Annotated in this window: 50 protein-coding genes (1 of these 50 only partly in view); 18 read left to right on the plus strand and 32 right to left on the minus strand. The window is 57.0% G+C overall.

Features of this window, described 5'->3' with window-relative positions; translation table 11 throughout:
* Positions 1-13 precede the first annotated feature (13 nt).
* The 3 genes from ACTJJA_RS02630 to ACTJJA_RS02640 are packed head-to-tail and all read right to left on the minus strand — an operon-like array spanning position 14 to position 2,972.
* Complete coding sequence (locus ACTJJA_RS02630) at positions 14-976, minus strand: lysylphosphatidylglycerol synthase domain-containing protein (protein WP_440666019.1); 963 nt, start codon at positions 974-976, stop codon at positions 14-16.
* On the minus strand, positions 976-2,214 hold the full coding sequence (gene clsB / locus ACTJJA_RS02635; RefSeq protein WP_431140028.1) for a cardiolipin synthase ClsB: 1,239 nt from the start codon (positions 2,212-2,214) through the stop codon (positions 976-978). The genes ACTJJA_RS02630 and clsB overlap by 1 nt, the downstream gene beginning before the upstream one ends.
* Positions 2,211-2,972 (minus strand): endonuclease/exonuclease/phosphatase family protein, encoded by a 762-nt coding sequence (locus ACTJJA_RS02640; protein WP_440666021.1) that lies wholly within the window; start codon positions 2,970-2,972, stop codon positions 2,211-2,213. The genes clsB and ACTJJA_RS02640 overlap by 4 nt, the downstream gene beginning before the upstream one ends.
* A 133-nt stretch (positions 2,973-3,105) precedes the next feature.
* On the opposite strand from ACTJJA_RS02640, the gene ACTJJA_RS02645 reads away from it, so the two are divergent.
* A complete protein-coding gene (locus ACTJJA_RS02645; RefSeq protein ID WP_089598953.1) occupies positions 3,106-3,516 on the plus strand; it encodes a YbhQ family protein in 411 nt (136 codons plus the stop codon).
* Here ACTJJA_RS02645 and ACTJJA_RS02650 read toward each other — a convergent pair.
* From ACTJJA_RS02650 to cecR, 5 genes are read right to left on the minus strand one after another with little or no spacing between them, the layout of a single operon-like run.
* Positions 3,478-4,584, minus strand: coding sequence for an ABC transporter permease (locus ACTJJA_RS02650; RefSeq protein WP_042715003.1), 1,107 nt, complete (start codon positions 4,582-4,584; stop codon positions 3,478-3,480). The genes ACTJJA_RS02645 and ACTJJA_RS02650 overlap by 39 nt on opposite strands.
* A 9-nt stretch (positions 4,585-4,593) precedes the next feature.
* Positions 4,594-5,727 (minus strand): ABC transporter permease, encoded by a 1,134-nt coding sequence (locus tag ACTJJA_RS02655; RefSeq protein WP_407585598.1) that lies wholly within the window; start codon positions 5,725-5,727, stop codon positions 4,594-4,596.
* On the minus strand, positions 5,717-7,456 hold the full coding sequence (locus tag ACTJJA_RS02660; protein ID WP_440666024.1) for an ATP-binding cassette domain-containing protein: 1,740 nt from the start codon (positions 7,454-7,456) through the stop codon (positions 5,717-5,719). The genes ACTJJA_RS02655 and ACTJJA_RS02660 overlap by 11 nt, the downstream gene beginning before the upstream one ends.
* Positions 7,449-8,444: a secretion protein HlyD gene (gene hlyD, locus ACTJJA_RS02665; protein WP_440666026.1), complete on the minus strand. Its 996-nt coding sequence runs from the start codon at positions 8,442-8,444 to the stop codon at positions 7,449-7,451. The genes ACTJJA_RS02660 and hlyD overlap by 8 nt, the downstream gene beginning before the upstream one ends.
* The gene (gene cecR / locus ACTJJA_RS02670; RefSeq protein WP_440666028.1) at positions 8,441-9,118 is read right to left on the minus strand and encodes a transcriptional regulator CecR; all 678 of its coding nucleotides are present in this window, start codon (positions 9,116-9,118) and stop codon (positions 8,441-8,443) included. Before cecR ends, hlyD begins: the two co-directional genes overlap by 4 nt.
* A 207-nt stretch (positions 9,119-9,325) precedes the next feature.
* On the opposite strand from cecR, the gene rhlE reads away from it, so the two are divergent.
* Together rhlE and dinG are read left to right on the plus strand one after the other, a co-directional pair.
* Positions 9,326-10,711 carry an ATP-dependent RNA helicase RhlE gene (gene rhlE / locus ACTJJA_RS02675; protein WP_440666030.1) on the plus strand — a complete coding sequence of 462 codons (1,386 nt, stop codon included), beginning with the start codon at positions 9,326-9,328 and terminating at the stop codon, positions 10,709-10,711.
* Between the two features lie 97 nt (positions 10,712-10,808).
* Complete coding sequence (gene dinG / locus ACTJJA_RS02680) at positions 10,809-12,989, plus strand: ATP-dependent DNA helicase DinG (RefSeq protein ID WP_440666032.1); 2,181 nt, start codon at positions 10,809-10,811, stop codon at positions 12,987-12,989.
* Here dinG and ACTJJA_RS02685 read toward each other — a convergent pair.
* From ACTJJA_RS02685 to ACTJJA_RS02705, 5 genes are read right to left on the minus strand one after another with little or no spacing between them, the layout of a single operon-like run.
* Entirely contained in the window at positions 12,976-13,479 is a 504-nt protein-coding gene (locus ACTJJA_RS02685) for a fimbrial protein (protein WP_440666034.1), read from the minus strand. The two genes, dinG and ACTJJA_RS02685, sit on opposite strands and share 14 nt — an antisense overlap.
* A gap of 4 nt (positions 13,480-13,483) precedes the next feature.
* The gene (locus ACTJJA_RS02690) at positions 13,484-14,461 is read right to left on the minus strand and encodes a fimbrial protein (protein WP_440666036.1); all 978 of its coding nucleotides are present in this window, start codon (positions 14,459-14,461) and stop codon (positions 13,484-13,486) included.
* Positions 14,462-14,481: 20 nt separating this feature from the next.
* The gene (locus ACTJJA_RS02695; RefSeq protein ID WP_440666038.1) at positions 14,482-17,025 is read right to left on the minus strand and encodes a fimbria/pilus outer membrane usher protein; all 2,544 of its coding nucleotides are present in this window, start codon (positions 17,023-17,025) and stop codon (positions 14,482-14,484) included.
* Between the two features lie 26 nt (positions 17,026-17,051).
* Positions 17,052-17,726, minus strand: coding sequence for a fimbrial biogenesis chaperone (locus ACTJJA_RS02700; RefSeq protein ID WP_440666039.1), 675 nt, complete (start codon positions 17,724-17,726; stop codon positions 17,052-17,054).
* Between the two features lie 59 nt (positions 17,727-17,785).
* Complete coding sequence (locus ACTJJA_RS02705; RefSeq protein ID WP_440666041.1) at positions 17,786-18,319, minus strand: fimbrial protein; 534 nt, start codon at positions 18,317-18,319, stop codon at positions 17,786-17,788.
* Between the two features lie 220 nt (positions 18,320-18,539).
* On the opposite strand from ACTJJA_RS02705, the gene ybiB reads away from it, so the two are divergent.
* Entirely contained in the window at positions 18,540-19,502 is a 963-nt protein-coding gene (gene ybiB, locus ACTJJA_RS02710) for a DNA-binding protein YbiB (RefSeq protein ID WP_440666043.1), read from the plus strand.
* Positions 19,503-19,616: 114 nt separating this feature from the next.
* Here ybiB and ybiJ read toward each other — a convergent pair whose 3' ends face one another.
* The 3 genes from ybiJ to mcbA all read right to left on the minus strand — a co-directional run bounded on the left by ybiJ (position 19,617) and on the right by mcbA (position 20,819).
* Entirely contained in the window at positions 19,617-19,877 is a 261-nt protein-coding gene (gene ybiJ, locus ACTJJA_RS02715; protein ID WP_029485014.1) for a DUF1471 family protein YbiJ, read from the minus strand.
* Positions 19,878-20,162: 285 nt separating this feature from the next.
* The gene (locus ACTJJA_RS02720; protein WP_440666045.1) at positions 20,163-20,429 is read right to left on the minus strand and encodes a DksA/TraR family C4-type zinc finger protein; all 267 of its coding nucleotides are present in this window, start codon (positions 20,427-20,429) and stop codon (positions 20,163-20,165) included.
* A gap of 126 nt (positions 20,430-20,555) precedes the next feature.
* Entirely contained in the window at positions 20,556-20,819 is a 264-nt protein-coding gene (gene mcbA / locus ACTJJA_RS02725; protein ID WP_042716255.1) for a DUF1471 family periplasmic protein McbA, read from the minus strand.
* 243 nt (positions 20,820-21,062) lie between these two features.
* Here mcbA and rlmF point away from each other — a divergent pair, with 243 nt between their 5' ends.
* Positions 21,063-21,974 (plus strand): 23S rRNA (adenine(1618)-N(6))-methyltransferase RlmF, encoded by a 912-nt coding sequence (gene rlmF, locus ACTJJA_RS02730; RefSeq protein WP_440666047.1) that lies wholly within the window; start codon positions 21,063-21,065, stop codon positions 21,972-21,974.
* A gap of 45 nt (positions 21,975-22,019) precedes the next feature.
* Here the strand turns inward: rlmF and ybiO are convergent, their stop codons facing one another.
* The 6 genes from ybiO to rhtA all read right to left on the minus strand — a co-directional run bounded on the left by ybiO (position 22,020) and on the right by rhtA (position 28,626).
* Positions 22,020-24,233, minus strand: a complete 2,214-nt coding sequence (gene ybiO / locus ACTJJA_RS02735) for a mechanosensitive channel protein (protein ID WP_440666049.1) — start codon at positions 24,231-24,233, stop codon at positions 22,020-22,022.
* A 125-nt stretch (positions 24,234-24,358) separates the two neighbouring features.
* Positions 24,359-25,081 (minus strand): glutamine ABC transporter ATP-binding protein GlnQ, encoded by a 723-nt coding sequence (gene glnQ / locus ACTJJA_RS02740; RefSeq protein WP_089598967.1) that lies wholly within the window; start codon positions 25,079-25,081, stop codon positions 24,359-24,361.
* Positions 25,078-25,737, minus strand: a complete 660-nt coding sequence (gene glnP / locus ACTJJA_RS02745; RefSeq protein WP_010428919.1) for a glutamine ABC transporter permease GlnP — start codon at positions 25,735-25,737, stop codon at positions 25,078-25,080. The genes glnQ and glnP overlap by 4 nt, the downstream gene beginning before the upstream one ends.
* A gap of 92 nt (positions 25,738-25,829) precedes the next feature.
* Positions 25,830-26,573 (minus strand): glutamine ABC transporter substrate-binding protein GlnH, encoded by a 744-nt coding sequence (gene glnH / locus ACTJJA_RS02750; protein WP_256459878.1) that lies wholly within the window; start codon positions 26,571-26,573, stop codon positions 25,830-25,832.
* Between the two features lie 361 nt (positions 26,574-26,934).
* Positions 26,935-27,438, minus strand: coding sequence for a DNA starvation/stationary phase protection protein Dps (gene dps / locus ACTJJA_RS02755; protein ID WP_010428924.1), 504 nt, complete (start codon positions 27,436-27,438; stop codon positions 26,935-26,937).
* A 300-nt stretch (positions 27,439-27,738) separates the two neighbouring features.
* Positions 27,739-28,626, minus strand: a complete 888-nt coding sequence (gene rhtA, locus ACTJJA_RS02760; RefSeq protein WP_010428927.1) for a threonine/homoserine exporter RhtA — start codon at positions 28,624-28,626, stop codon at positions 27,739-27,741.
* 353 nt (positions 28,627-28,979) lie between these two features.
* Between rhtA and ompX the strand changes: the two genes are divergently transcribed.
* Positions 28,980-29,498 (plus strand): outer membrane protein OmpX, encoded by a 519-nt coding sequence (gene ompX / locus ACTJJA_RS02765; RefSeq protein WP_010428930.1) that lies wholly within the window; start codon positions 28,980-28,982, stop codon positions 29,496-29,498.
* Between the two features lie 160 nt (positions 29,499-29,658).
* Here the strand turns inward: ompX and ACTJJA_RS02770 are convergent, their stop codons facing one another.
* Entirely contained in the window at positions 29,659-31,242 is a 1,584-nt protein-coding gene (locus ACTJJA_RS02770; protein WP_440666053.1) for a phosphoethanolamine transferase, read from the minus strand.
* Positions 31,243-31,521: 279 nt separating this feature from the next.
* Positions 31,522-31,650, minus strand: a complete 129-nt coding sequence (mntS, locus tag ACTJJA_RS02775) for a manganase accumulation protein MntS (protein ID WP_042718971.1) — start codon at positions 31,648-31,650, stop codon at positions 31,522-31,524.
* A 183-nt stretch (positions 31,651-31,833) separates the two neighbouring features.
* On the opposite strand from mntS, the gene mntR reads away from it, so the two are divergent.
* The 9 genes from mntR to ACTJJA_RS02820 all read left to right on the plus strand — a co-directional run bounded on the left by mntR (position 31,834) and on the right by ACTJJA_RS02820 (position 42,475).
* Positions 31,834-32,307, plus strand: coding sequence for a manganese-binding transcriptional regulator MntR (gene mntR, locus ACTJJA_RS02780; protein ID WP_010428939.1), 474 nt, complete (start codon positions 31,834-31,836; stop codon positions 32,305-32,307).
* Positions 32,304-33,413, plus strand: coding sequence for an anion transporter (locus tag ACTJJA_RS02785; RefSeq protein ID WP_042718972.1), 1,110 nt, complete (start codon positions 32,304-32,306; stop codon positions 33,411-33,413). The genes mntR and ACTJJA_RS02785 overlap by 4 nt, the downstream gene beginning before the upstream one ends.
* 101 nt (positions 33,414-33,514) lie before the next feature.
* The gene (locus ACTJJA_RS02790) at positions 33,515-34,609 is read left to right on the plus strand and encodes an HlyD family secretion protein (RefSeq protein ID WP_010428945.1); all 1,095 of its coding nucleotides are present in this window, start codon (positions 33,515-33,517) and stop codon (positions 34,607-34,609) included.
* Positions 34,606-36,177: a DHA2 family efflux MFS transporter permease subunit gene (locus ACTJJA_RS02795; protein WP_042718973.1), complete on the plus strand. Its 1,572-nt coding sequence runs from the start codon at positions 34,606-34,608 to the stop codon at positions 36,175-36,177. Before ACTJJA_RS02790 ends, ACTJJA_RS02795 begins: the two co-directional genes overlap by 4 nt.
* Positions 36,177-37,700 carry an efflux transporter outer membrane subunit gene (locus tag ACTJJA_RS02800; protein ID WP_440666057.1) on the plus strand — a complete coding sequence of 508 codons (1,524 nt, stop codon included), beginning with the start codon at positions 36,177-36,179 and terminating at the stop codon, positions 37,698-37,700. The genes ACTJJA_RS02795 and ACTJJA_RS02800 overlap by 1 nt, the downstream gene beginning before the upstream one ends.
* A 102-nt stretch (positions 37,701-37,802) precedes the next feature.
* On the plus strand, positions 37,803-38,843 hold the full coding sequence (locus ACTJJA_RS02805; protein WP_214594333.1) for an aldo/keto reductase: 1,041 nt from the start codon (positions 37,803-37,805) through the stop codon (positions 38,841-38,843).
* 149 nt (positions 38,844-38,992) lie between these two features.
* Positions 38,993-40,369 (plus strand): glycoside hydrolase family 1 protein, encoded by a 1,377-nt coding sequence (locus ACTJJA_RS02810; protein WP_440666059.1) that lies wholly within the window; start codon positions 38,993-38,995, stop codon positions 40,367-40,369.
* 51 nt (positions 40,370-40,420) lie between these two features.
* Complete coding sequence (locus ACTJJA_RS02815; protein ID WP_089598971.1) at positions 40,421-41,743, plus strand: PTS sugar transporter subunit IIC; 1,323 nt, start codon at positions 40,421-40,423, stop codon at positions 41,741-41,743.
* Between the two features lie 15 nt (positions 41,744-41,758).
* Positions 41,759-42,475 (plus strand): GntR family transcriptional regulator, encoded by a 717-nt coding sequence (locus ACTJJA_RS02820; protein WP_010428962.1) that lies wholly within the window; start codon positions 41,759-41,761, stop codon positions 42,473-42,475.
* Positions 42,476-42,519: 44 nt separating this feature from the next.
* Here the strand turns inward: ACTJJA_RS02820 and ldtB are convergent, their stop codons facing one another.
* Positions 42,520-43,440 carry a L,D-transpeptidase gene (ldtB, locus tag ACTJJA_RS02825; protein ID WP_010428965.1) on the minus strand — a complete coding sequence of 307 codons (921 nt, stop codon included), beginning with the start codon at positions 43,438-43,440 and terminating at the stop codon, positions 42,520-42,522.
* Between the two features lie 222 nt (positions 43,441-43,662).
* Between ldtB and ACTJJA_RS02830 the strand changes: the two genes are divergently transcribed.
* Positions 43,663-45,258: an ABC-F family ATPase gene (locus ACTJJA_RS02830; RefSeq protein ID WP_440666062.1), complete on the plus strand. Its 1,596-nt coding sequence runs from the start codon at positions 43,663-43,665 to the stop codon at positions 45,256-45,258.
* A 91-nt stretch (positions 45,259-45,349) separates the two neighbouring features.
* Here ACTJJA_RS02830 and ACTJJA_RS02835 read toward each other — a convergent pair whose 3' ends face one another.
* Both ACTJJA_RS02835 and ACTJJA_RS02840 read right to left on the minus strand, forming a co-directional pair.
* On the minus strand, positions 45,350-47,713 hold the full coding sequence (locus ACTJJA_RS02835) for a TIM-barrel domain-containing protein (RefSeq protein WP_440666064.1): 2,364 nt from the start codon (positions 47,711-47,713) through the stop codon (positions 45,350-45,352).
* Positions 47,714-47,730: 17 nt separating this feature from the next.
* Positions 47,731-49,032 carry an MFS transporter gene (locus ACTJJA_RS02840; RefSeq protein ID WP_440666066.1) on the minus strand — a complete coding sequence of 434 codons (1,302 nt, stop codon included), beginning with the start codon at positions 49,030-49,032 and terminating at the stop codon, positions 47,731-47,733.
* 288 nt (positions 49,033-49,320) lie between these two features.
* Between ACTJJA_RS02840 and ACTJJA_RS02845 the strand changes: the two genes are divergently transcribed.
* Positions 49,321-50,394, plus strand: coding sequence for a LacI family DNA-binding transcriptional regulator (locus tag ACTJJA_RS02845; protein WP_182402669.1), 1,074 nt, complete (start codon positions 49,321-49,323; stop codon positions 50,392-50,394).
* Here ACTJJA_RS02845 and ACTJJA_RS02850 read toward each other — a convergent pair.
* From ACTJJA_RS02850 to ACTJJA_RS02865, 4 genes are all read right to left on the minus strand, one after another.
* Positions 50,391-51,647, minus strand: a complete 1,257-nt coding sequence (locus tag ACTJJA_RS02850) for a DUF1479 domain-containing protein (RefSeq protein ID WP_440666068.1) — start codon at positions 51,645-51,647, stop codon at positions 50,391-50,393. The two genes, ACTJJA_RS02845 and ACTJJA_RS02850, sit on opposite strands and share 4 nt — an antisense overlap.
* Before the next feature lie 149 nt (positions 51,648-51,796).
* Positions 51,797-52,612: a Cof-type HAD-IIB family hydrolase gene (locus tag ACTJJA_RS02855; protein WP_440666070.1), complete on the minus strand. Its 816-nt coding sequence runs from the start codon at positions 52,610-52,612 to the stop codon at positions 51,797-51,799.
* A gap of 165 nt (positions 52,613-52,777) precedes the next feature.
* Complete coding sequence (locus tag ACTJJA_RS02860; RefSeq protein WP_440666072.1) at positions 52,778-55,210, minus strand: formate C-acetyltransferase/glycerol dehydratase family glycyl radical enzyme; 2,433 nt, start codon at positions 55,208-55,210, stop codon at positions 52,778-52,780.
* Between the two features lie 4 nt (positions 55,211-55,214).
* Positions 55,215-56,114 (minus strand): glycyl-radical enzyme activating protein, encoded by a 900-nt coding sequence (locus ACTJJA_RS02865; protein WP_440666074.1) that lies wholly within the window; start codon positions 56,112-56,114, stop codon positions 55,215-55,217.
* A 128-nt stretch (positions 56,115-56,242) separates the two neighbouring features.
* On the opposite strand from ACTJJA_RS02865, the gene fsa reads away from it, so the two are divergent.
* Positions 56,243-56,905, plus strand: a complete 663-nt coding sequence (gene fsa, locus ACTJJA_RS02870; protein ID WP_440666076.1) for a fructose-6-phosphate aldolase — start codon at positions 56,243-56,245, stop codon at positions 56,903-56,905.
* Between the two features lie 86 nt (positions 56,906-56,991).
* Here the strand turns inward: fsa and moeB are convergent, their stop codons facing one another.
* Positions 56,992-57,671, minus strand: partial view of a molybdopterin-synthase adenylyltransferase MoeB gene (gene moeB / locus ACTJJA_RS02875; protein ID WP_440666078.1) — the 3' portion only. 73 nt of this gene lie beyond the right edge of the window; the window shows 680 of its 753 coding nt (coding positions 74-753); its start codon lies beyond the right edge, outside the window — the gene reads right to left on this strand; it ends in the stop codon at positions 56,992-56,994.

A 57,671-nucleotide genomic window follows, 5' to 3' on the forward strand; every position in this document is an offset into this window, starting at 1 on the left:
CCACCCGACTTATTTATTTCGCCATGACTTTTTCGTTCTTCGCCCTCAGCTTCTTCGCCCGACCCTCCAGCACCAGATAACAGACCGTTGCCAGCGCTAGCGGCAGGAAGTAATAGATCATGCGGTACGCCAGCAGGGCGGCGATAATCGTTCCCTGAGAGACATGCTCCCCCGCAAGCAACGCGATAAACACCGCCTCCAGCACGCCGATCCCGGCCGGAATATGCACAATCACGCCAGCAATACTGCTCACCAGCAGCACGCCCAGCACGAAGAAGTAATTTACGTCCTCGCCAATCAACAGCCAGATAATCGCCCCCATCGCCATCCAGTTGGCGCTGGAGACCACCATTTGCAGCACCGCGAACTTCCATGAGGGCAACACCAGCTTTTGCCCCTTGATGGTCATATGGCGGCGTTTAGCAAAGGCGCAGGCCCACAGATACACGGCGATGATCAGCAGCAGCACGATGCCCAGAATGCGCAGCGTGGCCTCGTCGATATACCAGTGTGCGGGCAGCTGCACCACGCCGAGGGTGAAGATCACCCCGCCGAGCAAAATATAGCCCAGCCAGTTCGTGGTGATGCTTAACGAGAAAATGCGCGTGATGGTCCCGCCCGGCAAGCCAAGGCGCGAGTAAAGGCGATAGCGCATGCCAATGCCGCCGACCCAGGTGCTCAGCGTCAGGTTAAAGGCGTAGCAGATAAACGACACCAGCATCACCTGGCGCTTTGCCAGCTTGTGTCCGCAGTAGGCGCGGCCCAGCAGGTCGTAGCAGCCGTATATCAGGTAGCTTACGATGACCAGCCCAACGGCGCTCAGGAGCACCATCCGGTTATAGTTGCGGATGACCTTCCACACCTCTTCCCAGTCGACTTTTTGCGCGTACACCACCAGCAGTACCGCGACGGCGATGAAGAACAGCCAGGTGAGGATTTTTTTTGCCAGCTTCCAGCGAGGATGCGATTTCGACATCAGGTTTTCCCTCCGTCTTCCGCTTCAATGCGGTCCTGAGTTTCCATTTCGGGTTGAACCGGCGGGTCCACCTGCGCAAGCTTAGGCGTATGCGCGGGCAGCCAGCCGACCATCGCCGGGAAATGACGCAGGAAGTGGAACACCACCACGCCAATGCCAAGGTTCCACCAGGTGCGTTTCGGCACCATGGACTCATCTACGCGCACGCAGTCATTGACGATCAGCCCCTGAAGGTTATCCCGCAGGGTTTGATTAAACTGCCGATCGTGAATGATCAGATTCGCTTCCAGATTCAGCGACAGGCTCAGCGGATCGAGATTGCTGGAGCCGACGGTTGCCCAGTGATCGTCCATCAGCGCCACTTTGCCGTGCAGCGGTCGGCGGCGATATTCGTAGATCTGCACGCCGCCTTTCACCAGATAGTTATAGAGCAGGCGTGCGCCCACTTTGACAATCGGCATATCCGGCTCGCCCTGCACAATCAGTTTCACCCGCACGCCGCGTCGGGCCGCATTGCGCATGGCATGCAGAATACGGTAGCCGGGGAAGAAGTAAGCGTTGGCGATAATCACCTCGCGCTTCGCGTTCGCCAGCATCTTCAGGTAATGACGTTCAATGTCATCCCGGTGCTCGCCGTTGTCGCGCCAGACGAAAAGCGCCTGCGCTTCGCCGGGCTGTCGGTTCTCCTCCGGGCGATGGCGACGTCGCCACCAGTGGCGAACGGCCTCTTTACCCGGCAGGTTCTCCAGTTCAAACAGTAAAATATCCTGAACCACCGGGCCCTCAATGCGGATCGCGTAGTCCTGCTTGGCTTCCGGGCCATAGTCGGACATATGTTCAGCGGAGTAGTTAATGCCGCCGACGAACGCCACCGTCTCATCCACCACAACAATTTTGCGGTGCATCCGACGAAAAAGGTTCGTGCGCATGCCAAATAAGCGGGGACCGGGATCGTAGTAGCGGAAGATCACGCCTGCAGCGGTCAGTTCGTTGACGAACTCATCGCTCAGATCCGGTGAGCCATAGCCGTCGAGCAGCACTTCAATTTTGACCCCGCGCTGTGCAGCACGCAGCAGCACGCTGTGCAGCTGCTTGCCAACCTCATCTTCGAACCAGATAAAGGTTTCGAGGATCACTTTCTGCTGTGCGTTATCAATCGCTTTAAACACGGCCGGATAATATTGATCGCCATTCTCCAGCAGCGTAATGCGGTTACCTTCCTGCCATGAACATTTCATAAATGGATCTCCGCGCTGAGTGGGGCATGGTCGGAGAGATGTCGCCAGTTGAGTAACGCCAGCGCGGTTGGGCTGCTGGCGTGGGCGTTCTTCACGTAGATGCGGTCAAGGCGCAGTAGGGGAAAGCGTACCGGAAACGTGCGTGCGGGGCGTCCATTGGCGCGGGTGAAAATTTCCTCCAGCCCGGCGTTCACCTTAAGCGGATGGTTGGCGCGCTGCCGCCAGTCGTTGAAATCACCGGCGATGACCACGGGCTCGCCTTCCGGCAGCGCATTGCTCCATTCGGCGAGCATCTGTAGCTGAGCCTGACGGTGGGCTTCACGCAGGCCAAGATGCACGCAGCCTACGTGAACGGGAAATGCCAGATCGGGTGGCGCGATACGACAGTAAAGCAGGCCGCGTTTTTCACTTTCGCCCACCGACACGTCGCGGTTCTCATAGTGTTCAATCGGATAACGCGACAGCACCGCATTACCGTGGTGCCCTTCGGGGTAAACCGCGTTGCGCCCGTAGGCGTAGTCGCTCCACATGGTATCGGCCAGAAACTCGTAGTGGGGGGTATCCGGCCAGTTTTCGACATGCATTGGATGCACTTCGTGCGCGCCCATCACTTCCTGCAAGCAAACAATGTCTGCGCTGACGGTGCGAACGGCGTCGCGCAGCTCCGGTAAAATGAAGCGGCGGTTAAATGCTGTGAAGCCCTTATGAATGTTTATCGTCAGCACCTTAAGCGAGAAATGCTGCGTTTTAATGGTCATAAACACCTTCCTGGGTGACTATCCCGATGAAAATAAAGTGTAGTCGGCGTCACAAAAAGATGCGGCGTTACGGAATTTTCCGTAAAGTGCGGTAGTCTGAACTAGCAGAGAAAAATCCTTCAGGAGAGAAGCCATGAAGTGGCAACAACGTGTTCGTGTCGCAACGGGTTTGAGTTGCTGGCAGATAATGTTGCATTTACTGGTCGTGGCCGTACTGGTGATGGGCTGGATGAGCGGCACGCTGGTGCATGTTGGTCTGGGGCTATGCGTGCTTTACGGCGTCACCGTGCTGTCGATGCTGTTTTTACAGCGTCACCACGAGGCGCGCTGGCGTGAAGTGGGTGATGTGCTCGAAGAGCTCACCACCACCTGGTATTTTGGTGCCGCGATGATTGTGCTTTGGCTGCTGTCGCGCGTGCTGCAAAACAACCTGCTGCTGGCCCTGGCGGGTCTGGCAATCCTCGCAGGGCCTGCGGTTGTCTCTTTACTCACCAAAGAGAAAAAGCTACGCAATGTTGCGTCTAAACATCGCGTACGCCACTGATCCCGTCGTGGCCGCGATAACCAGTAGCGGCCACAAACTTCCCCAGACAATGTCCAGACTCGCATCCTTCAGATAGATTTGCTTGGTGATATCCGTAAAGTGTCGAATCGGGTTTACCCACGTCAGATCCTGTAGCCACACCGGCATATTCTCGACGGGGGAAACATAACCCGAGAGCAAAATTGCGGGCATCATAAAGACGAATACCCCGATAAACGCCTGCTGCTGCGTCGAGCAGAGCGCCGAGATCAGCAGTCCAAACCCCACCAGCGACAGCCCGTAAATCACCATCGTGAAGTAAAACAGCGCCAGCGAACCGGCGAACGGGATCTGGTAGGCCCAAATACCTACTCCCAGCACGATGGTGGCCTGGAAGGTCGCGACAATCAGCGCCGGAACCGCTTTGCCGACGAAAATCTGCCAGGTGGCGAGCGGGGAGACCAGCAGCTGATCCAGCGTGCCCTGTTCGCGCTCGCGGGCGACGGAGAGGGAGGTCACGATCATCACCCCGATGGTCGTGATCATGGCGATCAGTGACGGCACCACGAACCACTTATAGTCCAGATTCGGGTTGTACCAGTTGCGCACCACCAGCTCGCTGTTGTTGGGCTTTGGTTTGCCCTCCATCAGCTCCTGCTGGTAATCCTTCACCACCTGCTGCAGATAGTTCGCTGCGATCTGGGCGCTGTTGGAGTTACGCCCGTCGAGGATCAGCTGCATCGGCGCGGTCTGGAAGGTATCCAGATTGCGTGAGAAATCCGCCGGGAACCGCACCAGCAGCAGCGCTTTTTGCGTGTCGATAGTGGGCTGGATCGCCTGCGGACTTTTCAGCAGCAGAATGTGGGTAAAGGCCTTCGCACGCGCAAAGCGCTGCGTTAGCTCGACGGAATGTTTGCCGTTGTCTTCGTTGTAAATGGCAATGGTGGCGTTGGTCACCTCAAGGGTGGCGGCAAACGGGAACAGTAAAACCTGGATCAGCACCGGCAAAACCAGGATGGCGCGGGTTTGCGGCTCGCGCAGCAGGGATTGCAGCTCTTTGCGTATTAACGTCCATAAACGGTGAAACATGTTCGCTCCTTAATCCAGACGCCGTTTGGTTTTCATCCACGTCAACCCGATAAACATCACCGCCGACGCCATCAAAAACAGCGTGTTGATGATCAGCACCACCGGAATATTCCCCGCCAGGAACAGGCTTTGCAGCGTGCTCACAAAGTAGCGAGCCGGAATAACATAGGTCACGGCGCGGATCACCGCAGGCATACTGTCTATCTGAAAAATAAACCCGGAGAGCATAATCGACGGTAAAAAGGCGGCGTTGAGGGCCACCTGCGCGGCGTTAAACTGGTTGCGGGTGATGGTGGAGATGAGCAGCCCCATGCCCAGCGTGCTGAGTAAAAACAGGCTGGTGATAAAGAACAGCACGACAAGCGAGCCGCGATACGGCACGCCGAGGATAAAGACGGCGACAAGCATACAGAGCAGCATCGCCAGCATGCCGAGGAAGTAGTAGGGGATGAGCTTGCACAGTAGCAGCTCGACGCGCGTGACTTCGGTAGAGAGCAGCGCCTCCATGGTGCCGCGCTCCCACTCGCGGGCGATCACCAGCGAGGTCAGTATCGCGCCGATTACCGTCATGATGATGGTCACCGCGCCCGGAATAATAAAGTGCTGGCTGATGGCGGCGGGGTTAAACCAGTAGCGCGTCTGCACATCGATCAGCGGCTCAAACTCCTCACCCCGGTCTTCGGCGCGCTGCATCTGCCAGAGCTGCCAGATCCCCTCCGCGTAGCCCTGCACGAAGTTCGCGGTGTTCGGTTCGCTGCCGTCGGTGATCACCTGGATCGGCGCATCGGTATTTGCCCGCGCCATATTGGCGGCGAAATCCACCGGAATGACGATTAGACCGCGAATTTTCCCGGCCTGCATTTTCTGAATCAATTCCTGCCGGTTGTCGCTGATGGTGGCGTCAATGTAGGGCGAACCGGTCATGGCGTGAGTGAAGTCCAGCGCCTCTTCGCTCTGCTGCTCCAGCAAAATCCCGACCCGGAGCTTGCTGGAGTCCAGGTTAATGCCGTAGCCAAAGATAAACAGCAGCAGCAGGGGGATCACCACCGCAATCAGCCAGCTGCTGGGGTCACGCACGATCTGCCGCGTCTCTTTAATGCATAGCGCGCGCACCCTGCGCCACGAAATCGCATTACTGTGCATGGGCATTCTCCTTATCCCAGTCGTGGATGAGGGTGATAAACGCCTGCTCCATGGTCGGGTCTGGCTGTGCGTCGTCGGCGGCCTGGTTTTTCAGGTCGTCCGGCGTGCCGTGGGCAATCAGCTTGCCGCGATAGACCAGCCCGATGCGGTCGCAGTACTCTGCCTCGTCCATGAAGTGGGTGGTCACCATCACGGTCACCCCTTTTTCCACCATGCTGTTGATATGCAGCCAGAACTCGCGGCGGGTGAGGGGATCAACGCCAGAAGTGGGTTCATCCAGAAACAGAATATCCGGCTCGTGCATCAGCGAGCAGGCCAGCGCCAGCCGCTGCTTAAAGCCGAGCGGCAGCTCGTCGGTGGCGTGGGAGGCAATGTTGGTCAACGCGAAGGCATCGCTCATGCGGCGGATTTTTTCGTTCTGCGCTCGCCCACGCAGGCCGTACACGCCGGAGAAAAAGCGCAGATTCTGCTCGACCGTCAGGTTGCCATACAGCGAAAACTTCTGCGCCATATACCCGAGATGCTGGCGCGCCTTGCCGGAGCTGACCTTCAGATCCATATCCAGCACCAGCGCCTTGCCGGACGTCGGCACCAGCAGGCCGCACATCATCTTAAAGGTTGTCGATTTTCCCGCGCCGTTTGGTCCAAGCAGGCCAAAAATCTCGCCGCGTTTAACCGCGAAATTAACGTTATCGGTGGCGGCGAAATCCCCGAACTTTTTGGTGAGCGATTTGGCTTCGATCACCGTTTCGCCCGGCGTGCCTTCCACCGTATGCAGAATGGCGGCAAGTGGCGACTCTGACGTACCCGCGCCGCCCAGCAGGTCGATAAACGCGTCCTCAAAGCGCGGCGCGGTCTCTTCTATCGCGATCTCAGGCATGCCTTGCGCCTGGCGAATGTCGTCGGCTGTGGCCTCTTTTTTGAGAATAATGCGCACCGAGCGGCCCTGGATCATACCGTCGCTCACCTGCGGCAGCCTGAGCACCCGCTGCAGCAGCCTGCGGTTGGACTCCTGCGGGCTATGCAGCAGGAAGCTACGCCCGGCCATGCTCTGCGTCAGCGTCGTCGGCTCGCCCTGATAAAGCAGTTCGCCTTCGTTCATCAGCAGCACATCCCGGCACTGTTCCGCTTCGTCGAGGTAGGAGGTGCTCCAGAGGATCAGCATCCCGTCGCCCGCCAGTTCGTGCACCATCTGCCACAATTCACGGCGAGAAATCGGGTCAACGCCCACGCCGGGCTCATCCAACAGCAGCACCTTTGGCTCGCCGACCAGCGTACAGGCCAGCCCCAGCTTTTGCTTCATCCCGCCGGAGAGCTTGCCAGCCAACCGGTCGGTGAACGGGCCGAGGGAGGTAAACTCCAGCAGGCGGGCGAAGGTTTTCTGCCGCGTTTCGCCGGTGACGCTGCGCAGATCGGCGTACAGGTTCAGGTTTTCCATCACCGTCAGGTCTTCATACAGGCCAAACTTCTGCGGCATATAGCCGAGCATGGCGTGGAGCGCACCGTCGTCTTTTATCGGGTCAAGACCGAGCACGCTGGCCGAGCCTTCATCAGGCTTCAGCAGCCCCGCCAGCATCCGCATCAGCGTGGTTTTCCCCGCGCCGTCCGGACCGACCAGCCCGGTCACGTAGCCTTTCTGGATGGTGCAATTCAGCGGAGCTACCGCAGGCTTCTCCATACCCTTAAAGCGTTTGACCAGATTGTTGAGCTGGATAACCGCGTCATTCATGTCGTTCCCCGTCGCTGACTGTTACGGTTACGGGCATACCCTGACGCAGCGCGTCGTCCGCATCGGTGACGATGATGCGCAGGCGATACACCAGGTCGGTTCGCAGGTCCGGTGTTTCAACCGTTTTCGGGGTGAATTCGGCGGTAGGGGAGACAAAGCCCACTTTGCCGTGATACGGCTTGTCGGGGCGGCTGTCCGTATAGAGCAGCAATTCACGGCCCGGCTGCATCTGCCCGAGGTTCGGCTCGTCAATGTAGGCGCGCACCCACACCGGGCGGGTCAGGGAGAGCGTTAAGACGGTGCTGCCCGCGCTGAGCATGCTGCCCGGCTCCACGGCGCGGGTCATCAGCGTGCCGTCGGACGGGGCGATTAAGGTGGTGTCGCGCAGGTCCAGCTCCGCCTGGGCCAGCTGTGCCTGTGCCTGTTCAAGGCTGGCTTTCGCCTGGGCAATATCCTGCGCGCGGTTACCGGTGCGGTACTGGCTTAATTTATCCTGTGCGGATTTCAGCGTCGCCTGCGCCTGGTCGCGGGACGAGCGCGCATTTTCCAGATCGTTAGCGGAAATGGTGCGGCTTTTCCACAGCCCCTGCTGGCGCGCGTAGAAGTTCTGCGCGTAGTCATAGGCGGCTTTCGCCTGCTTAACGGCGGCAGCAGCCTGGGCGATCTCTTCATCGCGATAGCCTGCCAGCATCAGGTCATACTGCGCCTGAGCCACGGATACGCCCGCTTTGGCCTGCATCAGCGCGTTCTCGTAGGGCGCTTTATCCAGCATCCCCAGCGTCTGCCCGCTTTTGATGGCATCGCCTTCGTCAACGCTCAGCGAGGCGAGACGTCCGCCGACGCGGAAGCTCATGTTCACCGTGCGAATATCCACGTTACCGTACAGGGTCAGGCCTTTATCCTGCTGGCTCTGATACCACAGCCAGCCACCTATTCCAGCAGCAAGCAACACAACAACCACCAGAACGATGGCGACAGGTTTTTTCATGACTTCAGGCTCCTTTGCGTTAAGCCTTGCAGGATCAGATCGACGTGACAGGCGATCACCTTGCTAATCTGCTCGGCTTTATCCTCATCAAATTGTGTCCAGCCCGTGCGTAACAGGATGGTCTCCCGCCCCAGACGGAAGGCGAGCACTTCGCCCAGCAGGGCATGGGTATGCAAAATCATTTCGGTGTCGCGTGCATCGCGTCCGGTATAGGCCGCGATAAGCCGGGTCAGATGCGAGTGCATCGGTGCAATTACCCGTTCGTGGACCCGCTGGTAAGCAGCCGTAGGGGAGAGCTGCTCGCGGGAAATAAACTTGCTCAGGTTCAGCGTATCGTCGTGCGTCAGCAGGCGGATCATATTATGACAGGCGTTGAGAATAAGCTGGCGAACGGCGGCGCGATCGGGCGACGGCTGGCCGAGCAGCGCGGTGGCTTCTTCCACCTGCGGGTGAAACTGCGTGCCGATAAAATCGGCGATCCACTCGGCACAGGCGAGATATAAATCCTCTTTTGAGCCAAAATAGTAGGTAATGGCCGCAATATTCTGCCCGGCCAGCGCGGCAATATCGCGCGTGGTCGCGTGCAGCCCGTACTCACCAAACTGCGCCAGCGCGGCGGCGATAAGCTGGCTTTTGGCTTGTTCACCTTTGGTTGTTGTGGGTGTCGTATTCATGTCGGCATTAAAAATTAATCAATCGATTGATTAAGATTATGTCTGATTCACTCTCCCGTCGAGGGAATGTTGAGGGATATTTTATGCGCCACGTCACAAAAGCTGCTACACTCCGCCCCTTCGCGACATTGTGGTTTTTGTCCTCCCCTATTCGTTATATCTCCCTGAAAACTACACCTGTGATGGTCGGGGCGGTTCGGAGTTTTTATGTCTTTTGATTCCCTTGGCCTGAACCCGGAAATTCTGCGCGCGATCGCAGAACAGGGCTACCTTGAGCCAACCCCAATCCAGCAGCAGGCGATCCCCGCCGTGCTTCAGGGTCGTGACCTGATGGCCAGCGCCCAGACCGGCACCGGTAAAACCGCGGGCTTTACCCTGCCGCTGTTAGAGCTGCTGGTAAAAAACCAGCCGCACGCCAAAAGCCGTCGTCCGGTTCGTGCCCTGATCCTGACTCCTACCCGTGAGCTGGCCGCGCAGATTGGTGAGAACGTGCGTGACTACAGCCGCTATCTCAACATTCGCTCGCTGGTGGTTTTCGGTGGCGTCAGCATCAACCCACAGATGATGAAGCTGCGCGGCGGCGTGGACGTGCTGGTGGCAACGCCGGGCCGTCTGCTGGATCTGGAACACCAGAACGCGGTTAAGCTTGATAGCGTTGAAATTCTGGTACTGGACGAAGCCGACCGCATGCTCGACATGGGCTTCATCCACGATATTCGTCGCGTGCTGGCTAAGCTGCCTGCGCGCCGTCAGAACCTGCTCTTCTCCGCGACCTTCTCCGACGAGATCAAGGCGCTGGCGGAAAAGCTGCTGCATAACCCGCTGGAAGTGGAAGTGGCGCGTCGCAACACCGCCTCTGAGCAGGTGACGCAGCACGTTCACTTTGTTGATAAAAAGCGCAAGCGGGAACTGCTCTCCCAGATGATCGGTCAGGGCAACTGGCAGCAGGTGCTGGTCTTTACCCGCACCAAACACGGTGCCAACCACCTGGCGGAACAGCTGAATAAAGACGGTATCCGCAGCGCGGCGATCCACGGTAACAAGAGCCAGGGGGCGCGTACCCGTGCGCTGGCGGACTTCAAATCCGGCGACATCCGCGTGCTGGTTGCGACCGATATCGCCGCCCGTGGCCTGGATATTGAAGAGCTGCCGCACGTGGTGAACTATGAGCTGCCAAACGTGCCGGAAGACTACGTTCACCGTATCGGTCGTACCGGCCGCGCGGCGGCAACCGGTGAAGCGCTTTCTCTGGTCTGCGTGGATGAACACAAGCTGCTGCGCGACATCGAACGTCTGCTGAAGAAAGAGATCCCGCGCATCGAAACCCCGGGCTACGAAGTGGACCCGTCGATCAAAGCCGAGCCGATTCAGAACGGTCGTCAGGGCGGCGGTGGACGTGGTCAGGGTGGCGGCGGTCGCGGTCAGCAGCCGCGTCGTGCAGAAGGTGGCGCACCGAAATCATCCGGCAAACCGCCGCGTCGTAACAACGACAGCAAACCGGCGGGTGAAAACCCGTGGCGCAGCGGCGAAGGGAAACCGGCAGGGGAAGGGCAGCGTCGACGCCGCCCGCGTAAACCTGCTAACCCGCAATAATCTGGAAGCCCGGTCGTAAAGCCGGGCTTTTCTTTTTGCGGCAGCGAAGAGAAAGTGCCACAATAGTGGCTGTTTATACAGTATTTCAGGTTTTCCAATGGCTTTAACCGCTGCGCTCAAGGCGCAAATTGGCGCATGGTATAAAGCGCTACAACAGCAGATCCCCGACTTTATCCCCCGAGCGCCGCAGCGGCAGATGATTGCTGACGTGGCCAAAACGCTCGCCGGGGACGACGGGCGACATCTGGCGATTGAAGCCCCAACCGGCGTCGGGAAAACCTTGTCGTATCTCATTCCCGGCATCGCGATTGCGCGGGAAGAGGACAAAACGCTGGTGGTCAGCACCGCCAACGTGGCGTTGCAGGATCAGATCTTCAGCAAAGATTTACCGCTACTGCGCAAAATCATCCCCGACCTGCGCTTTACCGCCGCCTTTGGGCGCGGGCGTTACGTGTGCCCGCGTAATCTGGCGGGGCTGGCCAGCAGCGAGGCGACGCAGCAGCAGGATCTGCTGGCCTTCCTCGACGACGATCTCACGCCGAACAACAAAGCCGAGCAGGAGCTCTGCGCCACGCTCAAGATTGATCTTGACGGCTATAAGTGGGATGGCCTGCGCGATCATACTGATAAGGCCATCAGCGACGATTTATGGCGCAGGCTCAGCACCGACAAAGCAAGCTGCCTGAACCGCAACTGCCACTACTACCGCGAGTGCCCGTTCTTCGTCGCCCGGCGTGAAATTCAGGAGGCGGAAGTGGTGGTGGCTAACCACGCGCTGGTGATGGCCGCGCTGGAGAGCGAAGCCGTTTTGCCTGAGCCCAAGAACCTGCTGCTGGTGCTCGATGAAGGCCACCATCTGCCGGACGTAGCGCGGGACGCGCTGGAGATGAGCGCCGAAATTACCGCCCCCTGGTTCCGTCTTCAGCTCGATCTCTTCTGCAAGCTGATTGCCACCTGCATGGAGCAGTTCCGCCCGAAAACCACGCCACCGCTGGCGGTACCGGAGCGGCTGAGCGACCACTGTGAAGAGGTCTATAGCCTCATTTCGTCTCTCAATAACATCCTGAATCTTTATCTGCCGGCCACCCAGGAGGCGGAACACCGCTTTGCGATGGGCGAGCTACCTGAAGAGGTGATGGAGATTTGCCAGCAGCTGGCGAAGCACCTGGAAAAACTGCGCGGGCTGGCGGAGATGTTCCTGAACGATCTTAGCGAGAAAACCGGCACCCACGACGTGGTGCGTCTGCACCGCATTCTGCTGCAGATGAACCGCGCTCTGGGGATGTTTGAAGCGCAGAGCAAGCTCTGGCGGCTGGCCTCGATGGCGCAGGCGTCCGGCGCGCCGGTCACCAAATGGGCCACCCGCGAAGAGCGGGACGGGCAGATGCACCTCTTTTTCCACTGCGTGGGCATCCGCGTGGCCGATCAGCTGGAAAAGCTAATCTGGCGCAGCGTGCCGCACGTGGTTGTCACCTCTGCCACGCTCCGCTCCCTGAACAGTTTTTCTCGTTTGCAGGAGATGAGCGGGCTAAAAGAGAAAGCGGGCGACCGCTTCGTGGCGCTCGACTCGCCGTTTAACCACTGCGAGCAGGGCAAGCTGGTGATCCCGCGGATGAAGTATGAGCCGCTGATGGAAAACGAGGAACAGCACATCGCGGAAATGGCGGCCTACTTCCGCGAACAGGTCGAGAGCAAAAAATACCCCGGCATGCTGGTGCTGTTTGCCAGCGGACGCGCCATGCAACGCTTCCTCGAGCACGTCACCGATCTGCGTCTGCTTTTGCTGGTGCAGGGCGATCAGCCGCGCTACCGGCTGGTGGAAACACACCGCAAGCGGATCGATAACGGCGAGCGCAGCGTGCTGGTGGGTTTACAGTCGTTTGCTGAAGGTCTGGATCTGAAAGGTGATTACCTGACGCAGGTGCATATCCATAAAATCGCCTTCCCGCCTATCGACAGCCCGGTGGTGATCACCGAGGGGGAGTGGCTGAAAAGCCTCAACCGCTATCCGTTTGAAGTGCAAAGCCTGCCGGCGGCGTCGTTTAACCTGATTCAGCAGGTCGGGCGTTTGATTCGTAGCCACGGCTGCTGGGGCGAGATTGTTATTTACGACAAGCGTCTGCTGACGAAGAACTACGGTCAGCGGCTGCTGAACGCGTTACCGGTATTCCCGATTGAACAGCCAGAGGTACCGGAAGTGAAAAAACGCCCGGCAAAACCGGCCGCCGGGCGTAAAAAAAGCATCCGTGCTAAGGGGCGCGGTCCTACTGGTAAGTAAAGGTGGCCTGAACAACGCTGCTGAATGTGCCCGCCGTAACTGGCATGGAGGTGGTGTAGTAACGTGCTGCCAGTGGAAAGTCTGCCGTGTGGGTGCTGGCATCAATAACTGCATTAAAGCTCGCCTGTGGTCCAAGGATGATCGTATCCGTTCGGTCAGCCAACTCTAATGCCATGCCTGTTGCGGTTCCCGTATTGGCAAATTTGAAGGGATGAAGCGCATCGCGCTGACCGTCGACAGTGACGGTGGCGACCGAGAGCGTGGGTGGACAGTTTGACAGCTTCAAATCGAAATTGACCCACGGGCCGGTATCACCCACCGATTTAAAATCCCCCGAAATCGCCTGGCCTAAATTCACCACCATATTCTGACTGGCGCTGTCGACCTGGCAGGTGGTGTCATAGATATTGCCCTCTATATTGAGCGTCACGTCTGTCGCGTGCACCAGCCCGCAGGCCAGCAGCAGTATGCCGGTCACTATTTTTTGCATGTGATTACTCATATTCCATATCGATAGTCATGATGGTGTTGGCTTTTCCCGCCGTGACGACGGCATCGGTCTGGTAATACTGCACAGAAAAAGGGATCGCCATCGGGATATTGGGCTCCAGAGGCGCGCCGATGGGGATGGGGTAATCATATTTCAGGTCAACCCCGTCAATCAGCACCATAACGCCGACCCCGGTTGCGCTGTTGCTGCCGGGCGTAAGGTTGATGACATCGTTGAATTGGCTGTTCACCCCGTTAGCGCTGGTGACGGTTGCCGTTACTCTGGCGTCACCGTCACAGACGCCATTGATATAGAACGACTTCCAGCCTGTATGGCTCCCAACACTTTTGAAATGACTCACCGGAAAGTTGCCCAGCGTGACGGTCAAGCTCAGCGGGTCGAAAGAGCAGGTGGTCGCGGTGGCGGCTATCGTGGCGCTGTAGGTCGTGGTGTTGCTTGCGGCCAGCGCGGTGCCGTTTTTCACGCCAAAGCCAAATCGCGTGTTTGCCTGGGTCAGCGATCCGCTTTTCACCTGCGTCGCTGTTTTCACCAGCTGCACCGCGTAGGTGAAATTCAGGTTGCCGCTTTCGTCAATGGCCCCCATCGGTGTTGATGAGGAGTCGCAACTGCTCGATGTTCCCCGTATTACCTGTCCGTTGCGGTTTAACACTTCGATGCCTATGCCAGCGATCCCCGTTTCATAGACGCCAGGATGGCCGGGTACTTCTGAACCTGAACCGGTATAGCAGGCCGTGATAGCCGTATTGGCAGGCACATCGGTGCAGGTGCCTTTCACGTTGTGCGTTTGCGTTGAGCCAGGTATGACGCTGCCGACGGAGAGGCTGGATGACACGGCGATATTGCCTGCATTCATGGTGTAGGGCAGGTCGCTGCTGCTACAGCTTGCGGCCCGGGCCTGAGGCATAAACAGGGCGCCAGTCGAGAGTAAAATCAGTAAAGTTGGATATCGTAAGGCACGCATGCCGCTCTCCTGTGTGGTTGTCATACGCACTGGGCAGTGATGTTAATAATGTGGTCATCACTCGCCGACGGCAGGTGATAGGTGGCGGAGCAGCGGCTGCCAGCCTCTTTACCCCAGCTGACGTTGATCGTGCCTTTAGGATGCATCCCGGTCAGATAGACCTCTCCACCGTCTCCCACGATAAATTCGCCGTCCCCATGCGCTTGCGAAGCGGTTGCGCCAAACGGGATCGGACGTCCGTCGGCGCGATGCAAGGTCATCAGGACGCGGCTACCCACATGGGTGTTGTAATGTGCGCGCACCACCGCTCCGCGTGTTGGCGTGACGGTTTTCGCCGCCTGGTCCATATCGGCGTTGCCCGGCAAGGTTTCGGTGTTGAGGGCAAGGGTGTTGTGGCGATACGGCGAGACGTACGGCACGATGGCGTAACCGCGGAAATCGGTACTGACCCCGGTCTGGTTAGTGATACTGGTGCCGCTTGCGCCTGGCGCTTCTACCAGCGCCACGGTTTCCCCCATTGGCTGCCCGAGGGTGACGCCGTGAGCGTGCGCGATCAAGCTGCCCTGCAGGCCGACGTTAACCTGCTGCTGGGTGTTATCCTGCGAGTATCCGGCGTTCACTTCACCGTAGGTACCTTTGTAATCGGCATTCAGACTGGTGCTGTCGCCGCTGCTCTGACTGTGGCCCTGCTGAACGCCCCAACTGAGGTTATTGCCAGCAAGCGCGGTGCCGTTCAGGCCCACGCTTTGGGTGGTGTCGTGTTTCGTGCTGCTCAGGTTGTAGTTCACCCAGGTGTTGCTGAGCCAGCGATCGAGCGGTACAAAGACGTTGAAGGCGATGGTCTGCTCGCTGGTTTTTTCGTTGTTGTCGTCGCTGCCGTCACGGGTGTTTTTATCCAGCCCGTAGCTCAGGCCGTAGCTGATGCCGTGCCACGAGTTGTTGTAACCCAGGTTCATTGAGGTCATTCCCTGGCTTGAATTCCAGTAGTTCTCTTTGACCAGGCTTAAGGTCAGCGAACCGAACGAACCGCCCAGAGACTGATCGACAGTGGCCTCTTCGCGGCTGCGTCGGGTGTCCGGCGTTTCCCAGTCGTCATTGTGGGTATGCGATTCCAGGGTGTCCTGCAGGGTGTAGAATCCCTTGCTGTTATAGCGATAGCCGGCAAGGGAAAAATGGGTGCCGGTGGTGGCAAAATCTTTGCTGTAGCGGATGCGCCAGGAGCGGCCGTGAGTCGGATCCTTGTCCTGCATCTCTGACCTGGCGTCGGTAACGTCCACCGAAAACGCGCCGAGATCGCCAATGTTCTTACCGAACCCCAGCGCCAGCGCATCGTAGTACTGGCTGGCCTGCACGCCGCCGTAGGCCGTAAAGCCGTAAGGCAACCCGTAGATTGCCGTGCCCTGCATGAAAGGCGTTTTCTCAACGTCGCTGTCGTAGCTGCGATAGCGCCCAGCGGTAAGGCTGTATTTAAAGCGGCCTTCACGCTGCAAGACCGGCACCGACGCGTAGGGCACCACAAAATGTTGTTCGCTGCCGTCCGTCTCTTTAACGGTGACGTTCAAATCGCCGCTGCCGCCGGTGGGGTAGAGATCGTTAATCTCAAACGCGCCGGGGGCGACATAGTTCTGATAAATGACGTAACCGTTCTGGCGGACGATAACCTGGGCGTTGCTGTGCGCTGTTCCGCGGATCACCGGTGCAAAGCCTTTCATGCTGTCCGGGAGCATGTCGTCGTCCGACGCGATCTGCGCCCCGGTGTATGAGATGCTGTCGAATACATCGGAGGGGGACGAGCTTTGCCCGAATTTGACGTTGCTGCCAAGGGCGATGATATCGCGCTGGGCATAGGTGTAGACCGACGAAAACTCACTTTCTGCATCACCGTCACCGCTGGTTTTGCTCCAGGTGGAGTAGTTACGCAAGCGCCACGCCCCAAGGTTAAGACCCGGGCGCAGGTTAAGAAACTCGCTGCGCTGGTCGGTACCGTTTTCGCCCTTACCGTGGTTGTCCCCGGCGGTGAAGCTGTAGTTCAGCAGCAGGGCATTTATCCCTTCGTCGTACTCCTGCGGGTCGACGTAATCGCGCGGTACCTGGGTGATAGCGGTCTGGGGAATGGTTAACAGCAACTGCTGTGGATTTACGTGGAACGTGGCGCTGGCGGAAGGGATAAGGCTCAGGTCAATACACTGAGCCTTATCATCCGGCACGAATTTATCAATGTTAACGCCGAAGCTTTTTAGCTGGGCCGCGCTCAGGCACGGCTGCAGGATCGATTTCCCGCTGGCATCTTTTTTCAGCGTAAACGTAATTTCTTTACTTGCCACTTTATTATTGTTCACGAAGACGTCGACGTGATATTTACCCGGCGCCTGGCCAGGGCCGATCTCATAAATACTGAGATCCGTCTTCCCCTGACTGGGATTGTCGATATCCAGCAGCGCCGGGTTGAAATAATCTTCGGCCAGAACTTTTTGCACGCAAACACCCAGCAAGGTACACCCCAGTGCAATAAGCATTGAGCGTCCATGTTGTTTGGGCGGTTTGGTGGTGTATTCCCAGCTCATAATTATTTCCAGCTATCCCTGGATGATTATTTAATTTGCGCGGTATATGGCTGGCTGATGCCGCCGTAGTCATTAATGATTTTCCAGCTTACCGAGTGCGCGGTGATATTTCCCGGCGTGGTGAAATGCGTTTCACTTTTAGGTGCGGCATAGGTGGCTTTGTCAACTTTTTTACCGTCCAGCTTTATTTCCTGGAAGTTCATGTAAAACGGCGTGGGGTTTTCGACAATAAGCTGGTTACCCTGCGCGTGCCAGGATAATTGCGTGGCGACATCTTCCGGTTTCCCGGTAATACTCGCCGGGCGATAGAGAAGCTTAATTCGGGTTTTAATCGCGATCTGCAGCGTGTTGGTGTTTTCATTGCGCGCGGAAGAGGGAATAGATTTAATATTCAACCAGAACAGGGATTCACGATCGCCAGGTAAATTCCCCCCGGTTCTGATGATGCGCAGAACGTTGTCCTGCTTCGCATCAAGGCGGAACAGAGGTGGTGTAATCAGGAACGGTGCTTTTTCGCGTACTTTATCTTCCGTTTCGACCCATGACTGCACCAGATAATCGAGATTGTCCGGATTTTCGATCCCAATGGAGGATTCTTTTTTATTTTCCGGGTAAACCACGCGCGTGCCGCCGATGGTAATACCCGCATGGGCGACAGAAGCGATGAATAAAAAGGAGGAGGCCAGAAGATATTTTCGCATAGTGAAACCATAATAAAAATAACAGATATTAACTACCGGGGTAGCTAATATCTGTTGTATTAGTTGTAAACAATGGTGAAGGTTGATGCGGCATTCGCCAGTCCGGCAGAAATAGTCTGTCCGGTCTGGATATAGCGTGCACCAAACTGCAGATCGTTCGTTGTTGTCCCTGAAGTGAGGGCATATGCGGCGGAAGCCGTATATAAACTCAGTGGGTTTTCTGTTTTATCCAGCAACTGAATACCCACACCCGATGCAGCACCGGTACCGGACGTCACAGCAAGGACATCCTTATTGCCACTATCCGGCGTCCCGCCGAACGTCACTGAGGCACTGGTAACGGTTTCGGGACAATCTTTAAGCTGAATACTAAAGCGGGTTGTCGACGTCGTCGAACCGCTTCCGGTAAATGCAGATTTAGCCACCTTACCTAATGAAACATCAAGTGGGTTACTTAAACCATTTACGACCGTGCATGCAGAGTCAATAATTTCACCTGTGAAATTAATTTGCCCTTCACCACTGGATGCAAATGCAGAAACCGAAGCACACGCCATCCCGGCAGCGATGCCCGCAATAATAAATTTTTTCATTTTAATCCTCTGAATGAAAGTGTGACACTTCTGACATTAATCATCACGTGGCTGATTAATTCGGTGTGAACTATCGCTGAGAATTATTTTTCGCTCAATTTATCTTCAGACCACTTTTATCCTCAAAGCATCTTCGCAGGCTTCCGGGAGAGGAAAATGATTACCCGGCAGGCATTTATCAGGGCTATAGTAACTGCAAAGAGCCGCAAGGAGAGATGTCGTGGATTATCGTAAAATTATCAAAGAGGTGGGGCGTGGAAAGAACCACGCCCGTGACCTGGATCGGGAAACGGCCCGCGCCCTGTACACCCATATGCTGAACGGTGATGTGCCCGATCTGGAAATGGGTGGGATCCTTATTGCGCTACGTATTAAAGGTGAAGGTGAAGCGGAGATGCGCGGCTTCTATGAAGCCATGCAGGAGCAAATGCTGCGCTTAACGCCACCCGTCGCTAAACCGATGCCGATTGTCGTTCCCTCCTACAACGGCGCGCGCAAGCAGGCTAACCTCACGCCGCTGTTGGCGATTTTGCTGCATAAGCTTGGATTCCCGGTCGTGGTGCACGGCGTGAGTGAAGATCCCACTCGGGTGCTGACGGAAACGATCTTTGAACTGCTGGGGATTGAGCCAACGCTCCACGCCGGGCAGGCACAGGCGAAGCTGGACGGGCATGAGCCGGTCTATCTTCCCGTTAAGGCATTGTGCCCGCCGCTTGAGCAGCAGTTGGGTATGCGCTGGCGCATGGGCGTGCGAAACAGCGCGCATACGCTCGCAAAACTGGCGACCCCCTTTGCAGAAGATGCTGCGCTGCGCCTCTCCAGCGTCTCACATCCGGAATACATATCGCGAGTCGGGACGTTTTTTGCAGAGATTGGCGGGCGAGCGCTGTTGATGCACGGAACCGAAGGGGAAGTTTACGCCAACCCGCAGCGCTGCCCGCAGATCGCGCTGATCGATGCTTCCGGCACACGCGTTGTGCTTGAGCGCGGAGAAGAGAACAGCGATGTGATTCTGCCTCTCGCGAAAGATCCTTTGACAACCGCCCGCTGGATTGAACAATGCCTTGCCGGGAAGGTGCCCGTTCCGCACGCTATCAAGCTGCAAATGGCCTGCTGTTTACTGGCTACGGGCGAGGTAGAAACCGTCGACGCCGGGCTGCAGCGCGTGGCGCAGTCGTTTTAAGCAAAAAAAAAGCCCGTCCAGTGGCGGACGGGCAAACAAAGGGTAACAACAGGGTCAATGAGGGTGGAGCATCTCACCAGAGGGTACGGTGAGGGTGGAGCATAATTCGTTCGATTATTTGTAGATAACCGCAGTACCGCTCAGTTTGTTATTGCCGTTAGCGGAGGTGATGGTGTATCCGCTTGCGCCTGCAGCAGCAGCTTTCTCAGCCAGTTTGGCTTCAAGACCGTCCAGCGTGGTCGCGCCTTCTGCACTTACCACACCCACTTTATTCATGTTCTGTGCCTGAGTAGAAGACACTGGCTCTACAGCGAAAGCGCCGAAAGACAGAGCAGACAGGGCAACAGCAGCTACAGCATATTTGATGGTTTTCATAATTAATCTCTCGCAGGTTATTCTGATAAAGGGACGATGTTCCGTCGATGTGATAAGTATCACGGTTTTTCTTAAGAGATAAAATCGAAGAGAATTGACGTGGTCAATCAAAAAAATTGAATGACAAATAAGTTATTGAATATTAATAAATTCAGAAGGGCGCTTTACAGTTCTTATCGATGCGCTTTACAGAGAGAAGATGAAGGGCACATTTTGCTACGCGACGTACGAAAATTCGTGAGCGTAAACGTATTCGCTTGCTCCGTTGACTTAGGTAAAGGAAAGTCAACGTAACTGGCTATCTTTCGATCCTCTGCGATTATATCCCGAATGTGAAGTGTTTTTTGAATCTTTCTCCTGCTGGCAGGTGATGCATAACCTTACCCCAGGGATGGCTTTTTGCCGCGCCTCGGGAATAGGGTCGCCACACTCCTCACATTCCTGCAGGCTTTCACCGCGCGGTAATTCACCGCGAGCGCGGGCTACAGCATCTTCAATCGTACTGTTGATCTGTTCGTTTAAGGCGTCGTCATTTGCCCAACCGGAAGCCATGGCGTTCTCCTGTTTGGTTTTATAAAACACATAACGCTAATGTGGGGTTAAAAATCGTACGGTCAAGACAGGAATAAAGAAACTGCATCTGTTGGGGCAGATGCAGTCGGGAGGAAGGTCGAACGGTTATTTGTAGATGGTTGCTGTGCCATACATGTGGTTATCGCCGCCAGCGGAATTCACCACGAAACCTTTGGCACCTTCCTGACGTGCTTTTTCAGCCAGCTTATCCTGGAGATCGTCAAGGTTACTCGCGCGACTGACGGAGACGGTACCGGCAGCACGCAGCTGGCTGGTGTCTGTGTTTTCATTCAGTGACTGAACGGACCAGGCAGAGAAAGATGCGGCTGCCAGCGCACCCGCGACAACAAGGGTCATATATCTTTTCATAATCACATCCTCAGGGGGAAACAACAGGTGATTCCCTTTAAGTTTAGAAGCCCGACGAGTGTGATTTAGCGCAAAAATTTGATGATGATCTGCTTATTTTTTGAACGATGTAAATTGACAATTTGCTGACAGATCATAGACATAAAGGTGACTGATTTCCGGTGTGTTTTTGCGTTGGGCAGACAGTTATTTACCGTTGGGTCCGCAAAGGGTATCTTACGCCGCTGTTGAAAGGAGAATGCCATGACTGCCCAAAAGCCGGGATTGCACCCGCGTAACCGCCATAACAGCCGCTATGACATGAAAGCGCTGTGCCTGAGCTGCCCTCAGTTGCAGGACTTTATTGTACAGACGCCTGCGGGTGAACCCTCGGTCAACTTTGCCGATCCTCTGGCGGTCAAAACGCTGAACAAAGCGCTGCTGGCCCATTTTTATGGCGTGACGCACTGGGATATCCCCGAAGGCTTTCTCTGCCCACCCGTGCCTGGCCGCGCAGATTACGTCCATCACCTCGCCGATCTTCTTGCGGAAGGGAATGATGGCGTCGTTCCGCAGCAGGCGACAATCCTGGATATTGGCACCGGGGCAAACCTGATTTACCCGCTCATTGGCGCGCATGAATATCAATGGCGTTTTACCGGCAGTGAAATTGGCACCGAGGCATTCACCAGTGCGCAGGCGATTATTAACGCGAATCCAGGTTTAACCCGGGCGATCCGTTTACGTCGTCAGAAAGATGACAAATCCATCTTCAACGGCATTATTCATAAGAACGAACAGTACGATGCCACGATGTGTAATCCGCCGTTCCATGATTCTGCTGCCACAGCACGCGCGGGCAGCGAGCGTAAGCGCCGTAACCTGGGGCAGGCGGAAGATGCCGCACTGAACTTTGGCGGCCAGCAGCAGGAGCTCTGGTGTGAAGGAGGCGAAGTCGCGTTTATCCTGCGCATGATTGCAGAAAGTAAACAGTTCGGCCGTCAGGTGAAGTGGTTTACGTCGCTGGTGTCGCGCGGCGATAACCTGCCGCCGCTCTACCGCGCCTTGACCGAAGCCGGTGCGGTGAAAGTGGTGAAGAAAGAGATGTCGCAAGGCCAGAAACAGAGCCGCTTTATTGCCTGGACGTTTATGGACAATAACAAACGTCGCAAATAGTACCCCGTCGTAGGCCGGGTAAGGCGAAGCCGCCACCCGGCTCGGTTACAGCGTCGGCTCCTGCGGTGGGAGCGGCGATGCGGGCGGCGGCAATACCTGATACGTTTGCACCGGCATCCGCACATCCGCCAGATCAAAGTGCTTTTTCACCATGCTGTCGAGCGCAAAACGCACCGTCCACTGCTTCAGCGGCTGGGTAGTGAACGAGACGCGCAGGGTGAATGCGGTATTCGTCAGCCCGACAATCCCGGCAAACGACGGCTCACCGATCACCAGCCCGCGAATATCGTCCATCTGCATCAACTCTTCTACCGCATCCCGCAGCGCCTGCTTCGCTTTGTCCGCATCCTCGTGGCGATCCACATCGTAGTTCGCCACAACGGAACCAATCCCGCGCACGAAGTTGGCAAAGGTGGTAATCGATGACCACGGAATAATGTGATACGCACCGGTGTCCTGACGCACGCCGACGGAGCGGATGGACATTCGCTCAACGGTGCCGGTCAGCGGCCCGATGGTCACCAGGTCGCCCGTGTTCATCCCGTTCTCAAACTGAATAAAGATACCGGTAATAATATCCTTCACCAGCGTTTGTGAGCCGAAGGAGATCGCCAGCCCCAGCGCCCCGGCACCCGCCAGCAGCGGGGCGATATTCACGCCGATCTCCGAGAGCACAATCATGATGGTGATGGTGCTGATGATCACCGCCAGCGCGTTGCGGAACAACGTTAACAGCGTTCTTGCCCGCGCGCTGGGCAGGGGCCTGCCGTGAATATCGGACACCAGACGGTTTTCGATAAGGCTCGCCAGCAGCGTCCAGCCGACGGCGGAGAAGAACAGGATCAACGCGATACGAATCAGAATATCAACCGTTTTTTCACCCGCGCCGTTGTGCAGCCAGTTCCAGAAATCAAACAGTCCCCAGGCGTTCAGCAGCAGCATAATCGCCACGCAGACGGTCAGAATGCGCGCCACTTTGAGCGATACTGACATCCAGCCGTTCACCCGTTTTTGCAGTTCAGGGTAGTTCCGCTGCACCTGCGGCGACAGGGTGATGGTTTTCGAGATCCAGCGGGACAGCAGGCCAGACACAAAAGCCGCAACGCCGATAATCGCCAGGCTTTTGAACGTCGCCCCCATCATAAATTTCAGGCTATTTCCCGGGTCAAACAGCGAGAAGAAGCAGAGCACAATAAAGTAGGCGCTCGCCAGCCAGTGCCACACCAGCGCGAAGGCGCGGATAAACAGGCTGAAGAAGGAGAGGGAACGGTCGGCCAAATGCAGCAGGCTTTCGGTGATCGCCTTTTTATTGTGAAAGATAAGGTACAGCGACCAGACGGTAATACAGAGCATAATCAGCACGTTCGCCAGTGCGCCAAACTGCACGTTGACCTGGTTGGAGATGATTGGCACGGCCACCAGCAGGCCGTAGCCAATCAGGCCGCTGAGCACGCTTAACCGCACGGCCCAGTATTTCGCGCTCTCATCCTTAATATTAAAAGGGCGAAGTTCAGGCACGCGCGGGCAAAAGATGACGCGCAGCACCGCTTTAAAAAATTCGATGAGCGCAAATGCATTGAGGAAGAGCGCCTGCTGGAAGGCAATGGTTTTATTACCCGTATTGAGGCGATCGGCCAGGATCTGACCGACAAACAGCGTCAGCGCCAGCAGCAGTAAATCGATGATAAAGGCTCCGGCGACCATCGCCGGGAGATGCAGCCAGCTGCTTTTATGCTGGTTTTTTTTCCGCCCCCAGATACCCATCTTGCGGTACAGCGGCCAGGCACACAGGCGTACCAGCCAGTAAAAAATAAACACGCCGGCGGCCAGCATTAAAAACTGCGTTACGGCATTGGAAAAGGTCTGGGGATTAAAGGCCTTATGCGGAGAGCCAATCAGATTTCGGTAAAGCTGGGCAAAACGAGAGGAGAGGGCCTCTCCATAGTGGCGGCTCACGTCGGTGACGTTTTCCAGCACAGTTTTTTGCTCTTCCACCTGGGGCGGAGTGATGGCCGGAACGGCCTCCTGGGATGGCGTGGCGGCGACTTTACGAAGCTCACCGATTAACTCTTGCCGGGCGGCGTCGTTTTCCAGCACGTCGGCAAGGGCGCCGTAGGCGGCTTTTTTCTTTTCGACATCGGGCTCCGGTGGCGGCGTACTTTCCTTCGTCGCGGTGGTTCCGGTGGTGACGCCAGGGATCGCGACGGCGAACGCTGGCGTACTAAACAGGCTAATCAACAGCAACAGGATCCACGGCACGGCACCCTCCGGTGAAAATGTCGAACAAAATGATAAGTATAGAAGTCGAGGCGCGGAGGGGAATTTTTGGGAACAATCTGGCGTAAAAAAGCCGGGCAGGGCCCGGCTCGGGGTGACGCGAGGGATCAGGAGACGTGCTGGAGGAACTCCTGCAAACGCTGCCCTGGCGGGTTGGCAATAAGCTCTTGCGGGTTACCGTCCTGAGCAATACGGCCTTTATCAATAAAGATCAGGCGGGACGCTACTTTTTCAGCAAAGCCGATTTCGTGGGTCACGATCACCATCGTCATCCCTTCTTCGGCCAGATCCTGCATGACTTTCAGCACCTCGTGGCGCAGCTCCGGGTCGAGCGCGGAAGTCGGCTCATCAAACAGCATCATCTTCGGTTTCACCGCCAGCGCGCGGGCAATCGCCACGCGCTGCTGCTGGCCGCCGGACAGCTCGGAAGGGTAGTGGTGCGCACGTTCGGCCAGGCCGACCTTGGCCAGCAGATCTTTTGCCTGCGCTTCCGCCGCCGCTTTGCTCGCCCCGCGCACGCGCAGCGGGCCAAACATCACGTTTTCCAGCGCCGTGAGGTGCGGGAACAGGTAGAACTGCTGGAACACCATGCCCGCTTCCTGACGAATCAGACGCTCATCCACTTTCGGGTCATTGACCTTCAGGCCGTCGACGATCAAATCGCCGCTGGTGATCTCTTCCAGCTTGTTGATGCAGCGCAGCAGGGTGGATTTACCGGAGCCGGACGGCCCGATAATCACCACCACTTCGCCCTGTTTGATGCTCAAATCGATATTGTGCAGCACCTGGGTTGGGCCAAAGTGCTTGGAAACGTTTTTAAATTCAATCACAGGATTTTCATCCTTCTTTCAAGACGACGCAGAACGAAGCTCAGAACCAGAGTGATGATCAGATAGACAACGGCTACCGCACTCCAGATTTCCAGCGCGCGGAAGTTGCCCGCAATGATCTCCTGCCCCTGACGGGTCAGTTCAGCCACGCCGATAACAATGAACAGCGATGTGTCTTTAATGCTGATAATCCACTGGTTACCCAGTGGCGGCAGCATACGGCGCAGCGCCAGCGGCAGAATCACGTGGCGGATCGTTTCGCGACGGGAAAGCCCCAGTGCCAGACCCGCTTCACTGAAACCTTTATGAATCGACAGCACCGCACCGCGGGTGATTTCCGCGATGTAAGCGCCTGAGTTGATCATAATGGTCACGACGGCGGCGCTAAACGGGTCAATGCGCAGATCGTTGAAAGCCATTGGCAGGGCGAAGTAGATAAACATGACCTGCACGACAATCGGGGTGCCGCGGATCACTTCGATGAAAACCAGTGCGATGTGGTTTGCAATCCAGCCGCCGTAGGTGCGGGCGAAACCGGCGACAAGACCGATAATCAACCCGCCAACCAGACCCAGGACCGAAATCCACAGGGTCATTTTAGCGCCTTCAAGCAAGAGAGGAATGGCAGGCCAGATGGCGCTCCAGTCAAACTGCATGATGTATTCCTGTATACCGTGGTAAAAAACGAAAAACGTAGGCCCGGCAAGCGTGAGCGCCACCGGGCGTTACAAACCTGAATTCAGGTAAATTATTTAGGCTCGGTACCGAACCATTTTTTGTAGATTTCGTTATAGGTGCCGTTCTCTTTCAGGATTTTCAGCGCGCCGTTAACTTTCGTGCGCAGGTCGTCGCTGCCTTTCGGGAACGCGATACCGTACTGCTGTGCTTCCAGAGAATCACCGACCGCTTTGAACTTGCCGTTGCCCGCGGTTTTGATGAAGTACAGGATGTTCGGCGTATCGTGCAGAACGGCGTCAGCACGGTTGGTACCCAGTTCCATGTAGGCATTGTCGATGTTCGGGAACTGGCGCAGATCTTTGGTTTTGATATTCGCTTTCGCGTAATCAACGGAACCCGTACCGCTCTTCACTGCCACCACTTTACCGTCGAGATCTTTTACGCTTTTTACGTCGTTATTGTCGGCTTTCACCATCACCAGCAGGCCGCTTTTGTAGTAGCCGTCAGAGAAGTCGATCGCTTTTTTACGCTCTTCGGTAATCGTGATACCCGCCAGTGCCAGGTCAACGTTTTTGGTCTGCAGCGCAGGGATGATGCCGCTGAAGTCCATCGGTTTCAGTGTGTAGTCCAGTTTGAGTTCTTTTGCGACCGCAGCCCACAGATCCACGTCAAAACCAACGTATTTGTCACCCTGTTTGAATTCAAACGGAACGAACGCCGTGTCGGTCGCCACAACGAGTTTGTCGGCAGCCTGAGAGGACACTGCAAAAGCCAGGGTAAGTGCAGCCAGTGAAACTTTTAATACAGACTTCATAGCATTTCCTTTTATAACCACGGGGCGATCCCCTGCGAGAACGACAGGCACCATGAAAAAATCGTGCCAACTTTACAAGCTGTTGTTTTACAAAGGGGATGATGTCACGCATTGCACAAAAAATGGAGCAATGATGTCGTGTTGCACCAGCGTGAGGCACCATTTTGGTGCGACTCATTTGGCGTATCTGACGAGGTGATATTTAGCGCAGATTCTGACGGAAAAACAATCTTCCGTTAACGGTTGTGTGAGGTGATTATTACATTTCGTTCACTTTTGCAGGTGTGCAGTGCAAAAGTGCGCACCATAAATGTGCAAAACCCCCGCCAGAGGCGAGGGTGTCATCGGTAATTCGTATGGCTTATTCGATGTTAGATTCGATAAACCACAGGAATTGATCCAGGTCGCGAGAGGCGGCGGTGAAGATATCAGCCGTGTCTTCGTCTTTCGCTTCGCCGATGGCTTTACGCACGTCGTTCGCGACGATGGCATAACGGTCCGCCAGCTCTTTCAGGTGATCCTGAACGGTATGGATATCCAGCGGATAGCTTTTCAGAGGCGTTTTGCTGTTAATCACCTGCGTGGTCCCCAGCGCCACACCGCCTAACTGAACGGCACGTTCGGCCATCGTATCGAGGTGGGTAACCAGTGCTGTGCGGAAGCCATCCAGCATTTCATGAACGGCAATAAAGTTTGCACCGCGCATATTCCAGTGGGCCTGTTTGGTGATCAGCGAAAGATCGATGAACTGGATCACCTGGCGATTCAGCAACTCAATGGTCGCCTTTTTGTCGCTATCCGATACATCGTTACGGGTATAAAGCAGATTAGACGCTTTCGTTTTCACCAGTTTAGCGGTACTCATAATCTCATATCCTCTTGATGTTTGTGTCCCAGGTAATTACGGAACTAAGTATAGCACCGGATTTTTTGCCTGCGGTTTGGCTCTGCCTATCGGTTTAATAGCAAGAAGGATGTTGAGTTTGTATCATGATGAAAATAATGGGTTTTTATGAAATTGATACAGATCAATCTTAATTCTGAACGTACGGTTCGTAGCCCTGTGGATTATTTCGTGACGATGACAGTTTGTGTAACGAAATATGATAAGCGTGGAAGGCGCCTATATTCTGCATGGCGAGAAAGCCATGCAGAATATAGAGCATTAATTGATGTCAACTTTCTTCACTTTGGGTTCAGGGCGCATTGTCAGCGTTGATCCCATAGAGGCCGCGATAATGGAGCACAGTGCCAGCGTCTGGGTAAACGTCAGCGTTTCGCCGAGGAAGACCATCCCCGAGATAGCCGCCAGCGCAGGCTCCATGCTCATTAACGTACCGAAAATGCGTGTCGGCAAACGCGTCAGGGCTATCATCTCCAGAGAATAGGGGAGTGCCGTAGAAAGAATAGCGACCGCCAGCCCCACGGGCAGAATGGACCATTGCCATATGGATTCGGTGGCCTGCGCCATACCGAGGGGGACAAAGATGATGGCGGCAATTAGCGAGCCCAGCGCAACCGTGGCCGGACCGTGCTCCTCCCCGGCGCGTTGGCCGGTGAGGATATAGACAGCCCAGCAGGCACCCGCGCCCAGTGCCAGCGCGGCACCCGTCAGATCAATCTGCGCGACGCTCTGACCCAGCGGCAGCAGGAACCAGAGCCCCAGAACGGCTAACACGACCCAGATGAAATCCACCGGACGACGTGAAGAGAAGAGGGCAACCGCCAGCGGCCCCGTAAATTCAAGCGCGACGGCAATCCCCAGTGGGATGGTCTGAATAGAGAGGTAGAACATGTAGTTCATCGCGCCCAGCGCCAGCCCGTATAAAAGAAGCGGCAGTCGCTGCTCTTTTTTGAAACGCAGACGCCAGGGTTTAAAGATAACCACGAGGATCAGAGTCCCTAATGCAATACGCAGGGCCGTAACGCCCGGCGCTCCCACCAGAGGAAAGAGTGATTTTGCAAGCGACGCGCCACTCTGAATCGACAACATGGCGATCAGTATTACAGCGACCGGCATCCAGACCGATGACGTGCGGGATAACCCTGGCATCCTTTCTCCTGTCAATTTATGTCAAATAGGGTAAAAGCCGCAGTGTAATGGAAATATGCGCTCACGGTTGAGCTACTGTTGAAAAAAAACCAGGGAAAATCCGTAAAATAGATAAGCATTGCTGGTTTTATCGCCTGTCAGATTAGGAATAATCTGGATGAATGTAACGGCGATGGCGCGCACTATGACTATTTTGCGGCGAAAATTTAACGTAATTTGAATGAGATAGCTGATTCTGGAAACGTTCTGTTACAGGAAAGACCTCGTTAGACATTACGAATCACAAAGAGTTTCGCAAAATTTTTTGATATATTTAAAACTTACGGACTTACTTGAACACATTTGAGGTGGTTATGAAAAAAATTGCATGTCTTTCAGCACTGGCCGCAGTTCTGGCTGTTTCCGCAGGTACTGCTGTAGCTGCTACTTCTACCGTTACCGGTGGTTACGCTCAGAGCGATATGCAGGGCGTGATGAACAAAACTAACGGTTTCAACCTGAAGTATCGTTACGAGCAAGACAACAACCCGCTGGGCGTGATCGGTTCTTTCACTTACACCGAGAAAGATCGCACTGAAAACGGCACCTATAACAAAGGTCAGTACTACGGTATCACCGCTGGTCCTGCTTACCGCCTGAACGACTGGGCTAGCATCTACGGTGTTGTAGGTGTTGGTTACGGTAAATTCCAGCAGACTGAAAACGAAGGTCTGAACCGTACTGCAAGCAACAGCGACTACGGCTTCTCCTATGGCGCGGGTCTGCAGTTCAACCCAATCGAAAACGTTGCTCTGGACTTCTCCTATGAGCAGAGCCGTATCCGCAACGTTGACGTTGGCACCTGGATCGCGGGCGTAGGTTACCGCTTCTAATCACTTCGGTGAGCCAGTAAAAAATCCGCCCATTGTGGCGGATTTTTTTTAGAAGGTAAAAGCAAAACGGCAACCAGAGGTTGCCGTTTTTAGTGTTTGTACCCTCTCCCTGTGGGAGAGGGTCAAGGTGAGGGCATCAGACCGCACGAGACGGTAGAGATCACTTACTCTTAATATCAAAAATATCCGTACCCAGATGGTTATAGTCAACTTTCTGTAACTTGAAGTTGGTAACGTAAACTGGGGGGCCCTTCTTGTTTGAGACAAACGGGTAAGAAATTTTTATCTGCTCTGCAGCAATCCCCGTCCATTGTGAAAAGAAAGCCAGGAAATCATTCGCCGAACGACGCGCTTTGATGATGCGATGCTTTTTGTCGTCACTCGACAGCACCATAAAGGGCACCTGGAAGTTCTGCTGAAATGCATCGTCGTGCGCCAGGTACTGCACCTCTTTACCGCGCTCTTTAAACGCCAGCCCGTGATCGGAGAAATAGACCATCGAGAAACTGTCGCCCGTATTGCGCAGCTGGGCATAGAGCTTGCTGAGCAGGTCGTCGGTTTGCGTCATGGTGTAGAGATAGCATGATGTCTCTTTGGACTGCACAAACTCTGTGTACTTTCCGTTTGTACGATCGCACGCCTGAGGATGTGACCCCATCAGGTGCAGAACAATCAGCTGTGGCTGGGTGCGCTGCGTGGCAAAGACCTGTGCGGTCATTTTCAGCAATGCTTCATCTTTCGTGTTTTTGTCAGCTTCAAAATCACCGCTTTTCAGGAACTGAACCTCATCGGCACGCTTCGCAATACTGGCGATGGCGGTATCGTATTCGCCAATTTGCCCCTGGTTGGAGAACCACCATGTCTGGAACCCCGCGCGGTTTGCCAGCGTGACAAAGTTATCCTGATACTGCGGTTTGCCGTCGACCACACGGTTCAGGGTCAGACCGAGTGATTTCTGCGTCGAGCCGCTGGCCGCGACGTAATCGGTAAACAGGGCACCGTTAACCGAACTGGCAAACGGCGTGTTATCCCAGTGACCGCCAAAAGCACCGAGCGCATCGCGGCGCGCACTTTCGCCAATCACCACCACGTAGGTATGGTACTTTGGCTTCACGGCCAGAACGTTCCAGGTGTCTTTCATCGTGGAAAGTTCAGCCATACGCGCCTGCTCGTCGAGAACCTCTTTATTATTAACCACGACGTCTTTCACGAAGCGGAAAACCGGATAGCCGATATTGATGAGCCGTAGCTTACCGTCCCAGGGAATATTCTGGATGGGGCCGACAAACGCCACGGCAGTGCTGAACACCAGACAGAGTATTTCGATCTTACCCCAGGATTTTTTCTCGCCTGACTGACGACGGATGGCGATAACGCCCAAAGCGAAGATAAAGAGCCCGACCACGTAGCTGTACCACGGGAAGATCGTCAGGATCTCCGTCGACTCTTCCATATTGGTCGAATGCAGCGCCAGCAGGGTATTGAAGTTTGGCGCGCCGTAGGCCTGGCCAAACGGGAAATACATCGCAGCAACCAGCGAACAGACCCCGACCAATGCTTTCTGCACGCGCGGGGCACTCCGCCACAGCACGTGGAGCACGCAGGTAAATGCCACGGCGTAGAGCAGGCTAAACGGGTAGCCAAGCGCAAAGTTAATCAGCAGCGATTGTAGAAAGTAGAATCCCGTCCACGGGCTTAAGGCCCGGCTGCGGGTAACAAGTGTTTCTTTCAGGGTTAAGTTCATAGATCACTATCATGAAAACGCCATGTGCTCACCCTGGCGCCAAGGGTCAAAGCCTGCCTGACAGTGCGTGGAGAGGGAATGAGGGTCCGCTTCAGCGAGCCGCAAATGGTGCAGGGCTGCAAGAAGATAGTGCGAGCGTGAAATAAGGTCAACAGTTGCTAAACAGATGTTTTGCGAGGGAGACTGCAAATCCGTAAAAAAGATCGGGATTAAGGCGGCCAGAGGCCAGTTTACATGGGGTTTGTGACGGAAAAATGAAGCGGCGTACCGCGACGCCGCTTAGTGAGAAGATTTGTCATCCTGCTGCGGTTTGTTGTTAAACATATCGCACAGCATGTTCAACAGCATTAAGCGCACTTTAAAAGGAGAGTGGGTAAACACGTTCATACACCTCTTGAATTCATTCATGTGACCTCCTGATTTCTGATCCCTTCGATCCGTGAAGGGTGACTGCATTACATACAGATATAGCACAGGCTATATTGTATAGCTATGGCTAATTCGTTAATTTTTTGTGCTTGTAGAGCTATGGTTTACAATGTGCGCTCCGTTACAGGACGCTGGAAGCGTCACCCCCATTGAGGAAGCACAATGAACCGTCGCGCAGGTAAGCCAACTACAAAAAAAACGACGCAACTGGTGAATGTTGAAGAGCACGTAGAAGGGTTCCGTCAGGTGCGTGAAGCGCATCGCCGGGAGCTGATTGATGACTATGTGGAACTGATCTCCGATTTGATTCGTGAGGTTGGCGAAGCACGTCAGGTCGATATGGCCGCGCGGCTGGGGGTTTCCCAGCCAACGGTAGCCAAAATGTTAAAACGTCTGGCGTCAGTGGGCTTGATCGAGATGATCCCGTGGCGCGGCGTGTTTCTGACGGCAGAAGGCGAAAAGCTGGCGCAGGAGAGCCGCGAGCGTCATCAGATCGTGGAGAACTTTTTACTGGTACTGGGCGTCAGCCCGGAAATTGCCCGCCGGGATGCGGAAGGGATGGAGCACCACGTCAGTGAAGAAACGCTGGTGAAGTTCCGTGAATTTACACTCAAATATGGTTCTTCTGCTGAATGAACATCCCCGGCCTGCAAGCCCTGACGCGTGACCGTTTCTTTCATCTCTTACTGATTATTGGTGCAGGCTTAAGCCTCTTTGTCCCCTTTACCCCTCACGCCTGGCCTGCGGCCATTGACTGGCGCACGATTATTACCCTGAGCGGCTTAATGATGCTCACCAAAGGGGTAGAGCTAAGCGGCTACTTTGATGTTCTGGGACGCAAAATGGTGCGCCGTTTTGCCACCGAGCGCCGGCTGTCTCTGTTCATGGTCTTTTCCGCAGCGGTGCTGTCGACGTTTCTGACCAACGATGTCGCACTGTTTATCATCGTGCCGCTCACGCTCACGCTGCGTAAGCTCTGTGAAATTCCGGTCAGCCGTCTGATTATCTTTGAAGCGTTAGCCGTGAATGCGGGCTCGCTGTTAACACCCATCGGGAACCCACAAAATATCCTGCTTTGGGGCCGTTCGGGCCTGTCGTTTGCCGCCTTTACCTGGCAGATGGCCCCGCTGGCGCTGGTGATGATGCTATCCCTGCTGGCGGTCTGCTGGTTTGCCTTCCCGGATAAAAAACTGCAGTACCACAGCGGCACGACGGGCCCACAGTGGCAGCCGCGGCTGGTCTGGAGCTGTCTGGCGTTGTATATCGTCTTTTTGGTCGCGCTGGAGATGAAGGTTGAGCTGGCGGGCGTGCTGCTGGTTGCCGCCGGGTTTTTAGTGCTGTCGCGGCGGGTGCTGGTGAGCGTTGACTGGACGCTGCTGCTGGTCTTCATGGCGATGTTTATCGATGTCTATCTGCTCATCCAGCTGCCTGCACTGCAAAACGTGCTTCACGGCGTCAGCGGTCTGTCACAGCCGGGACTGTGGCTGACGGCGATTGGCCTGTCGCAGTTTATCAGCAACGTGCCGTCGACCATTCTGCTGCTCAACTATGTTCCGCCTGACACCCTTCTGGCCTGGGCGGTAAACATCGGCGGGTTTGGGCTATTGCCCGGTTCCCTTGCCAACCTGATTGCCCTGCGCATGGCCAACGACCGCCGCATCTGGTGGCGCTTCCATTTATGGTCGGTCCCGATGCTGATGTGGGCAGCCGCGATCGGTTTCGGACTATTCCTTCTCATATAGTGCGCTATTTGTCAGTTTATCCTGGCAAATGTATAGCAACGTCCTAGCTTTAGTGAACGGCATAGTGTGATGCCGCTCACTGACAGGACCGTTGCTGACTTATGGCTGAAGATCAAAACCCGCCTGCTGACGAGCAGGAAAACAACAATAATGCGCGCAAGCGCCCGGGCAAAAAACCGTTAATTATCCTCGGCGTTGTCGTGGTGGTAATGGTCGTCGTGGCGCTGGTCTGGTGGTTTTTGACCCGTAACGAAGAGACGACCGACGACGCCTTTACCGACGGTGACGTGGTGACCATTGCCCCCAAAACGGCGGGATACGTCACCGAGCTTCGCGTGCGTGATAACCAGCGCGTGAAGAAAGGGGATCTGCTGGTGGTTATCGATCCTCGCGATACCACGGCCCAGCGCGATCAGGCTCAGGCGCAGCTTGGGCTGGCGCTTGCTCAGCTCCACCAGGCGCAGGCACAGCTGGCGCTCTCGAAAGTGCAATATCCCGCCCAGCGTGACGAGGCCAAAGCGCAGGTGCTAAAAGCGCAGGCCGATATGGCGAACGCCCAGGCGGAGTACCGCCGTCAGCGCGGCGTTGACCCGCGTGCGACCACGCAGCAAAGTATCGATTCTGCGAATGCCCAATTGCGCAGTGCGCAGGCCGGACTGGCCAGCGCCCAGGCGCAGCTGGAAGTGGCGGAGCAGGTACAGCTACAAATCCGTCAGCAGGAAACCAACGTTGAAGCCCGCGAACGTCAGGTCGATCAGGCCAAAGCGCAGCTGGAAAACGCGAACCTGAATCTCTCTTATACCGAAGTCCGCGCCCCGTTCGACGGCTTCGTCACCAAACGCAACGTACAGCCCGGCACGCTGGTGCAGGCGGGTACGGCGCTGTTCTCACTGGTCTCCCCGAACGTGTGGGTGGTGGCGAACTTCAAAGAGTCGCAGCTGGAGCGCATGAAGCCCGGTGACAAGGTCAGCGTCTCCGTGGATGCCTGGCCGGACATGGAACTTGAAGGCCACATTGACAGCATCCAGCAGGGCAGCGGTTCGCGCTTCTCCGCGTTCCCGTCGGAAAACGCCACCGGTAACTTTGTCAAAATCGTCCAGCGCGTGCCGGTGAAAATCGTGATTGATAAGGGGCTGGATCCGAACAGGCCGCTGCCGCTGGGGCTGTCGGTTGAACCGAAGGTGACGGTGGAATGACGGACCACAGCCACGATAGCTGGAAGCCCGCCAGCAACCCGTGGGCGGTGGCAATTGTCGTCACCCTCGCGGTGTTTATGGAAATTCTGGACACCACCATCGTCAACGTGGCGCTGCCGCACGTGGCCGGGTCGCTCTCGGCCAGCTATGACGAATCCACCTGGGTACTGACCAGCTACCTGGTGGCGAACGGCATCGTGCTGCCCATCTCGGCCTTCCTCAGTCGCCTGTTTGGCCGCAAGCAGTTCTTCTTAATCTGCATCGTGATGTTCACCATCTGCTCGTTTCTGTGCGGCATCGCCACCGAGCTGTGGCAGATCATCCTGTTCCGCGTGATGCAGGGCTTCTTTGGCGGCGGGCTGCAGCCCACGCAGCAGTCGGTGCTGCTCGACTACTTCAAGCCGGAGGACAGGGGCAAGGCCTTTGGTCTGTCGTCCATCGCCATCATCGTTGCACCGGTGCTTGGCCCGACGCTGGGTGGCTGGATCACCGACAACTACTCCTGGCGCTGGGTGTTCTTTATCAACATTCCGGTGGGGATTGTGACGGTGCTGGCGATCTACCAGCTGCTGGAAGATCCGCCGTGGGAGAGCAAATCAAAAGAGAAGCTGACCGTCGACTGGACGGGGATCGGCCTGATCGCCCTCGGCCTGGGCTGCCTGCAGGTGATGCTTGACCGGGGTGAAGATGACGACTGGTTCTATTCGAACTTTATCCGCACCTTCGCGGTGCTGACGCTTATCGGCATTATCGGCGCGATTTACTGGCTGCTGTATGCCAAAAAACCGGTGGTGGATCTGCACTGCATGAAGGACCGCAACTTCGCCATTTCCAGCCTGTTAATGGCAGGGATGGCGATGATCCTGTACGGCAGCTCGGTGGTGATCCCGCAGTTGGCGCAGCAGGACCTGGGCTATACCGCCACCTGGTCAGGGCTGGTGCTTTCGCCCGGTGCGGTGTTGATTGTGTTAACCATCCCGCTGGTGCTGAAGCTGATGCCGGTGGTGCAGACGCGCTGGATTATTGCATTTGGTTTTACCTGTCTGGCGGTGTCGTTCTTCTGGTCGCGCACGCTGACGCCGGATATCGACTTTGAAACGCTGGTGCTGTTCCGCAGCGCCCAGTCGATTGGGCTGGGGTTCCTGTTTGTGCCGCTGACCACCATTGCCTTTATCTCGATACCGAGGCGGCTCAATGCCGACGCGGCGGCGCTGTTTACCATGTTCCGCAACGTGGCCGGTTCGATTGGGATTTCGCTCTCGACGGCGGCGATAACCGAACGCGCGCAGGCGCACAGCGCCCATCTGGCGTATCACGCTTCACCGTTTAACGAACAGTTTCAGCTGGCGATTCGCGAAAGCGCTCAGGCGATTCAAAACTTCACCACCCAGGTGGGCGACCCTACGGGAATTGCCACCGGGCGCATGTACCAGACCATGATCGAGCAGTCGCGCTTCCTGGCCTACATCGACGTTTTCACCCTCCTGAGCGCGGTGGCCTTTTTACTGATCCCATTTTGTTTGTTGCTCTCGCCGGTTAAGAGCGAGGGGAGTGCAGGAGCACATTGATGATACACAGACGTTTACACCCCCTGATGATAATGATGCTGCTGGTGGGCTGTGCCGTCGGGCCTGACTACCAGCAGCCCGCACCGCCTGCCGTCACGCACTGGAACGATAAGGGCGACGGCGGGGTGAAATCGCAAACCACCTCCGCCGCGACCAACCCGCGCTGGTGGAAGACCTTCGGTTCGCCGCAGCTCGACAGCCTGGTTGAACGCGCCATCGCGGGAAACCTGACGCTGCAGCAAACGGTGCTGCGCATCGCCGGGGCGCGTGAACAGATTAACCAGGCGGGCGGCGCGTTTTATCCGTCGGTGAACGGTAATCTGCAGGCGACGCGCCAGCAGCTTGGGCTGGAAGGGGAGCTAAAATCCCACGGCGTTTACGACCAGCTGGATAACGTCGATCCTGAACTCAGAGGCGCGCTGGGGCCGCTGACGCAGCCGATCAATCTCTACCAGGGCAGCTTCGACGCCCAGTGGGAAATCGACCTGTGGGGCAAGGTGCGCCGTCAGGTGGAGGCCGCCGAAGCGCAGCAGAAAGCGGCGATAGAGCAGCGCAACGACGCGCTGGTGTCGCTGGAGGCCGAAGTGGCCCGGGCGTGGCTCCAGCTGCATGGGGCGCAGAGCATTATCGCCACGCTGAACACACAGATTGAGAGCGCCCGGCAGACGCTGGATCTGACCGAAAGCCGCCAGCGCGGCGGGTTGTCTCCGCAGATGGATGTGGAAAACGCCCGGGCGCAGCTGGGGAATCTTGAAGCGCAGCTGCCGCAGTACCAGGCGCAGGAGCGGCAGGCGATGAACGGCCTGGCGATCCTGCTTGGCAAGCCGCCGGGCGCGCTGGATGCGGAACTGCAAAGCGTGCAGCCGATGCCTGCCCTGCCGGATATTGTGCAAACGGGCATCCCGTCGACGCTGGCGCGCCGTCGTCCGGACGTGCGCGAAGCGGAGGCGAACCTTCACGCTGCCACGGCACAAATCGGCGTCTCGGTGGCGGAGCTGTTCCCGAGCTTTACGCTCTCCGGGCAGTTTGGCCTGCGCAACAGCGAAACTAACTGGCTGACCGACTGGAGCAGCCACTTCTACAGCTTCGGTCCGCAGGTCTCCATTCCTATTTTCCAGGGTGGACGGCTGGTTTCCAGCGTCAAGGTGGCGCGTGCGCAGCAGGGCGCAGCGGTGCTGGACTATCGCCAGACGGTGCTGACCGCGCTCGGGGATGTGGAAAACGCGCTGGTGAGCTATCGCACCGACCAGCAGCGTGAAGCGGGCCTCGCGAAGACCATCGACGCGCTGCAAAACGCGTTCGACCTGGCAAGCGACAGCTACCGACAGGGGATTGCCAGCTTTATCGACGTGCTGGACGCCCAGCGTCAGCTTGCGCAGGCCCAGCAGCAGCGCGCACAGGCGCAGGTGCAGAGCGCGCTCGATCTGGTGGCGCTCTACAAAGCTCTGGGCGGCGGCTGGGAACCGTATCAGCAGGTGCAATTACCGGACTACAACGTCTTTGGCGACGCCCCGCGCGGATAAATTCAGAGGATTGGGCAAGAAACGGACAGGAACGCCACATTCGCGATGGTTGAGGGGCGGGTATAACTATCGGGTACCCAATCGACATGCGAGGAATCACTTATGCGTTATCAAAAACTGGGCAACACCGGACTGTTTGTTTCTGAACTGTGCCTCGGCACCATGACCTTCGGCGGTGAAGACGGCATGTGGGGCAAGATTGGCCAGCTTAAGCAAAACGAAGCCGAGCAGCTGGTGGGCCGCGCGCTGGACGCGGGCATCAACTTCATCGATACCGCCGACGTCTATTCGGAAGGGCGCTCGGAGACGATACTCGGGCAGGCGCTGAAAAACCTGAACGTCCCGCGCGAAAATGTGGTGGTGGCCACCAAGGTGTTTGGCGAAACGGGCACCGCCGGGGTGAACTCGCGCGGCAGCTCGCGCTATCACATCATCAGCAGCGTGAAGGAGAGCTTGCGCCGCCTGCAGCTCGATCATATCGATCTCTACCAGCTTCACGGCTTTGACCCCGCAACACCGATTGAAGAGACGCTCTACGCGCTGGATAACCTGGTGCAGCATGGCCACGTGCGCTACATCGGCGTTTCTAACTGGGCGGCGTGGCAGATAGCCAAAGCGTTGGGCATTTCGGCGCGTCTGGGGCTGGCGCGTTTTGCGTCATTGCAGGCGTACTACACCATCGCCGGGCGCGATCTGGAGCGTGAACTGGTGCCAATGATGCAGAGCGAAGGCGTTGGGCTGATGGTCTGGAGCCCGCTGGCGGGCGGCCTGCTGAGCGGAAAATATGGCCGCGACGGGACGAGCGAAACCGGCGGCCGCCGTCTGGAGTTCGACTTCCCGCCGGTGAATAAAGATCGCGCCTTCGACTGCGTGGACGTGATGCGCACTATCGCCGAAAGCAAGGGTGTCTCCGTCGCGCAAATCGCGCTGGCGTGGCTGCTGCACCAGAAAGCGGTAACCAGCGTGATTATTGGCGCGAAACGCGTCGATCAGCTGGACGACAACATTGCCGCAACAGGGATCCGACTGAGCGAAGACGAGCTTAAGCAGCTGGATGCGGTGAGCGCGCTGCCGCGCGAGTATCCGGGCTGGATGCTGGAGCGCCAGGGAGAATATCGCCGTAACCAGCTCGCACAACAGTAACCTTCCTTTTCCCCGGCGGCGCTTTGCTTACCGGGGCTTTTTTTCCCGCACTGCTCACAAAAAACGATCCTCCTCTTTGATCCAAATTTCATCTTTGCCTATATGACTAGTCATGAAATTTTAAATGACTAGTCATATAGGGAGAGACCATGAACAATTCACTGCCAGCCAACTTTTTATGGGGCAACTCGGTGTCCAGCATGCAGACGGAAGGGGCCTGGAACGAGGGTGGGAAAGGGATGTCGGTGTATGACATTCGCGAAGCCGGGGAAAATATCTCCGACTGGAAAGTGGCGACCGACTCCTACCATCGCTATCGGGAAGATTTCGATCTGATGCAGGATCTGGGCATGAACTGCTACCGCTTTCAGATTTCATGGAGCCGCGTCTGCCCGCAGGGCGACGGCGATTTTAACGACGAGGGCATCGCGTTTTACGACCGTTTTATCGACGATCTGATCGCACGCGGCATCGAGCCGATGGTTTGTCTCTACCACTTCGATATGCCGCTGGCGCTGGCGCAGGAGTACAACGGCTTCAATGACCGCCGCGTAATGGACGCCTTCATCCGCTACGGTAAAAAGATGATCGACTGCTATGGCGACCGCGTGAAGTACTGGCTGACCTTCAACGAGCAGAACATCTTCCATATGCCGGAAGCGTTTCGTATTTCGGGCTATATGAAAGGCGAGCAAACCCTGCGCGAACTGTACGAACTGCAGCACCATACGATGGTGGCGCACATGTCGCTGACCGAGTATCTGCACCAGACCAAACCGGGCCAGTTGATGGGCGGCATGCTGGCACATCAGCTCATCTACCCGGCCACCTGCAAACCGCGCGATATCTTCTGCGCCCAGCAGTATGACGAGTTCCTCAACCAGAATCTGCTGCGCGTCTTTGCCGGTCAGGGCTACAGCCCGGCGGTGATGGCGGTGGTGGAGCAGGAAGGCTTTGGCGATATCTATCGCGCCGAAGATTTAGCTCTGTTTGCGCGCACCAAAAACGACTATATGGCCTTCAGCTACTACGCCAGCAAAACGCTGGACAGTGATGCGATCCCGGAAGGCACGCCGGTGAACTATTACCTGCTTCACGGCGAGAAAAATAACCCGTACCTGAAGGCCACCGAGTGGAACTGGCAGATCGATCCGCTGGGCTTTCGCACCATCATCACCCGCTACGCCAACGACTGGCGGATGCCGGTCTTCCCGATTGAGAACGGCATTGGGGTGATTGAATCCTGGGACGGCGTGAACCCGATTGATGACACCTACCGCATCGACTACCACCGGGCGCATATCGATGCCATGAAGGAGGCGATGTTCGAGGACGGGGCGGAGGTCATTGGCTACCTTGGCTGGGGCTTAATCGACATTCTGAGTTCCCAGGGCGACATGCGTAAGCGCTATGGCGTGGTCTATGTCAACCGGGAAAACCACGACCTGAAAGACCTGAAGCGCGTGCCGAAGAAGAGCTATGCGTGGTTAAAACAGGTTATCCATACCAACGGACGCGAGATGTAAGCCGTACGCTGCCGGGCCGTTTTTGTGACTGATTGATGGGAACTATCCGCTATGTCTGAAACAAAAATAACACCGCACATGCAGTCCTTTGTCGATAAATTTGTTGAGTTCTCGGCGCGCCTGGCAAACCAGGTGCACCTGCGCTCCCTGCGCGACGCCTTCGCCACGGTGATGCCGATTTTCATCCTCGCCGGTCTGGCGGTGCTGGTGAACAACGTGGTGTTTCCGTGGATTTTTCACGGTGACACGCTCGTGCAGTTTAAGGTGTGGGGCGAGGCGATTATCAACGGCACGCTGAACATCGCTGCGCTGCTGCTGGCCCCGATGATTGCCTGGTCGCTGGCGCGCAACAAAGATTTCGACAATCCGGTCTCGGCAGTGGTTATCGCCGTCAGCAGCTTCATCATCATGATGCCGATGCGCCTGCAGATTACGCCCGTCGGCAGCGACGCCGCGGTGAACGTCACCCAGGTGCTGACGTTCGCCAATATTGGCTCAACCGGGATTTTCGCTGGGGTGCTGATCGGGCTGCTTTCAACAGAAGTGTTTATCGCCATCTCGCGGCTGAAGGCGCTGCACATTTCCCTCGGGGAAAACGTGCCGCCGGCGGTGAGCAAATCCTTTACCGCGCTGATCCCGACCATTCTCACGCTTTCGCTGTTCGCAGTGCTGGCGGCCATACTGGCAAACGTGCTGCACACGGACCTGATCCATCTTATTACGACCTTTATCCAGCAGCCCCTGCGGCTGATCAACACCAGCCTGCCGGGGACGATTTTCATCTACAGCTTCGGTAACTTCCTGTTCACGCTGGGTATTCACCAGTCGGTGGTGAACAGCGTGGTGCTGGAGCCGTTCCTGCTGATTAACACCAACGAGAACATGCTGGCCTTCGCCAACGGTCAGCCCATCCCGCATATCATCAATAACATCTTCGTGCCGACGTTCGGCATGGTGGGCGGCACGGGCAGCACGATATCGCTGCTGATCGCCATCTTTATCTTCTCCCGACAAAAATCGGCGAAGCAGGTGGCGCGTCTGTCGCTGGCGCCCGGCTTATTCAACATCAACGAGCCGGTGATCTTCGGCCTGCCGATTGTCTTTAACCTGCCGCTGATGATCCCGTTTGTGCTACTGCCCGCCATCGGCATCTATTTCGCCTGGCTCTGCACTACGCTGGGGCTAATGTCGCGCTGCGTGGTGATGATCCCGTGGACCACGCCGCCAATTCTGAGTGCCTGGCTGGCGACGGCGGGGGACTGGCGGGCGGTGGTGGTGCAGTTGGCAATCATTGTATTTGGTGTATTCTTCTACCTGCCTTTCCTCAAGATTGCCGAGAGAGTGGCGTTGAAAAACAGCGGGATAGAAAACTAACAGAAAGGAAGGACGATGGCGGCGAAGTACATCACCATAGCGCGGGAAATTAAGAAACGCATTATCAGCCAGCAGTACGCCGCCAATGAACCACTACCGGACCAGTTTGCGCTGGCGGCGGAGTTCAGCACCAGCCGGATGACCATTCAGCAGGCCATGCGCCAGCTGATTGTCGAAGGGCTGGTCTATACCCGTCAGGGGCAGGGAACGTTCATCCGTAAAAATTTCCTCCAGCTCTCGCAGTGGGATCTCTCCGGCAGCGACTACTTTGGCGCCACCAAAACCTGGGAACATCTGGGAACGGTGACCAGCCAGGTGGTGCATTTCGAACTGCGCTTCCCGAACGAGAAAGAGCAGGCGTCGCTGATGATTAACGCCGATGCGCCGATCTATGACTTTATTCGTCTGCGTTTGCTGAACGGCGAGCCGATGTCGCTGGATTCCACGGTGATGCCGCTGAATCTGGTGCCCGGCCTGAACAAAAGCCATCTTGAAAGCTCGGTGTTCCGTTACGTGCAGGAGACGCTGGGGCTGAAAATAATGGGCTCGTATCGCGTCGTGCGCGCGTTAAAACCAAATGCGCTGGATATGCAGCACTTAATCTGTGAACAGACGGACCCGGTGCTGGAGGTGGAGCAGGTGATCTATCTTGAAGATGGCACGCCGCTGGAGTACGCCCACTGTCACTATCGCTACGACCACGGCGGGATTGTCATCGTGAACAACGGATAAAAAAAAGCGGGCAACGAGGCCCGCTTTTTTATTTCGCTTTGCTATCAGTTCAGACGCACTGGCATACCAGAACGGTTCTGGATCGCCTGGTCAACCACGGTCGTTTCCACGTCAGCCTGAGAGGTCACGGACTGCACCGCGCTGGTCAGGTTGATTGGCACGATTTCGTTGTTGTTGATCTGATCTTCGCTGGTGGACAGCGGGTTGTGCACTTCGATGTAACGGCTGCCGTCTGGCTCAGAGGTCGCTTTCACCGGTTCGTTGATGAACTGTACGCGGGTACCGACCGGCACGTTTTCGAACAGGAACTTGATGTCGTCGTTACGCAGACGCACGCAGCCGTGGCTTACGCGCAGGCCGATACCGAAGTTGGCGTTAGTACCGTGGATAGCGTACAGGCGGCCAATGTACAGTGCGTACAGACCCATTGGGTTATCCGGGCCTGCCGGAACTACGGCTGGCAGCGGTTCGCCCGCAGCGATGTATTCCGCGTGCATTTTCGCGGTTGGGGTCCAGGTTGGGCCCGCTTTCTTACGCTCAACTTTAGTGGTCCAGTTCAGCGGGGTATCTTTACCCAGCTGGCCGATACCGATTGGCAGCACGATAACGGTGTTAGTGCCTTTCGGGTAGTAATACAGACGCATTTCGGCGCTGTTGATTACGATACCTTCATGAACAGTATCCGGCAGGATCAACTGCTGAGGGATGTTCAGCACGGTACCTGCTTTTGGCAGATACGGGTCAACGCCCGGGTTTGCTTCGAGCATGTTAGACAGACCGAGCTGGTATTCAGCGGCAAAATATTCCAGCGGCTGAGCGTTGCCTTCCGGCACAATCACCACCTGGTTTTGCCCAACCAGACGGCTACCGTCTGTCGGCAGGGGATACGTCACCGCAGAAGCGGTCTTGCAAAAACCTACTACGGCTAACGCTGCCGCAAAAAGCGTTGTCAATTTCATGTTCATGTTGTGCGAGGTATCTAAGCCATTCAGGCGATGAGTTGATAAGTCTGAATCTGTGATGGGAGCGCATTATATGTGCATTCCCGCTAACAGGGAATTCAGATGTGTACGAAATCACATTTTTTTCGATTTTGTTAAAGTTTAGTGGATTGCCGCAACACGGGATCTCAATTCGGAATTGTGGCATAATGCCGTGTTTATCACACTTTTCGCAGGAATCTCCCCGTGTTAGTTACCAGCAACGTCACTATGCAGTTTGGCAGTAAGCCGCTGTTCGAAAATATTTCCGTCAAATTTGGCGGCGGCAACCGTTACGGCCTGATTGGTGCCAACGGTAGCGGAAAATCCACCTTTATGAAAATCCTCGGCGGTGACTTAGAACCGACGCTCGGCAACGTGTCGCTCGACCCTAACGAGCGTATCGGTAAGCTGCGTCAGGATCAGTTCGCCTTCGAAGAGTTCACCGTGCTCGACACCGTGATCATGGGGCACGCGGAGCTGTGGGAAGTGAAGCAGGAGCGCGATCGCATTTACGCGCTGGCCGAAATGAGCGAAGAAGACGGCTATAAAGTGGCCGATCTGGAAACGCAGTACGGCGAGATGGACGGTTACTCTGCGGAAGCGCGCGCGGGCGAGCTGCTGCTGGGCGTAGGCATTCCCGTTGAACAGCATTACGGCCCAATGAGCGAAGTTGCGCCAGGCTGGAAGCTGCGTGTGCTGCTGGCACAGGCGCTGTTCTCTAACCCGGACATCCTGCTGCTCGACGAACCGACGAACAACCTGGACATCGACACCATCCGCTGGCTGGAGCAGACGCTGAACGACCGCGACAGCACCATGATCATCATCTCGCACGACCGTCACTTCCTGAACATGGTCTGTACGCACATGGCGGATCTGGACTACGGCGAGCTGCGCGTGTACCCGGGCAACTACGACGAATACATGACGGCGGCCACCCAGGCGCGTGAACGTCTGCTGGCGGATAACGCCAAGAAGAAAGCGCAGATTGCTGACCTGCAGTCCTTCGTCAGCCGCTTTAGCGCCAACGCCTCTAAGTCGCGTCAGGCGACCTCGCGTGCGCGTCAGATCGACAAAATCAAGCTGGATGAAGTCAAAGCCTCCAGCCGTCAGAACCCGTTCATCCGCTTCGAGCAGGACAAGAAGCTGTTCCGTAACGCGCTGGAAGCGGAAGCCCTGGCAAAAGGCTTTGAGAACGGCCCGCTGTTTAAAAAATTCAACCTGCTGCTGGAAGTGGGCGAGAAGATTGCCATTCTGGGCGCCAACGGCGTGGGTAAATCCACCATGCTGAAAACCCTGGTGGGCGAACTGCAGCCGGACAACGGCACCGTGAAGTGGTCTGAAAACGCGCAGATTGGCTACTACGCGCAGGACCATGAATACGAGTTCGAAAACGACCTCACCGTCTTCGACTGGATGAGCCAGTGGAAGCAGGAAGGCGACGACGAGCAGGCGGTGCGCAGCATCCTGGGCCGTCTGCTGTTCAGCCAGGACGACATCAAAAAGCCGGCTAAAGTGCTCTCCGGTGGTGAAAAGGGTCGCATGCTGTTCGGCAAGCTGATGATGGAAAAACCAAATATCCTGGTGATGGACGAACCGACTAACCACCTGGATATGGAATCTATCGAATCACTGAACATGGCGCTGGAGATGTACCAGGGCACCCTGATCTTCGTCTCTCACGACCGTGAGTTCGTCAGCTCGCTGGCGACCCGCGTGATTGAAATTACGCCAGAGCGCGTGGTGGACTTCACCGGGAACTACGAAGACTACCTGCGCAGTAAAGGTATCGAGAACTAAAAAAAAGCCGGGTGGCGGCTTCGCCTTACCCGGCCTACGTTCTGTTCCCTCTCCCAGTGGGAGAGGGTTAGGGTGAGGGCATCAGGCCGCACTACACCACCCATTCGCCCCCTTCAATCCCATTCACCAGCAGCTTACGTTTTTCCCCCGCCGGTAACGACACTTGCAGCGCTTTCCACGCCGGACGGTAATCCCCGCGCGCGTTCACCTTCAGGTTGATGGTTGCGCCGTCGCACACCATTTCCCATTCCACCCACAGCGCATTGCCGTTCTGGTAGCCCCAGCTTTCGCCGTCGTCTTCAAACAGCATCCCGGTGGTTGTCCCGACACCCTTCAGTGGGAACAGCTTCAGCTCGCGGGTATTGTCTTTTTCAGCGGACACGTGGGTAATGCGCTCGCTGAGCGGCAGACCGGCACCGGCGCGCACCAGCAGCGGCAGTTTTTCCAGCGGCGCGTCGAGAACGATCGACTGGCCGCCCGCATACCACGCGTGGGTGTGAAAATCGTACCAGCCGGTGGCGTTATCCGGTAGCCAGACGCGGCGCTCGCGCTGCCCGGCTTCGACGACGCTGGCCACCAGCAGGTCTCGGCCCAGCAGGAAGTCATCGCACTCCTCAAACGTCTGCGCATCGTGCTCGTGATCGAGGAAGGTCGGGCGCAGCATCGGCTCGTCGTCGGCGTGCGCCTGCCAGAGCAGGGTGTAGAGGTACGGCAGCAGGCGGTAGCGCAGCTCCACCGCGCCGCGAATGGCTGGCGTGACGCCCGGGTACATCCACGGTTCGTTCACGGTGTGGTCATCATTCCACGAGTGAATGGTAAAGCGCGGATGCATCACGCCGTTCTGCACCCAGCGAACGAACAGCTCGGCGTCCGGTTTGTCGCCGGAGAAACCGCCGACGTCGTGACCGACGTTGAACAGCCCGGACAGGCTCATGCCCAGCCCCATGCGGATGTTATAGCGCAGGGTGTCCCAGTTGGTGCGGTTGTCGCCGCTCCAGGTCTGGACGTAGCGCTGCATCCCGGCGCAGCCGGAGCGGGAAATCAGGTACGGACGCTTTTCCGGCGCGAAACGCTGCTGCGCTTCAAGCGAGGCGCGCATCATCAGCAGCGGCATCACCGGGCGAATGTGCTTGATGGCGATCTCCTTGCCGAAGCCAAAGCAGCGCGCTTCCCCGTCCCACACTTCGTATTCGTTGTTGTCGTTCCAGGTGGAGTCGATACCCATCTCCAGCAGCTGCGTGGTGACGCCGTTCTGCCACCACTGCACCGTCTGCGGGTTGGTAAAATCGAGGTGCGAGCCTTCGTCATCCCAGAAGCTGGAACGTTCCGGCGCATCGGTTTCTGAATCGCGAATGAACAGGCCGCTTTCCGCCACTTCGTTATAGCGCGGATGATCCTGCAGCAGGCACGGCTTGATGTTCGCCGCAAGCTTCAGCCCCGCGTCGTGGAACGCCTGGCTCATCACCTTCGGCTGCGGCACCTTGTCATAGTTCCAGTTGAAGACGTAGCGCTTGCCGTTGATGGAGGTATAACCGGAGGAGAGCTGGAACGAGTCGCACGGAATGGCGTGCTCTTCACACAGGCGGATAAAGTTCATCAGCTGGTTTTGCGCGTCCGGCGCGTCGGTGTAGTGCATGGTCGAGCCACTGTAGCCCAGGCTCCACTTCGGTCCGAACAGGGTTTTCCCGGTCAGGCGCACGAAGGCTTTGGTGACGTCCAGCACGCGCTTGCCGGTAAAGATGTAGTAATCGATATCGCCTGCTTCCGCCTGCCAGCGACGGTAGGCGGTGTGGTAGTTGTCGATTTCGTTACCCAGATCCAACCAGCAGCTGCTCAGGTTGTCGTAGAACAGGCCGTAGCTGACGTCGTCGCGGCGGGTGAGGGTGAACGGGATGTGCTTGTAGAGTGGGTCGGTGCTGGCCGCGTTGTACCCCATCGCGTCGAGGTTGCGCATCTCGTAGCGTTTGCCGTTGCGCTGCAGATCGCCCGCTTTCTCGCCCAGGCCGTAGAAACGCTCGTCCTTACGACGGCTCAGGTAATGCGCAACGCCGTCGCCGTGGGCGTTCAGGAGGTAGGCGCTGGTTGGACGGTCGTTTACCAGCGACAGCCACCCGCCCGCCTCATTGCGGTAGTGCCACTCCAGCCACAGCGGCTGGTGGACGGTCACGCGCAGCCGTTCGGTTGCCACGGTTAGCGTCTCACCCTGCTGCGTTAGCGTCCAGGCCGGGCAGGTGAAACCGCTTAAATCGTCGCGGCGGCGACCTTCCCACGGCACGTCTTTTTCCGGCGCGATGCTCCAGGTGCGGTCCAGCGCCAGCTCGCCTTTGCGTTTGATCAGCACGCGGAACAGGTTCTCTTCCAGCACATACAGGCACAGGCGGTGCTGGTTATCGACCAGCAGTTCCAGATGGTTTGCTGACTGCTTATCTACGGTCCAGTTTTTCAGGGTTTTCATATGCAATACATCCACTATCAGGCGCGCTTGGCGCGACGTTCAGCAATAAATGCTACCAGGAAGACAGCGCCAATCAGGTCAAAGAAGCCCATGGCAATAAAGAGCGGGTTAAAGCCGATTTTGTCGGCGGTCACACCGATTAACAGCGAGAACAGGAAGCTGGCGATCCACGCCGCCGAGCCGCGCATGCCGTTGACGGTCGCCATCTGGCCTTTGTCGAACGACTCCACGACCAGGGCGCTCAGCATGCAGGAGATGATCTGGTGCCCGAAGCCGCCGATGGAGATCAGCACGATGGTGATATACGGGTCGCGGGTGATGGCCACGATGCCCAGAGAGATCATCAGGAACGCGCCGGTCACGGAGCTTGCCACCACCGAGTTCACGCGGGAGCAGCCGAACCAGCGGGTATAGAGACGGGTGAGGTAGCCACTCGCGACGCTGCCGAGATCGGCGGCGAGGAACGGCAGCCAGGCAAACATCGCAATCTGCTTCAGATCCATGCCGTGCTCTTTGGCGAGGTACAGCGGCACCCAGAAGCTCAGCACCGCCCAGGCCGGTTCCGCCATAAAGGCCGGGATGGCGATACCGTAGAAGCGTTTGTTTTTCGAAACGGTTTTCAGCGCGGTCAGGAAGGGCAGTTTCACCGCAGGCGGTTCGTTATCCTGCTTGATAAACGCCAGCTCGTCCTTGCTCAGGTTCGGGTGCTGCTCCGGGTTGTGGTAGAACGCCCACCAGAGGATCACCCACAGCAGCGCCAGCACGCCGGTAAACATAAACGCGCCCTGCCAACCGAACGAGGCGTGAGCAAAGTAGATGATAGGCGGGGCCAGCATCGCGCCGATGGAGAAGCCCACGCCCGCCCAGCCGGCGGCAACGGGACGTTCTGATTTCGGGAACCATTCGCCGATGGTTTTGGCGTTCGCCGGGGTAGCGGCGGCCTCAGAGGCACCCATAAAGAAGCGCAGAATCGCCAGGTGCAGCCAGCTTCCGGCGCCCGCATGGAAAATACACATCAACGCCCAGATCCCGGCGCAGACCATAAAGCCAATCTTCAGGCCGATAACGTCAATCAGCCAGCCGCACAGGGGCTGGAAAATGGTGTAGGCGATCTGGAACGCGCCGACGATCCAGGAGTATTGCTCGGTGGTGATGCCGAGGCTCTCTTTCAGTTCCGGGGCGAGGATCCCGAGCGAGTTTCGGGTGATGTAGTTAACGGTGACGCCAAGTAAGAACAGCACCAGCACGTACCAGCGCAGGTTCTTGATGACGCGACGGGTTTTGCTTGTCGCAACGGTGTTATTGATGTCCTGACTCATTTTACTCTCCACAAGACGGACGGTAAGGGGACGGAGGTTCAGGTGTCACACGGATTGTTATGGCTTTGATTTCTATCCGTTTAAACTGCTTAAGTTGGTATACAACTAGTATGGAAGTTGTGTGACAAGTTCACCTTAAGGGAGAAAATGAGCAGGCAATAGTGGATTTTGTGCAAAATTTCTCATAACTGACGAAATGCCTCTGGCATGATGGTATTTATGTCAGTTATTGCCTGACCAGTACGCTATGAAAAATTTTTCATTTCGCAAATGGAGCCAGATCACAAAATGGACAAAAGGCTAAAAATCACCGAAATCGCCGCCCGTACGCAGCTCTCCATCAGCACCGTGTCGCGGGTGCTGGCGGGGAAAGCGAATACCAGTGAAAAGGCGCGCGCAAAGGTGCTGGCATGCGCCCGAGAGCTGGGCGTGATGGAAGGTATGGCGGCGGGGCGGTTGCTGCTCAATAGCCTGGTGGTTTTTGCCCCCCAACGCGCCTTCGACGAGCGATCCGACATCTTTTACTACCGTGTGATCCAGAGCGTGAGTAAAGGCCTGGCATCCCACGATGTGCGCCTTCGCTACTGCGCGCTGGAAGAGAACGATAGCGACGCGCAGCTGTTTCTGGCGCGCATGAATGAAGCGGACACCCAGGCGGCGATTCTGCTCGGTATTGACGATCCGCACATTCACGATCTGGCGGTGGACGTGGGGAAACCCTGCATGCTGATTAACTGCCGGGATCGCCACATGCGTCTGCCTGCCGTTGCGCCGGATCATCGCGCCATTGGCGAGCGGGCGGCGGAGTACCTGTTCGAGATGGGACACCGTGAGGTGATGAACGTGCTGTGCCTGCGTCGCTACACCATGGAGCTGCGCCTGTCGGGGATCCGCGATGCGTGGCAGAGCCATAACCTGAAGTTCAACGATAAACGCGATCTGCTGGTGGTGCCCAGCTTCAGCGCCAAAGAGACGGAACAACTGGTCAGCGAGTGGCTTAACCAGCAGAAGGGAAAGGATCTGCCGACGGCGTTTCTGGTCGGCGGCGACTTTATGGCGGCGGGCACCATTAGCGCATTACAAAACCACGGCCTGCGCGTGCCGCAGGACGTCTCGGTGATGAGCATTGACGGGTTTAACCTGGCGGCGATTCAGGATGTGCCATTAACGGCGGTGCATGTTCCCCGCGATGAGCTGGGAACCGAAGCGGTGCATATGCTCCAGCAGCGGCTGATGCGCCCGGACGCGCCGGTGGGGACGTTACTGCTTAACGGTACGTTGACCGTTCGGGATTCGGTACGGCGGATACGTCAGGGAAAACGACGCACCGCCGTGGAGCGGGAAGGGCTGTACGACAGTTAGACCATGCCCAGCGCGCGCTTGCCGTGGATATTGAGATCGTTCACGGTAAAGCGGTCCTGCCAGCTCTTTTCATAATCCTCGCGCGGGAAATCTCCCGGCGACGCGCCGGTTTCCAGCGCTTCCTTGACCTTTTTCGCGTAGGCGAGATTTTTCTCGCACATCGGCGCGGCAGGGATGTACATCACGTTGCCCCAGCCCTGCTGATTTTCCACCGGCGCGACGGAGTGGATCACATCGCAGTGCCACCACACGGAATCGCCCGCGTCGAGTGCCGGAATGCTGGTCAGCGCCTCGATGAGCAGCGGGTGCCACTTCTCGGAAATCGGCAGCACGCGCCCCGGTGCCACGCCGCACAGCTCGTCTTCCGGCACGTCGTCCAGCAGCGGACGCAGCAGAATATAGGCCATCGCTTCCGGGATCGGCACCACGTGCAGCAGCCCCTGACCGGGGATCATGTCCGACAGCGCCGTCCAGCCCTGGAAGGTGCGGAACACCGAGCATTTGGTGGTGTTATCGACGGTGTACTCTTCCACTTCGGTACGGTGCGCGGCGTTCCACGGATCGTACTTATCGACGTTGCCGTCAAACACGCGGGCGAACACCTGTTGATAAGCTGGAAGCAGCCAGCGCTCCAGTGCGCCGGAGTCGGTATGCGCGCCCAGTCCTTTCGAGGTGGTTCCCGGCGGACGGCGGCGGATACGGTCAGGGTAAATCACGCTTACGTCCGGGTTGAACCACTGCTTGCCGTTGCTCTCGAATGTCCATAAACGGTTCAGGAACGACTGCACCTGCGCCATCTCTTCACTCTGGCGCGCTTGCATTTGCGCCTGAGACCAGTAAATCGGGTAAATCTCCGGACGAGAGGCCGTTAAGGTGCCGAAGAAGTTATCGCCTGGTCCTTTGTACACGTCGTCAAACTTGTTGAGATCGAGGTAGTCGAGCATCGACTGATCCCATGCCAGCGCCTGCTCGCGCGGGAAATGACCTTTAATCACCGCGCAGCCGCGGCGTTTAACGGCCTCGCGCTGAGCGTCGGTGAGGGTGCCGTTTTTCACATCCGCGAACGGGATCACCGGCCAGACGGTTTCGCCTTTGTTCTTAAGGGCGTTGATTTCCGCCACGCGGGTGGCAATTTTATCGCTGAGCTTATTAAACACCGCCTGCACGTCGCCGATCTGCGCGCGTAACTCACGTTTTAACTGACGGATTGCCGCTTTGTGGTCCGCTGGCAAAGTTTCACTGGTAAAGGTCATAACTGCCTCGCATCTTTCATTCGAAAGTAAAAGTGTCTACAAGTGATACTTTAAGTTAAAATTAAGTTAATGCAAGTTTAAAAACTTGACGTAAGCCACAGGACGGAAAAAGAGTGAGAGGCCGGAGCAAGGCTCCGGCGAGGAGAGGATCAGGAGTCGAACGGGGAGTGGTTGTCGAGCACGGCCTGAATGACGTTCAGCGCGCCCTGATGGTTGTTGTCGTCGGTGGTGTAGCGGCTGATTTCTTTGATGCTTTCTGCCGCGTTGCCCATCGCAAAGGAATGTTTCACCAGCTTTAGCATCTCGGCATCGTTGCCGCTGTCGCCAATGCCCACGCACTCCTGCGGGGAGATTTTCCAGCGTTTCAGCAGACGGCTGATGCCGTTGGCTTTGTGCAGGCCGGGGATAATTAAATCCACAAAGCCAAAGCCGCTGGTGACCGGCTTCATGATGCCGTCCAGGGAGACGTGAAGTTTATCCACCAGATTAGGAATATCGCTGTCCGGCAGGTTCAGGGAGAACTTAAACAGCACGTCGTCAATTTCGCGGTAATCGCTGATGCGCTTTAAGCGGTGATAGTGCTTTGACATCAGTGCTACGAACGCTTCAGGAGCCTGGTCGCTGACGTAGGCACTCTCCAGCCCGCAGGCCACGAAGTTCAACCCTTTGTCTTTCAGTAGTTCGCCAATGACGATTTGTGATTCATGACGCGTCAGTTCGCCGTGGAAAATCTGTTCCCCGTGATCGAACACCAGCGCGCCGTTTTCCGCCACGAAGGAGATCCGATTTTTCAGCTCCGGAAAGAAGGAGATGAGCTGGTAATACTGGTTGCCGCTGGCGACAACGAATTCAATGTCGCGGGCGTTAAGCTGCTCAAACTGTGCCTGGAAGCGGTCACGATCGTACTGCTTGGCATCATCAAGGAAAGTTCCGTCCATATCGGTGACGATAACTTTAACGGTCATACTGTGCTCCTGGGTCACTGCGTTTTGAAACATTCTAATAACAAGGTGACGGGGAGCACAAATTTAATTTCGAATGAAAGTCAGAAAGCCGGGTGGCGGCTTCGCCTTACCCGGCCTACGGAGGGAGGAGTAGGCCCGGTAAGCGCAGCGCCACCGGGCATTTTTTTAAAGCGTATGCTCTGTACGCGCAATAATATCGTCCTGCGCATCCGGCGACAGGGCGGTGAAGAACGCCGAGTAGCCCGCCACGCGCACCACCAGGTGACGATACTGGTCCGGGTGTTTCTTCGCCTCGAGCAGAGTTTCGCGGGAAACAATGTTGTACTGAATATGCCAGCCTTTGTGCACCTCGAAGAAGGTGCGCAGCAGCACCATCAGCTTCTGTCGATCGCTGTCGTTTTCCAGCGTCGACGGGTTCAGCTTCTGGTTAAGCAGCACGCCGCCGAGAATCGCCTCGGTAGGCAGTTTACCGACTGAGCCAATCACCGCCGTCGGGCCGAGGTGGTCCGTACCGGAGGCCGGGCTTGCCCCTTCCGCCAGCGGGGTGTGCGCTTTGCGTCCGTCCGGGGTGGCCATTGTCGCTGCGCCAAACGGCACGTTTGCGGAAATAGAAGAGGTGCCCGCGTAGTAGTTTCCGCCAATCGGGCCGCGGCCGTAGCGCGGGTTGTGGTACTGCTTCAGCTCTTCAATGTAAGTCTGATAGGCGCGCGTCAGCAGCATATCTACGCTGTCATCGTCGTTGCCGTACTTCGGCGCACCGTTAATCAGGCGCTGGCGCAGCTGCTCGTGAGTCAGCCCCTCGAAGTCATCCGCCAGCGCGGCCGCCAGCTGCTGTTGACCGATAGTGCCCTGCTCGAACACCAGCTTTTTCACCGCCGCCAGGCTGTTGCCGAGGTTGGCGATGCCCACCTGCAGGCCGGAGACCCAGTCATACTTCGCGCCGCCCTGCTTGATGCTTTTCGCGCGCTCGATGCAGTCGTCCACCAGCGCCGAGCAGAGAATATCGTGGACGTTCTCTTCCAGCATGGTGTCCACCACGTACTCAATCTCGATGGATTTACGGGTGTAGTAGCGGATCTGGCTGTCCCACGCCGCCATCACCTCTTCGAAGTTGTCGAAGTTACCGGCAGAGAGGGCTTTCTCCTGCGGCAGGAACACCTTGCCGCTGGTGGCATCGCGCCCACCTTCCATCGCCGCCAGCATCACGCGGGCGAAGTTGATAAAGCTCATGCCGGTGCAGCGGTAGCCCCACTTGCCGCCGACTGCGGTTTCGATGCAGCCGATGGCCGCGTAGTCGTAGGCGTCGTCTCGTTCAACGCCGAGCTTGATGAATTCCGGAATGACGATTTCATCGTTGTTAAAGGCTGGCATGCCGAAGCCGCAGCGGATCACCTGCACGCAGGCGTCGAGGAAGTCGTTGCTCATGCCTGCGTGGTAGCGCACGCTCAGGTTTGGCTGGGTAGAGCGCAGGCGGCCGCAGGACTCCAGAATAGCGTAGGAGAGCGGGTTGACTGCGTCCATCGGCTCACCGTTGACCAGCTTCTGGCCGCCAATGGTCACGTTCTGATACAGCGGGCTACCGGCGGAAGCTTTCGAATGCGAGCCGGAGCGGATCTTGTTCACTTCCAGCAGCTTCAGCCAGCAGCTGTGCAGCAGCTCAATGGCGTGCTCTCGGTCGAGGGTCTGGTCAAGCTCCACGTCGCGACGGTAGTACGGATAAAGATACTGGTCCATACGGGCAAAGGAGACGGAGTGGCCATTGGATTCAATCTGCAGGATCAGCTGGATGAAGTAGCACAGCTGCAGCGCCTGCCAGAAGGTTTTTGGCGGCTCGTGGGCGATTACGTCACAGTTTTCCGCCATGGCCAGCAGCTCGTCGCGGCGGCTTGCGCGGGTTTCGGTCGCGGCCATTTCACGCGCCAGATCGGCAAAGCGTTTGATGTGAAGGCTCACCGCTTCCAGCACGATATCGATCGCTTTCAGGAACTGGTCGCCGTGCAGGTCTTCCAGCACCGTCAGGTTGATGCGCGAGCGGCGTTCGGCCACCTTGGCGCGCAGGCCGTCGAGACCTTTCTCCAGCACCAGCGGGAAGTTCACCGCCAGGTGCGCGTCGCCGGAGGTCATGTTGCCTTCGGCTTTGATAATGCCGGTTTCCAGCAGGCCTTTCTGCTCGTCGGTGAACATGCCGTAGCAGCGATCCTGCACCGTCTGGCCGCGCCACCACGGGCAAATCGCATGCAGAACGCGCTTGTTCTCTTCGCTCACCGCAAAGCCCGCACCCGGGCGGTCGGCCAGATCGTCGATCTCTTTCTCAATCCAGGAGACGGTGTATTCCGGGAAAATTGGCGCAGCGCGCACTTCGCTTGCCTGGTTACCGATGATCAGCTCGTCGTGCTTGATCCAGATGGTGCGTTCAGCCAGGTGATGCGCCAGCGCCAGGGCGCGACGCACCGGGATCGGCTTGTCCATGTGCTGCTGATACATTTCGGTGTAATGCTGCGCGCGCTCGGTACAGACCGGCGGCTTGACGATATGCACCAGCGCCATTTTGTGCGCCTTGATGCGTTCGCTGAGGGTGTTGAGATTCAGGGTTGTCATAGGTTTATCCTCGTAAGGTCGCGGTTAACCCTTTCTGGCAGGCGTACTGCTGCGCGAAGTCCAGCAGGGCAGGGTTATCCAGCGGTTTGTCAGGGGCAGAGTAGGATTGGCCGAGCAGGGTGTATTTGTTCATGCCCAGCGTGTGATACGGCAGAAAATGAATATCCTCGACGCCGAGTTCGTCGGCGGCGAAGTTGGTAATGGCGGTTACGGACGCTTCATCGGCGTTAAAGCCCTGGATCAGCGGCACGCGGATGGTGATTTTTTTCCCGGCTGCGGCAAGCCGTTTCAGGTTGTCCAGGATCCGCTTAGCCGAACCGTCCGTCCACTGCTTGAACACCTCACCGTCGACGTGCTTCAGGTCGGCGAGGAACAAATCGACGTAGGGTAATGACGGCTCGATATAGTGCCACGGCACGTGAAGGCAGGTTTCGACGGCGGTGTGGATCCCCTGGACGTGGCTGGCTTTAAACAGAGCGTGCGCCAGCTCCGGGTTCATAAACGGCTCGCCGCCGGAGAGAGTGATGCCGCCGCCGCTGCGGTCGTAAAAAGGCTTATCGCGCAGTACGGTCGCCATGATCTCCTCGACCTGCTGTTCTTCACCGCAGACGGTCAGCGCCTGCGTCGGGCAGCAGTCGGTGAGGGCGTTGAGCGTGGCGTCATCAAGCTTCTCACGGTGAATGACCAGCCCGTTCAGCGCGCGTTCGATGCAGCCCGACGCTGCCTGCTGGCACAGGTCGCAGCCGTCCAGGCACAGGCGCGCATCAAACAGCACGTCCCGGCTGCGGGATCGGCTTTCCGGGTTCTGGCACCAGCGACAGCCCAGCGAGCAGCCTTTCAGGAACACCACGGTTCGAATGCCGGGGCCATCGTGGGTAGAGTAACGCTGAATATTGAAGATCATGATTTCGCCTCTCATCTTGCATATGAAGATTAAATTACTTTCGAATGAAAGTTATCTTGATGCAGGTCAACTCTTGAGCAGGTTTTGTCGTGATAGGGTAAGTGCAGGCTAATTTTGAGGGTGACATCATGGAACTTTATCTCGACACATCTGACGTTGCGGCAGTCAAAAAGCTGGCGCGTATCTTCCCACTGGCGGGCGTGACCACCAACCCAAGCATTGTGGCAGCCGGTAAAACGCCGCTCGATGTTCTGCTGCCTGAACTGCACGACGCGCTGGGCGGTAAAGGCCGTCTGTTCGCGCAGGTGATGGCGACTACCGCTGAAGGTATGGTGGAGGACGCGCGCAAGCTCCGCGCCATCATTAATGACCTGGTGGTGAAAGTGCCGGTGACCGCAGAAGGGCTGGCGGCAATCAAGATGCTGAAAGCGGAAGGGATCCCGACGCTGGGTACGGCGGTCTACGGCGCTGCACAGGGAATGCTCTCCGCGCTGGCGGGGGCGGAATATGTGGCGCCTTACGTAAACCGCGTGGACGCGCAGGGCGGGGACGGGATCCAGACCGTGGTTGAACTGCAACAGCTGCTGACGCTGCATGCCCCGCAGTCAAAAGTGCTGGCCGCGAGCTTCAAAACGCCGCGTCAGGCGCTGGACTGCCTGCTGGCAGGCTGCGAGTCCATCACGCTGCCGCTGGACGTGGCGCAGCAGTTTATTACTACTCCGGCCGTGGATGCGGCGATTGTGAAGTTTGAGCAGGACTGGCAGGGGGCGTTTGGAAGGACGTCTATCTGATGCTGTTGCCGGGTGGCGCTGGCGCTTACCCGGCCTACGTTCGAGCCGCTGTAGGTCGGGTAAGGCGAAGCCGCCACCCGACTTTTTTACTGGCTACAAACCTCACACCCCGGGTTAAGCATCAGCTTCATTTCGCGGAACTGGCAGGTCATCGCGTCATACATGACGATTTTCCCCGCCGCAGGCGTGCCGTAGTATGCCAGCACTTTGATCGCTTCCATCGCCTGCAGTGAGCCAATCACGCCGACTAACGGCGCCATCACGCCTGCCTCAACGCAGGTCAGCGCGTTCTCGCCGAACAGGCGGCTCAGGCAGCGGTAGCAGGGTTCACCTTCCGCGTAGGTAAAGACGCTGATTTGCCCCTCCATGCGGATCGCCGCACCGGAGACCAGCGGGGTTTTATGGGCAAAACAGCCTGCGTTTAACTGGTTACGGACGGCGACGTTGTCGGTGCAGTCAAGCACCAGGTCATGCTGCGCAATCTGCGCGGAAAGCGCCTCGTCATCCAGCATCGCGTCAATCAGGGTGAATTCACAATTAGGGTTGATGCGGGCCAGCGCAGCCCCGGCGGATCCCACCTTCGGCTGGCCAATGGTCGCGTCGCTGTGCAGCGTCTGGCGCTGCAGGTTGGACACCGATACGGTATCGAAATCCAGCAGCGTCATTCTGCCCACGCCCGCCGCGGCAAGGTACTGCGCGGCCGCGCAGCCCAAACCGCCCAGGCCGACGACCAGCACGCTGGCCGCCTTGAGCGCTTCCTGGCCCT

This window comes from Enterobacter sp. 22452 (assembly GCF_052045065.1).
GTDB classification, from domain to species: Bacteria; Pseudomonadota; Gammaproteobacteria; order Enterobacterales; family Enterobacteriaceae; genus Enterobacter; species Enterobacter mori.

Coding starts and splice junctions, on each gene's coding strand:
- ACTJJA_RS02720 (WP_440666045.1), bottom strand. CDS start 20,429: ATGGCTTCCGGTTGGGCAAATGACGACGCCTTAAACGAACAGATCAAC.
- ACTJJA_RS02700 (WP_440666039.1), bottom strand. CDS start 17,726: ATGCGAAAATATCTTCTGGCCTCCTCCTTTTTATTCATCGCTTCTGTC.
- ACTJJA_RS02835 (WP_440666064.1), bottom strand. CDS start 47,713: ATGAAAACCCTGAAAAACTGGACCGTAGATAAGCAGTCAGCAAACCAT.
- ACTJJA_RS02850 (WP_440666068.1), bottom strand. CDS start 51,647: ATGACCTTTACCAGTGAAACTTTGCCAGCGGACCACAAAGCGGCAATC.
- dps (WP_010428924.1), bottom strand. CDS start 27,438: ATGAGTACCGCTAAACTGGTGAAAACGAAAGCGTCTAATCTGCTTTAT.
- ACTJJA_RS02705 (WP_440666041.1), bottom strand. CDS start 18,319: ATGAAAAAATTTATTATTGCGGGCATCGCTGCCGGGATGGCGTGTGCT.
- ACTJJA_RS02845 (WP_182402669.1), top strand. CDS start 49,321: ATGGACAAAAGGCTAAAAATCACCGAAATCGCCGCCCGTACGCAGCTC.
- dinG (WP_440666032.1), top strand. CDS start 10,809: ATGGCTTTAACCGCTGCGCTCAAGGCGCAAATTGGCGCATGGTATAAA.
- ACTJJA_RS02815 (WP_089598971.1), top strand. CDS start 40,421: ATGTCTGAAACAAAAATAACACCGCACATGCAGTCCTTTGTCGATAAA.
- ybiJ (WP_029485014.1), bottom strand. CDS start 19,877: ATGAAAACCATCAAATATGCTGTAGCTGCTGTTGCCCTGTCTGCTCTG.
- ACTJJA_RS02810 (WP_440666059.1), top strand. CDS start 38,993: ATGAACAATTCACTGCCAGCCAACTTTTTATGGGGCAACTCGGTGTCC.
- cecR (WP_440666028.1), bottom strand. CDS start 9,118: ATGAATACGACACCCACAACAACCAAAGGTGAACAAGCCAAAAGCCAG.
- ACTJJA_RS02645 (WP_089598953.1), top strand. CDS start 3,106: ATGAAGTGGCAACAACGTGTTCGTGTCGCAACGGGTTTGAGTTGCTGG.
- ACTJJA_RS02695 (WP_440666038.1), bottom strand. CDS start 17,025: ATGAGCTGGGAATACACCACCAAACCGCCCAAACAACATGGACGCTCA.
- mntR (WP_010428939.1), top strand. CDS start 31,834: ATGAACCGTCGCGCAGGTAAGCCAACTACAAAAAAAACGACGCAACTG.
- ACTJJA_RS02820 (WP_010428962.1), top strand. CDS start 41,759: ATGGCGGCGAAGTACATCACCATAGCGCGGGAAATTAAGAAACGCATT.
- ACTJJA_RS02785 (WP_042718972.1), top strand. CDS start 32,304: ATGAACATCCCCGGCCTGCAAGCCCTGACGCGTGACCGTTTCTTTCAT.
- ACTJJA_RS02770 (WP_440666053.1), bottom strand. CDS start 31,242: ATGAACTTAACCCTGAAAGAAACACTTGTTACCCGCAGCCGGGCCTTA.
- glnH (WP_256459878.1), bottom strand. CDS start 26,573: ATGAAGTCTGTATTAAAAGTTTCACTGGCTGCACTTACCCTGGCTTTT.
- ACTJJA_RS02795 (WP_042718973.1), top strand. CDS start 34,606: ATGACGGACCACAGCCACGATAGCTGGAAGCCCGCCAGCAACCCGTGG.
- ACTJJA_RS02655 (WP_407585598.1), bottom strand. CDS start 5,727: ATGCACAGTAATGCGATTTCGTGGCGCAGGGTGCGCGCGCTATGCATT.
- hlyD (WP_440666026.1), bottom strand. CDS start 8,444: ATGAAAAAACCTGTCGCCATCGTTCTGGTGGTTGTTGTGTTGCTTGCT.
- ACTJJA_RS02855 (WP_440666070.1), bottom strand. CDS start 52,612: ATGACCGTTAAAGTTATCGTCACCGATATGGACGGAACTTTCCTTGAT.
- ACTJJA_RS02690 (WP_440666036.1), bottom strand. CDS start 14,461: ATGCGTGCCTTACGATATCCAACTTTACTGATTTTACTCTCGACTGGC.
- ACTJJA_RS02790 (WP_010428945.1), top strand. CDS start 33,515: ATGGCTGAAGATCAAAACCCGCCTGCTGACGAGCAGGAAAACAACAAT.
- rlmF (WP_440666047.1), top strand. CDS start 21,063: ATGACTGCCCAAAAGCCGGGATTGCACCCGCGTAACCGCCATAACAGC.
- ldtB (WP_010428965.1), bottom strand. CDS start 43,440: ATGAACATGAAATTGACAACGCTTTTTGCGGCAGCGTTAGCCGTAGTA.
- ompX (WP_010428930.1), top strand. CDS start 28,980: ATGAAAAAAATTGCATGTCTTTCAGCACTGGCCGCAGTTCTGGCTGTT.
- ACTJJA_RS02840 (WP_440666066.1), bottom strand. CDS start 49,032: ATGAGTCAGGACATCAATAACACCGTTGCGACAAGCAAAACCCGTCGC.
- ACTJJA_RS02660 (WP_440666024.1), bottom strand. CDS start 7,456: ATGAATGACGCGGTTATCCAGCTCAACAATCTGGTCAAACGCTTTAAG.
- mntS (WP_042718971.1), bottom strand. CDS start 31,650: ATGAATGAATTCAAGAGGTGTATGAACGTGTTTACCCACTCTCCTTTT.
- ACTJJA_RS02630 (WP_440666019.1), bottom strand. CDS start 976: ATGTCGAAATCGCATCCTCGCTGGAAGCTGGCAAAAAAAATCCTCACC.
- rhlE (WP_440666030.1), top strand. CDS start 9,326: ATGTCTTTTGATTCCCTTGGCCTGAACCCGGAAATTCTGCGCGCGATC.
- ACTJJA_RS02800 (WP_440666057.1), top strand. CDS start 36,177: ATGATACACAGACGTTTACACCCCCTGATGATAATGATGCTGCTGGTG.
- ACTJJA_RS02650 (WP_042715003.1), bottom strand. CDS start 4,584: ATGTTTCACCGTTTATGGACGTTAATACGCAAAGAGCTGCAATCCCTG.
- ACTJJA_RS02805 (WP_214594333.1), top strand. CDS start 37,803: ATGCGTTATCAAAAACTGGGCAACACCGGACTGTTTGTTTCTGAACTG.
- clsB (WP_431140028.1), bottom strand. CDS start 2,214: ATGAAATGTTCATGGCAGGAAGGTAACCGCATTACGCTGCTGGAGAAT.
- mcbA (WP_042716255.1), bottom strand. CDS start 20,819: ATGAAAAGATATATGACCCTTGTTGTCGCGGGTGCGCTGGCAGCCGCA.
- ACTJJA_RS02685 (WP_440666034.1), bottom strand. CDS start 13,479: ATGCAAAAAATAGTGACCGGCATACTGCTGCTGGCCTGCGGGCTGGTG.
- rhtA (WP_010428927.1), bottom strand. CDS start 28,626: ATGCCAGGGTTATCCCGCACGTCATCGGTCTGGATGCCGGTCGCTGTA.
- glnP (WP_010428919.1), bottom strand. CDS start 25,737: ATGCAGTTTGACTGGAGCGCCATCTGGCCTGCCATTCCTCTCTTGCTT.
- fsa (WP_440666076.1), top strand. CDS start 56,243: ATGGAACTTTATCTCGACACATCTGACGTTGCGGCAGTCAAAAAGCTG.
- ACTJJA_RS02860 (WP_440666072.1), bottom strand. CDS start 55,210: ATGACAACCCTGAATCTCAACACCCTCAGCGAACGCATCAAGGCGCAC.
- ACTJJA_RS02640 (WP_440666021.1), bottom strand. CDS start 2,972: ATGACCATTAAAACGCAGCATTTCTCGCTTAAGGTGCTGACGATAAAC.
- ACTJJA_RS02865 (WP_440666074.1), bottom strand. CDS start 56,114: ATGATCTTCAATATTCAGCGTTACTCTACCCACGATGGCCCCGGCATT.